The organism is Porphyromonas endodontalis (assembly GCF_052173515.1).
Classification (GTDB): Bacteria; Bacteroidota; Bacteroidia; order Bacteroidales; family Porphyromonadaceae; genus Porphyromonas; species Porphyromonas endodontalis_A.
The window spans coordinates 57,672-115,342 of sequence record NZ_JBQMYL010000005.1 but is presented as its reverse complement, the minus strand read 5'-3'; the positions used below and the strand labels follow the sequence as shown (position 1 = coordinate 115,342).

Annotated in this window: 48 protein-coding genes and 4 pseudogenes (2 of these 52 cut by a window edge); 47 read left to right on the top strand and 5 right to left on the bottom strand. The window is 48.3% G+C overall.

Going from position 1 to position 57,671, the window contains the following annotated elements; all coding sequences use genetic code 11:
- From dinD to ACTTHR_RS03835, 14 genes and pseudogenes are all read left to right on the top strand, one after another.
- Positions 1-523, top strand: the 3' portion of a protein-coding gene (gene dinD, locus ACTTHR_RS03900; protein ID WP_442605257.1) for a DNA damage-inducible protein D. The gene continues 326 nt to the left of window position 1, outside the view; 523 of the gene's 849 nt are visible here — the last part of the coding sequence; the start codon falls outside the window, past its left edge; the stop codon is at positions 521-523.
- 58 nt (positions 524-581) lie between these two features.
- Positions 582-1,112, top strand: a complete 531-nt coding sequence (locus ACTTHR_RS03895; RefSeq protein ID WP_442605256.1) for an HXXEE domain-containing protein — start codon at positions 582-584, stop codon at positions 1,110-1,112.
- A 32-nt stretch (positions 1,113-1,144) separates the two neighbouring features.
- Positions 1,145-1,294: pseudogene (locus ACTTHR_RS03890) on the top strand (AraC family transcriptional regulator); the annotation flags it as partial.
- Positions 1,295-1,413: 119 nt separating this feature from the next.
- On the top strand, positions 1,414-2,124 hold the full coding sequence (gene pyrH / locus ACTTHR_RS03885) for a UMP kinase (protein WP_004332995.1): 711 nt from the start codon (positions 1,414-1,416) through the stop codon (positions 2,122-2,124).
- Positions 2,125-2,154: 30 nt separating this feature from the next.
- Positions 2,155-2,718 (top strand): ribosome recycling factor, encoded by a 564-nt coding sequence (frr, locus tag ACTTHR_RS03880; protein WP_004333005.1) that lies wholly within the window; start codon positions 2,155-2,157, stop codon positions 2,716-2,718.
- Between the two features lie 104 nt (positions 2,719-2,822).
- A complete protein-coding gene (rsgA, locus tag ACTTHR_RS03875) occupies positions 2,823-3,776 on the top strand; it encodes a ribosome small subunit-dependent GTPase A (RefSeq protein WP_442605255.1) in 954 nt (317 codons plus the stop codon).
- A gap of 72 nt (positions 3,777-3,848) precedes the next feature.
- Positions 3,849-6,059 (top strand): ribonuclease R, encoded by a 2,211-nt coding sequence (rnr, locus tag ACTTHR_RS03870; protein ID WP_442605254.1) that lies wholly within the window; start codon positions 3,849-3,851, stop codon positions 6,057-6,059.
- A 16-nt stretch (positions 6,060-6,075) separates the two neighbouring features.
- Entirely contained in the window at positions 6,076-7,119 is a 1,044-nt protein-coding gene (gene rlmN, locus ACTTHR_RS03865; RefSeq protein ID WP_442605253.1) for a 23S rRNA (adenine(2503)-C(2))-methyltransferase RlmN, read from the top strand.
- A gap of 40 nt (positions 7,120-7,159) precedes the next feature.
- On the top strand, positions 7,160-7,876 hold the full coding sequence (locus ACTTHR_RS03860; protein ID WP_314824740.1) for a GIY-YIG nuclease family protein: 717 nt from the start codon (positions 7,160-7,162) through the stop codon (positions 7,874-7,876).
- A gap of 41 nt (positions 7,877-7,917) precedes the next feature.
- Complete coding sequence (locus tag ACTTHR_RS03855) at positions 7,918-9,048, top strand: DUF4831 family protein (protein ID WP_442605252.1); 1,131 nt, start codon at positions 7,918-7,920, stop codon at positions 9,046-9,048.
- Positions 9,049-9,098: 50 nt separating this feature from the next.
- Entirely contained in the window at positions 9,099-10,655 is a 1,557-nt protein-coding gene (locus tag ACTTHR_RS03850) for a peptide MFS transporter (RefSeq protein WP_377462835.1), read from the top strand.
- A gap of 388 nt (positions 10,656-11,043) precedes the next feature.
- Positions 11,044-11,784 carry a (Fe-S)-binding protein gene (locus tag ACTTHR_RS03845; protein WP_297948977.1) on the top strand — a complete coding sequence of 247 codons (741 nt, stop codon included), beginning with the start codon at positions 11,044-11,046 and terminating at the stop codon, positions 11,782-11,784.
- A complete protein-coding gene (locus ACTTHR_RS03840) occupies positions 11,781-13,151 on the top strand; it encodes a lactate utilization protein B (protein ID WP_442605251.1) in 1,371 nt (456 codons plus the stop codon). Before ACTTHR_RS03845 ends, ACTTHR_RS03840 begins: the two co-directional genes overlap by 4 nt.
- Positions 13,152-13,159: 8 nt before the next feature.
- A complete protein-coding gene (locus tag ACTTHR_RS03835) occupies positions 13,160-13,747 on the top strand; it encodes a LutC/YkgG family protein (RefSeq protein WP_276773520.1) in 588 nt (195 codons plus the stop codon).
- A gap of 140 nt (positions 13,748-13,887) precedes the next feature.
- Here ACTTHR_RS03835 and ACTTHR_RS03830 read toward each other — a convergent pair.
- Positions 13,888-14,193 (bottom strand): annotated as a pseudogene (locus ACTTHR_RS03830) (transposase); the annotation flags it as partial.
- 159 nt (positions 14,194-14,352) lie between these two features.
- On the opposite strand from ACTTHR_RS03830, the pseudogene ACTTHR_RS03825 reads away from it, so the two are divergent.
- From ACTTHR_RS03825 to prmA, 5 genes and pseudogenes are all read left to right on the top strand, one after another.
- Positions 14,353-14,748 (top strand): annotated as a pseudogene (locus ACTTHR_RS03825) (IS30 family transposase); the annotation flags it as partial.
- Positions 14,749-14,917: 169 nt separating this feature from the next.
- Positions 14,918-16,594 carry a T9SS type A sorting domain-containing protein gene (locus tag ACTTHR_RS03820; RefSeq protein ID WP_314940146.1) on the top strand — a complete coding sequence of 559 codons (1,677 nt, stop codon included), beginning with the start codon at positions 14,918-14,920 and terminating at the stop codon, positions 16,592-16,594.
- Positions 16,595-16,651: 57 nt separating this feature from the next.
- Positions 16,652-16,798: a hypothetical protein gene (locus tag ACTTHR_RS03815; RefSeq protein ID WP_442605250.1), complete on the top strand. Its 147-nt coding sequence runs from the start codon at positions 16,652-16,654 to the stop codon at positions 16,796-16,798.
- Between the two features lie 411 nt (positions 16,799-17,209).
- Positions 17,210-18,199, top strand: coding sequence for an Ig-like domain-containing protein (locus ACTTHR_RS03810; protein ID WP_442605249.1), 990 nt, complete (start codon positions 17,210-17,212; stop codon positions 18,197-18,199).
- Between the two features lie 139 nt (positions 18,200-18,338).
- Positions 18,339-19,229 carry a 50S ribosomal protein L11 methyltransferase gene (gene prmA / locus ACTTHR_RS03805; RefSeq protein WP_442605248.1) on the top strand — a complete coding sequence of 297 codons (891 nt, stop codon included), beginning with the start codon at positions 18,339-18,341 and terminating at the stop codon, positions 19,227-19,229.
- Between the two features lie 83 nt (positions 19,230-19,312).
- Here the strand turns inward: prmA and ACTTHR_RS03800 are convergent, their stop codons facing one another.
- On the bottom strand, positions 19,313-20,770 hold the full coding sequence (locus ACTTHR_RS03800) for an aminoacyl-histidine dipeptidase (protein WP_442605247.1): 1,458 nt from the start codon (positions 20,768-20,770) through the stop codon (positions 19,313-19,315).
- Between the two features lie 55 nt (positions 20,771-20,825).
- Between ACTTHR_RS03800 and ACTTHR_RS03795 the strand changes: the two genes are divergently transcribed.
- The 7 genes from ACTTHR_RS03795 (at position 20,826) to nifJ (ending at position 28,792) form a co-directional block, all read left to right on the top strand.
- Positions 20,826-21,044, top strand: a complete 219-nt coding sequence (locus ACTTHR_RS03795) for a hypothetical protein (RefSeq protein ID WP_276773532.1) — start codon at positions 20,826-20,828, stop codon at positions 21,042-21,044.
- 25 nt (positions 21,045-21,069) lie between these two features.
- Positions 21,070-21,705, top strand: coding sequence for an OmpH family outer membrane protein (locus ACTTHR_RS03790; protein WP_424777464.1), 636 nt, complete (start codon positions 21,070-21,072; stop codon positions 21,703-21,705).
- 89 nt (positions 21,706-21,794) lie between these two features.
- Positions 21,795-22,817: a DUF805 domain-containing protein gene (locus ACTTHR_RS03785; protein ID WP_442605246.1), complete on the top strand. Its 1,023-nt coding sequence runs from the start codon at positions 21,795-21,797 to the stop codon at positions 22,815-22,817.
- A gap of 113 nt (positions 22,818-22,930) precedes the next feature.
- The gene (gene rd, locus ACTTHR_RS03780) at positions 22,931-23,095 is read left to right on the top strand and encodes a rubredoxin (RefSeq protein WP_004333091.1); all 165 of its coding nucleotides are present in this window, start codon (positions 22,931-22,933) and stop codon (positions 23,093-23,095) included.
- Positions 23,096-23,294: 199 nt separating this feature from the next.
- Positions 23,295-23,669: a thioesterase family protein gene (locus tag ACTTHR_RS03775; protein WP_442605245.1), complete on the top strand. Its 375-nt coding sequence runs from the start codon at positions 23,295-23,297 to the stop codon at positions 23,667-23,669.
- A 310-nt stretch (positions 23,670-23,979) separates the two neighbouring features.
- A complete protein-coding gene (locus tag ACTTHR_RS03770; protein WP_442605244.1) occupies positions 23,980-25,170 on the top strand; it encodes an AAA family ATPase in 1,191 nt (396 codons plus the stop codon).
- A gap of 76 nt (positions 25,171-25,246) precedes the next feature.
- Complete coding sequence (nifJ, locus tag ACTTHR_RS03765) at positions 25,247-28,792, top strand: pyruvate:ferredoxin (flavodoxin) oxidoreductase (protein ID WP_442605243.1); 3,546 nt, start codon at positions 25,247-25,249, stop codon at positions 28,790-28,792.
- Between the two features lie 320 nt (positions 28,793-29,112).
- Here nifJ and ACTTHR_RS03760 read toward each other — a convergent pair whose 3' ends face one another.
- Positions 29,113-30,243, bottom strand: a complete 1,131-nt coding sequence (locus tag ACTTHR_RS03760) for a hypothetical protein (protein ID WP_442605242.1) — start codon at positions 30,241-30,243, stop codon at positions 29,113-29,115.
- Positions 30,244-30,535: 292 nt separating this feature from the next.
- Between ACTTHR_RS03760 and ACTTHR_RS03755 the strand changes: the two genes are divergently transcribed.
- Positions 30,536-32,299 (top strand): DEAD/DEAH box helicase, encoded by a 1,764-nt coding sequence (locus ACTTHR_RS03755; RefSeq protein ID WP_442605241.1) that lies wholly within the window; start codon positions 30,536-30,538, stop codon positions 32,297-32,299.
- 180 nt (positions 32,300-32,479) lie between these two features.
- On the opposite strand, the gene ACTTHR_RS03750 is transcribed toward ACTTHR_RS03755, so the two are convergent.
- The gene (locus tag ACTTHR_RS03750; RefSeq protein ID WP_442605240.1) at positions 32,480-33,175 is read right to left on the bottom strand and encodes a hypothetical protein; all 696 of its coding nucleotides are present in this window, start codon (positions 33,173-33,175) and stop codon (positions 32,480-32,482) included.
- Between the two features lie 14 nt (positions 33,176-33,189).
- Positions 33,190-36,750 (bottom strand): leucine-rich repeat protein, encoded by a 3,561-nt coding sequence (locus ACTTHR_RS03745; RefSeq protein WP_442605239.1) that lies wholly within the window; start codon positions 36,748-36,750, stop codon positions 33,190-33,192.
- A gap of 354 nt (positions 36,751-37,104) precedes the next feature.
- Between ACTTHR_RS03745 and ACTTHR_RS03740 the strand changes: the two genes are divergently transcribed.
- The 20 genes and pseudogenes from ACTTHR_RS03740 to ACTTHR_RS03645 form a co-directional block, all read left to right on the top strand.
- Entirely contained in the window at positions 37,105-38,091 is a 987-nt protein-coding gene (locus ACTTHR_RS03740) for a cation diffusion facilitator family transporter (protein ID WP_442605238.1), read from the top strand.
- Between the two features lie 7 nt (positions 38,092-38,098).
- Positions 38,099-38,671 (top strand): hypothetical protein, encoded by a 573-nt coding sequence (locus ACTTHR_RS03735; protein WP_442605237.1) that lies wholly within the window; start codon positions 38,099-38,101, stop codon positions 38,669-38,671.
- Positions 38,672-38,917: 246 nt separating this feature from the next.
- Complete coding sequence (locus ACTTHR_RS03730) at positions 38,918-39,427, top strand: hypothetical protein (protein WP_442605236.1); 510 nt, start codon at positions 38,918-38,920, stop codon at positions 39,425-39,427.
- 142 nt (positions 39,428-39,569) lie between these two features.
- Positions 39,570-39,962: a hypothetical protein gene (locus ACTTHR_RS03725; protein ID WP_040580425.1), complete on the top strand. Its 393-nt coding sequence runs from the start codon at positions 39,570-39,572 to the stop codon at positions 39,960-39,962.
- 104 nt (positions 39,963-40,066) lie between these two features.
- A complete protein-coding gene (locus tag ACTTHR_RS03720; RefSeq protein ID WP_442605235.1) occupies positions 40,067-40,459 on the top strand; it encodes a hypothetical protein in 393 nt (130 codons plus the stop codon).
- Between the two features lie 226 nt (positions 40,460-40,685).
- Positions 40,686-41,498: a glycogen/starch synthase gene (locus ACTTHR_RS03715; RefSeq protein WP_442605234.1), complete on the top strand. Its 813-nt coding sequence runs from the start codon at positions 40,686-40,688 to the stop codon at positions 41,496-41,498.
- A gap of 105 nt (positions 41,499-41,603) precedes the next feature.
- A complete protein-coding gene (locus ACTTHR_RS03710; RefSeq protein ID WP_442605233.1) occupies positions 41,604-43,004 on the top strand; it encodes a DUF4270 domain-containing protein in 1,401 nt (466 codons plus the stop codon).
- Positions 43,005-43,152: 148 nt separating this feature from the next.
- Positions 43,153-44,451, top strand: a complete 1,299-nt coding sequence (locus ACTTHR_RS03705; protein WP_304284626.1) for an MFS transporter — start codon at positions 43,153-43,155, stop codon at positions 44,449-44,451.
- 9 nt (positions 44,452-44,460) lie between these two features.
- The gene (locus tag ACTTHR_RS03700; RefSeq protein WP_304284625.1) at positions 44,461-44,898 is read left to right on the top strand and encodes an NfeD family protein; all 438 of its coding nucleotides are present in this window, start codon (positions 44,461-44,463) and stop codon (positions 44,896-44,898) included.
- Between the two features lie 28 nt (positions 44,899-44,926).
- Positions 44,927-46,006 carry an SPFH domain-containing protein gene (locus ACTTHR_RS03695; protein ID WP_304284624.1) on the top strand — a complete coding sequence of 360 codons (1,080 nt, stop codon included), beginning with the start codon at positions 44,927-44,929 and terminating at the stop codon, positions 46,004-46,006.
- Between the two features lie 99 nt (positions 46,007-46,105).
- Positions 46,106-47,089 carry a glycosyltransferase family 2 protein gene (locus tag ACTTHR_RS03690; RefSeq protein WP_311551728.1) on the top strand — a complete coding sequence of 328 codons (984 nt, stop codon included), beginning with the start codon at positions 46,106-46,108 and terminating at the stop codon, positions 47,087-47,089.
- The gene (locus ACTTHR_RS03685; protein ID WP_442605232.1) at positions 47,086-48,129 is read left to right on the top strand and encodes an FAD:protein FMN transferase; all 1,044 of its coding nucleotides are present in this window, start codon (positions 47,086-47,088) and stop codon (positions 48,127-48,129) included. The genes ACTTHR_RS03690 and ACTTHR_RS03685 overlap by 4 nt, the downstream gene beginning before the upstream one ends.
- Positions 48,130-48,159: 30 nt before the next feature.
- The gene (locus ACTTHR_RS03680; protein ID WP_442605231.1) at positions 48,160-48,783 is read left to right on the top strand and encodes a hypothetical protein; all 624 of its coding nucleotides are present in this window, start codon (positions 48,160-48,162) and stop codon (positions 48,781-48,783) included.
- 17 nt (positions 48,784-48,800) lie between these two features.
- Complete coding sequence (locus ACTTHR_RS03675) at positions 48,801-50,108, top strand: acetyl-CoA hydrolase/transferase family protein (protein ID WP_442605230.1); 1,308 nt, start codon at positions 48,801-48,803, stop codon at positions 50,106-50,108.
- Between the two features lie 575 nt (positions 50,109-50,683).
- Positions 50,684-50,905 (top strand): annotated as a pseudogene (locus ACTTHR_RS03670) (AraC family transcriptional regulator); the annotation flags it as partial.
- Positions 50,906-51,178: 273 nt separating this feature from the next.
- Positions 51,179-52,366, top strand: a complete 1,188-nt coding sequence (locus ACTTHR_RS03665; RefSeq protein ID WP_442605229.1) for a fimbrial protein — start codon at positions 51,179-51,181, stop codon at positions 52,364-52,366.
- A 123-nt stretch (positions 52,367-52,489) separates the two neighbouring features.
- Complete coding sequence (locus ACTTHR_RS03660) at positions 52,490-53,422, top strand: FimB/Mfa2 family fimbrial subunit (protein ID WP_442605228.1); 933 nt, start codon at positions 52,490-52,492, stop codon at positions 53,420-53,422.
- A gap of 52 nt (positions 53,423-53,474) precedes the next feature.
- Positions 53,475-54,809 carry a FimB/Mfa2 family fimbrial subunit gene (locus ACTTHR_RS03655; RefSeq protein WP_442605227.1) on the top strand — a complete coding sequence of 445 codons (1,335 nt, stop codon included), beginning with the start codon at positions 53,475-53,477 and terminating at the stop codon, positions 54,807-54,809.
- A gap of 15 nt (positions 54,810-54,824) precedes the next feature.
- Positions 54,825-56,831 (top strand): hypothetical protein, encoded by a 2,007-nt coding sequence (locus tag ACTTHR_RS03650; protein ID WP_442605226.1) that lies wholly within the window; start codon positions 54,825-54,827, stop codon positions 56,829-56,831.
- Between the two features lie 11 nt (positions 56,832-56,842).
- Positions 56,843-57,671, top strand: partial view of a hypothetical protein gene (locus tag ACTTHR_RS03645; RefSeq protein WP_442605225.1) — the 5' portion only. The gene runs 803 nt beyond the window's last position; only the first 829 of its 1,632 coding nucleotides appear in the window; the start codon lies at positions 56,843-56,845; its stop codon lies beyond the right edge, outside the window.

Here is a 57,671-nt window from a genome sequence, read left to right as displayed (position 1 = left end):
ACAAACTTATTTCGCCGTTCAGACTCGGATTGCAGAGATAAAGCAGATGGACGAATACAATCGTCTGACAAGCGAAGAAGAAAAACGTCTCTTTTTGCGCAATGAACTAGCTCGCCACAATAGCCAGCTGGCTGATGCTGCCAAGAATGCCGGTGTTGTTGAGTCTCGTGATTATGCCATCTTCCAGAATCATGGCTACAAAGGTCTTTACGGTGGATTAGACGCAAAAGCGATTCATGCCCGAAAAGGTTTGAAGAAAAGCCAAAAGATACTCGATCACATGGGAAGTACGGAGTTGGCAGCCAATCTGTTTCGTGCAACACAAACTGAAGAAAAACTACGTCGCGAAAACATAAAGGGAAAAATAAAGGCAAATCAGACACACTATGAGGTCGGGAAAAAGGTTCGGCAAACCATTAAAGAACTTGGCGGTACAATGCCTGAAGATTTACCCGTGGCTGATAGTATAAAGAGTTTGGAAAACAAGGAGAAAAAGAAGTTGAAAGGGAATGGAGATAAGTAGCAAAAAAGGAGGTATATGACCATAGACTTTTGTGCCATCAGCGAGATTTGAAGAAAAGATGACGAAATTAGAATTGATAATGATGCTTCTTCCTGTTGTATTCATGGTTCATGAGTACGAGGAGATTGTTATGTTCAAGAGTTGGCTTGGCAATAATAGAAACGAATTGAAAAGACGTTTCCCGAGATTCGAACGAGTTCTTGCACGCAGGGGACATTTTGATTATTCTACATCCACATTCGCCATTGGTACGGCTCACGAATTTGTTCTGATTTCTATTATTTCTCTCAGTGCCGTATGGTTGAGGGCTTTTCAATGGTGGTTTGCTGCATTTGCAGGGTATTCCATCCATCTTATAGTACATCTTGTACAATGGGCGATATACCGAAAATATATACCTGTTATCATTACCACAATCTTGACATTGCCATATTGTGTCTATGCCTTTGTCGAATTTGCAAAGGCATCTATTCTATCCCCTTTGCAGATGTTATTATGGCTAGTTGTTGGGATTATCCTAACAATGCTTAGCTTACTCTCCGCTTTTTTCTTGATGAGCAAGTTTCAACAATGGCAGAATAAAAGATAGAGAGTATTGTCAATTATGAAGTAACAGAAAGAATACCCCGTCTACCAATCTATAGAAGTTCACAACTCTCCGATTTCGGAGTATATCTGAAGGCGATTGTCTCCTGGACATCGTATTCTTCGGAAGGGTATACTTGTTTCCATACTAACGACTATTATTTCTCTAGTTTCATCGAGGGAGGAAATGCCGTCTAAATAGCTCTTAAGGGACGACTACCTATAATCTGTACTCCTTCCGACGTTTCCTTTGGGCAGAAAACAATTGCTATCTTTGTGGCATATAATCGTAAGAGAAGAAAGCAATGCAGAAACCCCGAAGAGTACTACTAAAGTTGAGCGGAGAGTCGCTCGCCGCCGGTTCCGGTCATGGTATAGATGATGCAAGACTGGCGGCTTATGCCCAAGAAATCGCCCAAGAGGCAGCCCGCGGTTGCCAAATAGGTATCGTGATAGGCGGAGGCAATATCTTTAGAGGAATGAGTGGTGCAGCACGTGGATTCGATCGAACCACGGGCGACCAAATGGGGATGCTTGCCACCGTAATCAATGCACTCGCTCTAGGCTCTGCCCTCAAGGCTATTGGCTGCAAGGCCATCGTATACACGGCTATTCGCATGGAGCCGGTGGCTCGCCTCTACAGTTCGCATGAGGCAATAGAAAAGCTAGAAGAGGGATATGTGGCTCTCTTTGCCGGTGGTACGGGCAATCCTTTCTTCACAACGGATACTGCTTCTGCCCTACGTGCGGTGGAAATCAAGGCGGACTACCTACTCAAAGGCACGCGTGTGGATGGTATCTATACTGCCGATCCCGAACGAGACCCAACAGCGACACGATTCGATAAAATTACCTTTGACGAAGTCTATACGCGCAATCTTAAGGTAATGGATCTTACCGCTATGACCCTCTGCAAAGAGAACAATCTCCCGATTATGGTGTTTGATATGGATACCCCCGGCAACCTATCCAAACTTCTCGGTGGAGACCCGATAGGTACCCTTGTACATAACTAACAAATACACATTCCCCCATCAATAGACAATATGAGTGACGTAAAGCAATACCAACAGCAGGCAGAAACAGGGATGCAAAATGCCATTGAGTATCTCGACGAAAAGCTCGCACACATACGTGCCGGCAAAGCCAATCCCAAGATACTCGACGACATTATGGTGTCTTACTATGGCACGATGACTCCCCTCAATCAGGTCGGTACCGTGACCGTGCCCGATGCACGTACTATCGTTATTACTCCTTGGGAGAAGAAGATTATCAAGGATATTGAGAAGGCCATTATCGACTCTCCCCTTGGGATTATGCCCGAGAATAACGGCGATCTTATCCGCATTGGCATTCCCCCTCTTACCGAAGAGCGTCGTAAGGTGCTTGTAAAGCAGGTAAAGGGCGAGGTAGAAGAGGCAAAAATAAGCGTGCGTAATGCGCGCCGCGACGCTATAGATGCCGTTAAGAAGAGCGTAAAGGCAGACGGCACTCCCGAAGATGTTGCCAAGGATGCCGAGGCAGCTATTCAGAAGCTACACGATAAGTACATATCTCGTTGCGACGAACTCTTCGCTGCCAAGGAGAAGGAAATCCTTACCGTTTGATTTAGATTTAGAGATGCAACGGCGGAGCAAGGAGGCTTTGGCTCTTCTTTGTGGGAGAGAGCTTTAGCTCCCCGAGGCTTCTTCTCTAACATCTAACAACTAAAATGACAGGGCTCGTACTGCGTTGCGTTGGCAATCTGTGTCGGGTACTACTCGATGGTGACGGAGGGGAGTGTGACGCTCTCGTTAAGGGCAACTTGCGGCTCAAGGGAATCCGCTCTACCAACCCCGTGGTGGTGGGAGATAGGGTGGAGTTGCAGCCTACTCGAGAGGATTTGGAGCACCCCTACTACATTACCGCTATCTGCCCTAGGCGTAACTACATCATCCGCAAGGCTTCTAACCTCTCTAAGGAGTCGCATATACTTGCGGCCAATATAGATGTGGCTTTGCTCGTGGTTACGATGATACAACCCGAGACAAGCTTTACTTTTGTCGATCGTTTTTTGGCAACAGCGGAGGCGTATGACATCCCCGTTGTTTTGCTTTTTAATAAGATAGACCTCTACGGAGAGGAGGAGAATAAGCGGCTAGCCGAGTGGCAATCGATTTATGCTCCCTTGGGTTATCCCACACTCTCCATCTCGGCGACCGAAGGGATAGGTCTGGAGGAGGTCTGGCAATACATCGCAGGGCGTATTGTGCTCCTCAGTGGGCACTCCGGAGTAGGCAAGAGTAGTCTTATCAACGCCCTGCTCCCAGGTTCTTCTCTGCGTACCCACAGCATCAGTTTGGCACATGGTACGGGTATGCATACGACTACTTATAGTGCTATGATTCCCCTTGCTGCCGAGCGTGGCGGTGGGTATCTTATCGACTCTCCCGGTATCAAAGGTTTTGGTACGTTGGAGATGAATGAGCACAACGCGCATCACTACTTTCGGGAGTTTTTTGCCCTGAGTGAGGGGTGCCGATTTAGCAATTGTACCCATATCAATGAGCCTGGGTGTGCCGTCTTGGCAGCCCTAGAGCGAGGAGAGATTGCCCCATCGCGTTACGTGAGTTACTTGGGCATTTTGGGTGATGAAGAGGGCGGTAAGTATCGCCCCGAGCAGTGATCTTTTTTCTTTCTCCTCCCCTTTCTCTCCCTTGCTCTCTGCTGAAAGGGGAGAGGAGTATGACAACGTAATATGAAAAAGAAGTCAACAAAATCTACAACAATAACAGGGCGGCGTAAAGCTACGGCGCGCAAGTCGGGTACTAAGCGGCTTGCACGGAATAAGCGTCTCTCGGGTCATAAGATTGTGGATAGCATCATAGATTATTTTACTCGCCACCCTCGCGAGGTGGTAAATTACAAGGCCGTAGCCGCAAGTCTGGGCTTTACCACCATGTCTGAGAAGCAGTTTGTGGTGCGTACGCTGGAGTCTCTCGTAGAGCAGGGTATGCTCACACAAGTGGAGATTGGGCGTTACCGCTACCAAGTGGGCGGAGAGATGCTGGAGGGCGTCTTCGAGTCTCGCCGTAATTATTGCGTGGTTGTGCCCGACGATGAGAGCGCGGAGGTTATCGTTTCTGATAGAAATAATCCGGAGCATGCCCTACCGGGAGACCGAGTGCGTGTAGCTCTTTTCCCACTCAAGGCGCGTCGTACTCGCACGGGGCAAGTAGTGGAGGTCTTGCAGCGCCGCCGCTCTACCTATGTGGGGCGCGTTGTGATTACGAAAGGTTTTGCCTATCTGCATACCGAGGATCGTGCCCTTGATAGCCGCATCCTGCTCCCCCGAGAGGCTTTGGCAGGGGCTAAAAACAACGATAAGGCCATTGTCCGAATTGCGCATTGGGGGCCACGAGAGCCCGAGCCTACGGGCGAAGTGGTAGAGGTCTTGGGGGCAGCCGGAGACAACAACACTGAGATGCACGCTATCTTGGCGGAGTACGATCTCCCCTATTCTTACCCCGAAGAGGCTGAGGAGGCTGCGCGTCAGATCCCCTCAGGTATCCCCAGTGAGGAGATGGCAAAGAGAGAAGATTTTAGAGAAGTCTTCACGCTTACCATAGACCCTGCCGATGCCAAAGACTTTGACGATGCCCTTTCGTGGCGTAAGTTGGAGGGTGGTCTTGTGGAGGTCGGTGTGCATATTGCGGATGTGAGTTACTACGTAACCCCGGGGAGCGTGATTGACAAGGAGGCCTATGATAGAGCTACGAGTATCTATCTTGTAGACCGTACGATCCCCATGTTGCCGGAGCGGCTTTGTAATGATTTGTGCAGTCTGCGACCCAACGAGGTGCGCCTGGCCTTCTCGTGTGTATTCGTACTTAACGAAGCGGCTGAGGTGCAATCGTATCACATTGGACGTACCATTATAGAGAGCAACCGGCGCTATGCCTACGAAGAGGCGCAGCAAGTAATTGATACGAAGGAGGGCGACAATGCCGAGGTTATCCTCTCGCTACATAGTCTCGCTCAGCTCCTTCGGAAGCGTCGCTTTGCCCAAGGGGCAATCAACTTCTCGAGTCAGGAGGTACAGTTTGTACTTGATGCCGAAGGGCGCCCCGTAGACGTTGCGGCTCGCCCTCATGGCACAGCAAACGAACTCATTGAGGAGTTTATGCTCCTTGCCAATAGGACGGTCGCTACCGAGTTTGGCAAAAAGCAGCGCAATAGTAATGGGGACGCCAAGACCTTTATATACCGTATCCACGACCTCCCCGATGGGGATAAACTGAATCAGATGGGGGCGTTTATTCGTCGCTTTGGCTACCATTTCAAAAACGCTACTGAGGCTAGCGCCATTAGCAAGAACCTCAATGCCGTGATTGAGGCTTCGCTAGATAAGCCTGAGGCAACACTCATCCAAACCATGGCTGTACGCACGATGGCTCGAGCTGAGTACAGTACAGAAAATATCGGTCACTACGGGCTGGCTTTTGAGTATTACACCCATTTTACTTCGCCTATCCGCCGTTATCCCGACCTTTTGGTGCATCGTCTTGTTGCGCGCTATATGGCAGGCGAGGGCAGTGTGCCGCAAGCGGAGTACGAGGTTTACGCCCAACATTGTAGCGATCAGGAGCAAGTGGCCGCCAAAGCCGAGCGAGACTCCGTACGTTACAAGCAGGTAGAGTATATGAGTACACGCCTAGGCAAAGTATTTGATGGGGTTATCTCCAATGTGGCGGAGTGGGGGTTCTATGTGGAACTAACCCATTCGCATTGTGAGGGGTTGGTGCCGATGCGACTTCTTAATGACGACTTCTACGACTACGACGAGAAGAATTTTGCCCTTGTGGGTCGGCGGTATAGACGTAAGTTTACCCTTGGAGATACGGTGCGCGTGCGTGCCATCCATAGCGACTTTGAGCGTCGGCAAATCGATTTTGAATTGGTAGATTAGCCCCCTTTCACTCTGTATGATTACCCTATTAGGGATGCTACCCGAGGAGCTTACCGGCCTTGCTCTCTCCATCGGGATGCCCAAGTTCGCAGGTCGGCAGCTGGCAGATTGGATTTACAACAAACGCGTCACTTCCTTTGACGAAATGACCAATATCTCCCTTCGCCACCGGGCTCTGCTGCAAGAGAAAGCAACGATAGGGCGAAAGGCACCCGTAGCACGAGCCGACTCCAAAGACGGTACGCGCAAGTTCCTCTTTGCCGTGGGTGATGGGGCGCAGTACGTCGAGAGTGTTTACATCCCCGAGGGGGATCGCGCTACGCTATGCGTCTCCTCCCAAATCGGATGCAAGATGGATTGCCTCTTTTGCATGACCGGGAAGCAGGGATTCAAGGGTAATCTCACCCCTTCCGAGATTGTAAATCAAATCCTCTCCATACCCGATAGCGACAAGCTTACCAATATCGTCTATATGGGAATGGGGGAGCCGCTCGACAATGTGGAGGCTGTACTCAAGAGCATAGCTTGCCTTACGCACCCCTCGGGGTTGGCCATGAGCCCCAAGAGAATCACGCTATCGTCTATCGGATTGGAACCGGGGCTTTCTAAGTTCTTGGAGCAATGCTCTTGTCACCTTGCGATTAGTTTGCATAATGCACTCCCCGAGGAGCGACTCTCGATGATGCCCATAGAGCGAGCCATGCCCATAGAGAAAACGATAGAGACGCTCAAGCGGTATAACTTCTCGGGTCAGCGTAGACTTACTTTTGAGTACATCGTTTTCGGCGGGCTTAACGACGATATCGCCCATGCCAAAGCACTCCTGCGGCTTATCCGTCCTCTCGAGTGTCATATCAATCTGATCCGTTATCATCGTATCCCTAATGTGGCTTTGCCCTCCTCCCAAGAGGAGCGAATGCAACGCTTTGCGGACTACCTCAACGGGGCGGGAGTACCTACAACGATACGAGCTTCGCGAGGGGAAGACATCGCCGCCGCCTGCGGTATGCTCTCTGCGCAGCACCAGACATCTAAAGGGGATTGCCCTATCTCTGTATAAAAAATACTTATCTTTGTACGAGTTGACTGATACAAGAAATATGCAAGAAACTGGTTACGTGTATATCCTTACCAACCCGAGTTTCCGAGAGGATTGGGTGAAGATAGGCAAGAGCTCTCGTCCTGTCAATATCCGTTCTAAGGAACTGGATAATACAGCCGTTCCTCTCCCTTTTGAGATATATGCAACGATCCAATCTGTAAAGTACCATGAGATTGAGCATTTGGTACACAAAATGATTGATAGATTAACCCACTTGCGGATACGGCAGAATAGAGAGTTTTTTAATGTTCCCCCTCATGTTGCTCTAGATATCTTCCGTGATATTGCCAATACAATAGATGATGCAGAGATTGTGGAGTACAACAATAATAAACCCATACTTTCAGTTGAGGGTGGGCTTATTTTGCCTTCTCAGAAACCCGTTTTCAAAGGAGGGGCGAAGCTGCTCCCTGGCAGTACAGAACCGCGAAGCACGCGAGAGCGTTTTCGCTTTAGCCTTATTGGAATAGAAGTGGGAGCTCTTGTGCGTTTTGATCCAACAGGGCTTATAGTACGTGTTGCCAGTGACAATCAAGTAGAGCATCAGGGTAAAGTTTATAAGCTTTCCCCCTTCGTACGAGAGTTCTTACCCTCCGATCTGCAAAACACGTCTGGTGCTTATCAGGGATCTAAGTACTTCTCTTATCATGGGCGTATTTTAGAGGATTTGCGAAAGGAAAAAGAGGCAAAAGAATCTCAATCAGCCGAGACCTGAGGAATGATCTAGCGTGAAAAGACTTCTCTTTTACACTAGAATTGATTAGTTTTGTTCTCACGAATTTGGCAAATGGTATCATGCACAAGGCTTTACAGCAACTAGCCCTCTCAGTGGCTTTCATCGTTTTATGTCCCATGATGATGAGGGCGCAGACTGATGTTGTACGCTACTCCGCTACCGAATATCAAGACCGAGGCGTCGTCTACTACTTGCCTAAGAGCCAGTTGGATATAGCTCTAAGGGTTGTAAAAACAACCGTAACTCCGGGAGAATTTTCGGACTATGCCCCACTTCTTCTCGGGCAGAAAGTGGCTACCGAATTGACCATATCGTATGAGATTGAGTCGGCGGAAGTTCGTTCGTTGGGAGTCCCCGACGAAAACTATAGTTACCTGGTGGAGTTTAAGGTAGCACAGCCCTATAGCTATGTCGCTCTAACCAAAAATGGAATACTATCGGGTATCAACGGCTATTCTACGCCCCTACAAGAGGAGGTTGCATCTCCGCCGTTTGCCCCTAGGCAAGAGGGCGTAGATCCCTTGCTCCCTCGGGAGTTTGCCTTGGCTACTTCGCGTGCTAAAAAGGCTCAAATTGCCGCCAATCATCTTTTTTCTCTTCGAGAAGATCTCATGAGTCTGCTCTCGGGTAAGGCAGAGTATGCGCCCCGAGAGGGAGAGGCGTATACCTTGGCTGTTTCTCGCCTTGAGGGGCAAATTGCAGCGGTGGAGCGTCTTTTTGTGGGGACAACGGCGCGAGAACCCCTTACGCAACACTACAAAGTGGAGCCGGAGGAGGAGATAAACCGCCGCACCATCGCTCGCTTTTCTCCCGTCGTGGGTCTCTTGCCTGCAACGAGCCGAGAGGGAGAAGCGATTACCTTAGACCTGAAGGCAACGCGCCGCGCCCCTTTGCTCTCCCCCGAGGAGCTGGCAAAGCAGGAGCGGAAGTTGCATGGTATCATATATAACTTGCCGGGGAGCGCCACGGTTCGCCTCCAGAAGGGCTCTCGCCTCTTTGCCGAGGTGGAGGTGCCCATTACTCAGTTTGGCACACGAGTTTCGCTCGCCAATCAAATCCCGAAGAGCAAAGACAACACTTTTTCCATCCTCTTTGATACGGATACGGGGGCCTTGCTTGGTATAAATCCTGTAGCAACACCTATGCCATAGGACGCTTGTAAATTCAAAATCATTAATCATATTAATTCCTAGTAACCAGTATGTTCAAAAATCATCCGAAAGGACTTGTAGCGGCAGCCCTAAGTAACATGGGGGAACGCTTTGGCTACTACATTATGAACGCAGTGCTACTGCTATTCCTCTGTTCCAAGTTTGGATTGGACGACACCACGAGTGGTGTGATCTACTCCGTCTTCTACGCATTGATTTACATCCTCAGCCTTGTTGGGGGTATTGTTGCCGATAGAAGTCAGAATTATAAGGCAACGATCATTTCGGGTCTCGCCATTATGACGTTGGGGTACGTCTTGATTTCTATCCCCATCATGTCTACTTCCGACAACATCAGCTGGCTGCTTCCCTTCACTTGCTTTGCGCTGTTGCTCATCGCTTTTGGTAACGGGCTTTTCAAGGGTAACCTGCAAGCCATTGTGGGTCAGATGTACGACGACTTGGAAACCGAGGCTGCCAAAGAGGGCGAAGAAGCTCTCCGTCTTGCTAAGGGTAAGCGCGACTCCGGGTTCCAAATCTTCTACGTTTTCATCAACATCGGTGGTCTCATTGCTCCCTTCGTTGCCCCTCTCTTGAGAAGCTGGTGGCTCGGGGTTCACAACTTGACCTACAACGCAAGTCTGCCCGAATTGTGCCATAAGTTTATCAATAACGGAGGCAACTTGGTGGGACAAGACTTGGACAATATCACCAAGTTGGTATCCGAAGTTGGTGGCTCAGAAGTGACTCTTGAATTCTGCCAAAGATACCTAGACATCTTCAACGCCGGGGTGCACTACTCGTTTATTGCTTCCGTTGTTGCCATGCTTATCTCTATGGTGATTTTTGTTGTAACGAAGAAGCAATTGCCTAACCCTGCTAAGAAAGAAGCGCACAAGGCAGTAGACTATACGCCCGAAGAAAAGGCTGCTATGGCGTCTGAGATTAAGCGTCGTTTGTATGCTCTCTTTGCTGTATTGGGTGTTGCCATCTTCTTCTGGTTCTCTTTCCACCAAAACGGACAGTCACTCTCTGTTTTTGCTCGCGACTTTATCGTAACCTCCTCTATTCCCCCCGAAATTTGGCAGGCTGTGAATCCCTTCTTCGTGATTGTGCTCACCCCCATCATCATGGCCATCTTTGGGGCATTGGCACGTAGAGGAAGAAGTATCTCTACGCCTCGTAAGATTGCTATCGGTATGGCTATTGCTGCCATTGCCTATGTGTTCTTGGCAATCTTGTCAATGATCAATGGATTCCCCTCGGGCGACGAATTCCGCGCTATGGACCAAACGGCACAAAATGCCATGAAGTCCGGAGCATGGGTGCTCATCGTTACCTATTTCTTCCTTACGGTGGCAGAGCTCTTTATCTCACCTCTAGGGTTGTCGTTTGTATCTAAGGTGGCTCCCAAGCACTTGCAGGGTTTGTGCCAAGGCTTGTGGCTCGGTGCAACTGCCATCGGTAACTTGCTAATTTGGATTGGCCCGTTGATGTACAACAAGATCCCTCTCTGGCAGTGCTGGACAGTATTTGCAATTGTCTGCATTATCTCCATGGGAATCATGTTGGCTATGGTCAAGTGGCTTGAGCGTGTAGCTCGCTAATCCCCATCCCATTTCTCTTAATTGAGAATGGCCCCTGCCCTCCATCTGTGAGAGGCAGGGGCTACTTGTTTCAGGGGGTGCGGCTCCCTGCCAACGTAGAGCCCCTGCATTTCTCCTTCGTCTGCAGCCTAATTTCTCTTGAGATATAGGCTGTTTTTTATTCCGATTCTGCCTGAGAAATCGGGAGATTTCACCCTGTAACGACGGACATTTCTGGGCGGATTCTGACTTTTTATTGGCGGAAAATACACTCCATCCGCACCATTGTTGCAGCACTTTTGCTACTTTTGGGTGCCTTTATAGGCGAAGATTTTTTGGAAAGCAGGCGGAGAGTTCCCTCCAAGAGTGGTGATGGAGCTTTCTTTTCTGAGAGAGAAGAGTTATACAAATGAAAGTAGGATTATTTATCCCTTGCTACGTCAATGCAGTCTATCCTCAGGTAGGTATTGCTACCTATAGGCTGTTAGAGTCCTTGGGCTTAGACGTGCATTACCCCCTAAACCAAACCTGTTGTGGGCAACCTATGGCGAATGCAGGCTACGAGCCTAAAGCCCGTCACTTGGCAGAGCGATTCGAGGAGCTTTTTGCCTCTCACGATGTAATCGTTGGGCCATCAGCCAGCTGCGTTGCCTTTGTAAAGGAGAATTACCCCCACATACTCCACGAGGGAGACCATCGGTGTCAGGCTCCGGGGAAGATTCGTGATGTGATAGAGTTTTTGCATGACGACCTTAAAGTGACCTCGCTGCCCTCACGTTTCCCACACTGTGTAAGTCTGCATAATAGTTGCCATGGCGTGCGAGAGTTGGGGCTTTCTACCCCGAGTGAGCGCAATGTTCCCTATCAAAATAAAATACGCAACCTACTAGAGCTGGTACAAGGCATTGCCATTGTAGAGCCTAAGCGCATAGATGAGTGTTGTGGCTTCGGGGGTATGTTTGCCGTAGAAGAGCCAGCCGTTTCTGCCTGTATGGGGCGAGACAAAGTGCGGGATCACATGCAGACAGGTGCCGAGTACATCACCGGTTCGGATAGTTCGTGCCTAATGCACATGCAGGGAGTAATAGATAGGGAGCAACTATCCATCCAAACCATTCATGCCATTGAGATATTAGCAGCAAACCTATGAGTACATCACATGCAAAGGCTGCGGCTACGTTTCTAGAGAATCGTCCGCGTGTAGCTTGGCACGACCAAGCCCTATGGTTCGTACGAGAGAAGCGGGATAAGATGAGCCATGCAGTGCCCGAGTGGGAAGAATTACGCCAAATGGCGCACGACCTAAAACGATACAATATAACGCACCTTGCCGAACTACTGCAGCAGTTTGAGGCGAATGCACAGAAGAATGGAGTAGTGGTACACTGGGCAGCTGATGCGGAGGAGCATAACCGCATTGTGCACGAGTTGCTACAGAGCCACAAGGTGCATCGCCTAGTCAAAAGTAAGTCAATGCTCTGTGAGGAGTGTGGGCTTAATGAGTACCTTCTAGAGCGAGGGATTGACGTGGTAGAGTCTGATCTGGGGGAGCGTATTTTGCAGTTAATGCACGCTAAACCTAGCCATATTGTACTCCCGGCTATCCACATTAAGCGTGAGGAGGTAGGCGAGCTATTCGAGCGAGAAATGGGCACGGAAAAGGGTAATTCAGACCCTACCTACTTGACCCATGCTGCCCGTAAAAATCTCCGTAACTACTTTCTACATGCCGACGCAGCAATGACGGGCGGCAACTTTGCCGTGGCTTCTACGGGAGAGGTGGTCGTCTGCACCAATGAGGGGAATGCCGATATGGGTATGGCTTGTCAGAAGCTCAATATCTGTTCGTTTGGTATAGAAAAGGTCGTTGCCAACCTATCAGCCCTAGGGGTTTTCACACGATTGCTGGCACGTTCTGCCACGGGACAACCCACTACTACCTACACATCCTCTTTCCGTACACCCCAGAAGGGGGGCGAGCTGCACTTTATTATCGTGGATAATGGGCGCACTGAGATGCTTGCCAATCGAGAGCACGAGAAGATGCTTCACTGTATTCGTTGCGGTGCTTGCATGAATACGTGCCCTGTGTATCGCCGCTCAGGAGGCTACTCTTACAGCTACTTTATCCCAGGGCCTCTGGGTATAAATCTAGGCATGCTGCGTGACCCCAAACGCTATAGTGGCAATGTGTCTGCCTGTTCGCTCTGCCTCTCGTGCAGTAATGTTTGCCCCGTGAAGATAGACTTAGGGGAGCAAATCTACCGATGGCGGCAGCAGATGGATGCCCTAGGAGTAGCCAATCCCGAAAAGAAATGGATGTCAAAAGGGATGAAGTTTCTTATGGATGCACCCTCGCTTTTCAACACAGCACTCCGTATGGCTCCCATTGTAAACAAGATGCCTCGTCCCCTAATTTACAATAGGCTTAACGCTTGGGGAGAGGCTCGTGACCTGCCTAAATTTGCCCGAGAGTCTTTCAATGATTGGTGGAAGCGTACGCACAAAACTAAATAGCATACCCTATGGACAGTAAAAGCAAGATACTAGATAATATACGCCGCAATAGCCCACAGGCGGCACCCTACCCCGATATAGAGCATTTTGTAGCCGTTACATACCCCGATAAGGTAGAGCAATTTATCCAGATGGTAGCGGCTGTTGGCGGACGGGCAGAAGTGCTGGCTCCCGATGCTGATATAGCGGCTACCATACAAGCACTTTACCCTGAGGCAACACGCTTCATAAGTAATTTAGAGCTGCCGGGGCTGCCTGTAACGCACCCCAAAGAGGTGGCTACTGCCGAGGCTATGAACGGTACCGATGTCACCATTCTAGCCTCTCCCTTGGGCGTTTGTGAGAACGCGTGTCTTTGGGTAGAGCAGACTGAGGAGTGGCGTGCTCAGTTCTTTATCTCGGAGAATTTGGTCTTTATCGTAGAGCGCACAGCCCTTGTCAATAATATGCACGAGGCTTATAAAAAGGTAGAGGAGATGGCACCTAGTACTCCCTATTCAGGCTTTATTAGTGGTCCTAGTAAGACAGCCGATATAGAGCAAGCCCTTGTAATGGGGGCGCATGGAGCCAGAGGCGTTGTGGTTTTGATTCGCTAAGGACGCTCCTTTTTATCCTATAGAAAAAGGGTGTACAGCCAATAGTGTCCTAAACGTTTTTGGCGGGCGAAAGGTGTGAGATAGCTGTCAAGCGGGTCAATCGCCCCTTGACATTTGCGGTAAAAACGGGGGTATCCCCCCTATGCTATTTCGGGCTCGTCCGGAGGCGGTGAGAACGGCTTATTTATCCACTGAAAGAGGTCGATTTTGGTGAACGTGTTGAGTCTCAAAGATGCTGTTAAGTTGGAGAGACACCAGGGGTGTTTTGCTATTCGCTTGAGATATTGAAGTAGGAGAATCGTAATCAGAGCCGTCCAAATCTGAATCTCGACAGCGTTTTGAGAGGTTCCTAGAAAACTTTTGATATGTAGGTTTTGCTTGAGGTTTCTAAAGAAGATTTCAATCTTCCAACGTGAGCGATATAGTGCTGCAATAGTGCCGGCGGCATGCTTAAAGTCATTGGTATACAAATCAATCGTGTAACCAATAGTGTTATTTTTGCCATTGAAAAGGGTGGTTTGTGACAGCTTTCACTAGCTGTGCTTTGTTTCAATTACAAACCTATCCTTTTCTCTTTACCCTGCAAAACGTTTAGGACACTATTGGGGTATGCCATCATTGAAAAGTTACCTAATGACAAGAATGCCAAGGCGTTGGCTCGGGTCGTTAATCGGAGTTTGGCTTACTTCAAGAGGATGGGATTGTTGCATTCCATAACCACAGACAACGGATCGGAATTTATGGCTTTTAGATCCATTGAGAGGGCGCTCCGTGTTCCCGTCTTTTTTGCCAAACCTTATTGTTCAACAGACAAGCCCCATGTTGAATTGCTCAACAAACTCATTCGACAATACATACCCAAAGGAACTTCGTTCAAAGATATTGATGACAAACAAATACGAAATATCAGGAGACTCCTAAACAACAGACCTAAGAAAAGTTTGGACTTTAAATCTCCGAATGAAGTCCTTGCACTACTTTTTTCATACCGTTGCACTTGATACTGGAATCTGCAAGCCCTGATTACCTCCTCTTTTGTTTTGCATATCAAAAATGTTTCATTACATTTGTGGTGCAGGTTATTAGGTAGTACCACCCTCTGCGGGGCTGGTGTGGTAGTATTTGATAGTGTTTAACTTGTTATTTTTGAACCTTATAATATATAAGTCTATGAAACTAAAACATTTAATGGGAGTACTACTAGTATTACTATTAGGCTCCGGAATCGCAAAAGCTCAGACAGAGTATGGCTTTGAGATTTGTAGAGTAAGAGTCAACTCGGGAAACGTGGACAAACTCGATAAAATCAAGGGCGTCACCGTCGGGGCTGGTGGATATATCTCCTACTCACCCGAGACTAACACGCTAAGCATCAAGGATGTCTCAATGCAAGCTGAAGAGGGAGAGAGCTGTCTATTCGTGTACTCAGCATACAAAAATCTGCCATTCACATTGCACCTTGAGGGAAAAAATCAGTTTAACGCCACTGATATTACAGCTTTTTGGACGGAATGTGATACACGTATTGAGGGAAGCGGTAAACTCTTTATAAGAACAAAACAAAGAAGTGGGATCTTCGTACATCACGGCGCTACTCTCGCGATCGAAGATTGCTCTCTCGAGATCGTCTCCGAGACGGACGGAGAGGGTTATACCGGCATTGGTGGAGACTGGGATACTCAAACCAAATTAGTGATTAAGAATGCCAGTATCTACGCCAAAGCAACTGGAAAAGAAGACGGTCCTTATCCCTATGCTATCGGCGGGTTTGAGAGTATCACCCGAGAGGGATCCGTAATAACTCAGCCGAGCAATGCGGAGATAGGTAGTTACACCTTCTCCTGGGATGGCGCATCTTACACGAAGCAGTTCGTCATGTCTGGGGATAAACCCGCCACAGAAGTGAGAATAGAAAAAAAAGCGATTCCCTATGAATTTAGTATTTGTGGAGTAGAAATAGACTCAGGGAATGCGGACAAACTCGATAAAATCGAGGGCGTCTCCGTCGGGTATAACGGGCATATAACTTATTCGCATAAGGATAAGAAGCTAAGTATCAAGGATGTCACGATACAAACTAGTGGCAATGTTAACTGTATATACGTGGGCAATCATTCCGAAGAGAAGCCATTCATCTTGCACCTTGAGGGGGAAAATCAATTCAACTCTCCTAGCGAAACGACTCTCTATACGGCAACAAATATGAGTATTGTAGGAAGCGGAAAACTTACTACCAAAACAATAGAATCGGGAATATTTGTAGATCTTGGCACCTCTCTGACGATAGAGGATTGCTCTATCGTTACCATGCCGGAATCAGATGGGAGTGCTTATGCCGGGATTAACGCAGGCTGGGGGTATCAGTCCCGCTTAGTGATTAAGAATGCGAGTATCTATGCCAAAACTTCCGGTTCTTATAAAGATCCTGGTCCCTATGCTATCGGTGGGTTTGAGTCGATTAAATTGGAGGGTGTCACGATAACTCAGCCGCAAAACGCTGTGGTAGGCAATTACAGCTTCCAATGGGATGGCACACCTTACACGATGCAGTTCGTCATGTCCGGGGATAAACCCGCCACAGAAGTGAAGATAATGAAGACGCTTGCTGTAGAAGAGGTAGATGTTGCCGACCTACGTGTTTATCCCAACCCTGCCACCCATTACGTACAGGTAGAGGGGGCAAAAGCAGGGGCATCCATCGCCCTATACAGCTTAGAGGGGATACGCTTGCTCGCTGCCGAGGCTAACGAAGCGGGTGCAGTAGAGCTTGACCTCTCCACACTGCCCGCAGGCAACTATGTAGTAAAGGCGGGAGGGAAGCATTTGAAGCTATCTGTAAAACACTAAACCCCGTACTACTCCGTCCGATGCTCTGAGAGGAGCAAGAGAATATATTGAGGGGATGTGCCGTGGCATAAAGACCAGCGCATCCCCTCTGCCTATTCATTGGCGGGCAAGAGCGCAACTCTTCGGCAGCAATCTCTGCTCGACAAATACCTAACTACCGGCACAGCGAAAGCGCGAGGCAAACCCTCCGAAAGCATCGAATGAACCGATAATCTACTTACTCTTTTGCATTACTTCCCAGGGCAAGCGCATCAAAAATTTCGGGACAATACAAGTTGTTAATTTTCAGAAGATTGCATTTTGGAGATTATACTCAAAACCATGGTTGATAATCAGACTCTTACAGTTTGATGCGGGAACCCTTACAGAAAATGGATTCGCTTGTGCGAAAATAAATAGTACCTTTGCTTCGTATTGGGAGCTACGCCATGGACACAACGGTGAAAAATACTACGCAGCCCTCGTATACAAATGAAGAGTAGGAAGAAGAGATTAATGCTCTAAGGATTGATATTTTCATCCCACGTCCCTTGTATTCTCCGCCTAGAGAGAGGAAGGGGTAATGGGAAAAAGACAAAATAGAAATAGACAAATCACTTAAAAATTACAGATGCTATGAACAAAATGAAAACATGGATGTCTCTATTGACTACCGCAGCTACGCTCGCTTTGATGAGTGTAGTTTGCTCCGGGTGTGACCCTAAGAACGGAGGTGGTAACGATCCGGATCCTAATGGCGCGACAGGAATTACCCTCAGTGCAACTGAGATGACCCTCATGGTCAATGAAACCAAACAACTCACGGCTGTACTCAATGCCGAGGCCAAGGTCAAGTTTGTTACTTGGTCTTCGGACAACGAGAGAGTTGCTACCGTTATGCCCGATGGTACCGTAGCCGGGATCGCAGAGGGAAATGCAAAGATCACAGCTTCTGCCGGATCTGCTCGTGCCGTATGTAAGGTGCAAGTAAAAGGAACGAAGACACTTGAGCCTATTGAGGTTACAATGACCGGGGAAATAAGCCACGAAAAGCACACTCCCGGGCAAAGTGGCTCAGTAAGCTTCAATCGTTTCCCTGCCTCCGTTGCAGAGTTCATGCAGGTGCGTGAGAAAATAGGGAAGGAGCCTCAGGGGGCTGTAGCTTTGGAAATTATGGCGATGGAGATGTACCGTCGCAATCGCAGTGTTGGTACTGAGTGCCTTAAGTGGTGCAATACGTTTACCAATACGGGTGCCTGCCTAGATCGACTTAAAGAGATTTTTGGGACGGATATAAATTATGCTCGTCCCTATCAGATGGCTGCATTCTTAGAGGGAGCTACCCCCCAGAATGGTTATAAGCCGAACGAACCCTACACGGTAACAATTGATGTCCGTGAGAACAGACCCTACCAAGATTCGGGAATTTTCCAGACAAAGGTTCTTGCTTTTTGGATCCATTGCGGAGGTGGAAAGCCTGGATCAAAGAAAGGCATTGAAGTACTCAAAACATTGAAAAAAGATGAAGTGAGCAAGGATCCATATTTTATTGTTTTCACTTGTCCCGATCTCTACTTCCAGGTGGAACCTATTAGTTTTTCCGCTACTTTTGAAGGCCTGAAGTAAGAATTTGTCACTCGAGGGGGCGGCTGAGAAAGTCTCTCCGGAGAGGGCGATTTTACTAGACGGGAAACCGAGAAGAGCGCTTCTTTTGCTCCTATCGGTTTCCTTTTTTTTGTGTCTTTCTGTACTTTTGTGTCCCAAGATGAGATACAAACAATACACTTTTAGCTTGAGCCACGAGGCCCATGCTGCCGAGTGGGATGCCACGATTTATCTTCCAATTCTGAGCCAAAGTTTGGCAGATATTGGCTTCGAAACGTTTGAGGAGTATCCCGAGGAGGGGCGTCTCGTGGGCTATGTGTGTGAACGCTTTTTCTCCGCTCTCCCTAGCGAAGGCGTGTGGCATTTGGAGTATCTCCCCTTGTCTTTTACCTACACCTCTTCGGATTGTGCCAGTGAGAACTGGAATAGCCGTTGGGAAGCGGAGAGCTTTACACCACTGGCTTTGGGCGAAGATCTGTATGTGCGAGCACCCTATCACGCCCCCTCGCCTTGTGCTGCACGGGAGTTGCTGCTAGAGCCGCGCTGTGCTTTTGGTAGCGGGGCACACCATACGACGCAGATGATGCTTTCTCTTCTTCTAGAGGAAAAATCAGCTCTTGCTCACGCATGTGTGCTGGATGTAGGCTGCGGTACCGGTGTCTTGGGGATTGCCGCAGCCCTCTTGGGAGCCGAGCGCGTTAGCTTTGTTGATATAGACGCTACGGCAGTAGAGAACGCCCGGCATAATGCGGAGTTGAATGGACTTACGACTCCCTGCTCCTTTTACGAAGGAATACTAGAAGAATTGGCATTGAGCGAAGGTGCTTTTGATTGCCTTCTTGCCAACATCCATCGCAATATCATCCTGCACGACTTGCCCCGATATAAAACACTACTATCCCCCGGAGGGCTTTTGCTCGTGAGCGGATTTTACGTGGGAGAAGACGAAGAAATCATCACCTCTACCCTAGAGCGGATGGGCTTTGCCCTTAGGGCGAGAAAAGAAAGTGGCGAATGGGTGGCTCTTTCTTTCACCTCCTTGTCTAACTAATGGAAATGAAAAAGCCCCACAGCAACAGAACATTGCTATGGGGCCCTGCGATTGGATTCAGGTAAAGAATCGCTCCCTGAAGTTTATGCTTCGGGGATATTTTTTAGTACCTCTACAAGGTGACGCCAGAAAAGGTCTACCGTGGCGATCTCCATCTTTTCTACGGGAGAGTGAACGTCGCGTAGCGTAGGACCAAACGAAACCATGTCTAGGTAGGGGTATTTGCTGAGGAAGAGTCCGCACTCAAGCCCTGCATGGATGGCCTTAACGGCAGGTTCTTTGCCAAAGAGTCTCTTGTAGGCATCCACCGTAACCTTGAGGATGGGGGAATCCGTATTGGGGCTCCAGCCGGGATAGCCGTCGCGTACTTCCACTTCGGCTCCGCTCAATTCGAATACAGCCTTCACCATATTACCAACATCCGTCTTGAGGGATTCGCTAGAGGAGCGTTGGCTCGTTTCTACGCGAATTACACCCTCCTCTTTCATCTTGATAGAGGCGAGGTTGGTAGAGGTTTCCACAAGGCCTTCGATGCTGTGGCTCATGCCCATCACGCCGTGGGGGCAGCTGTAGAGACCTAAGATAAGGCGACGAGTTGTATCGGCATCCACAACGTGGGCGGGAGCATCGGCTGTATTTACCGTAATCTTAACGCTAGGATCTACGGCTTTTAGCTCCTGGCGAACATCGCCATCAAGCTCATTGATAATCACGCTGAGGGCTTCTTTTTGATTCATGGGCACCCCGATTACGGCAGTTGCCTCGCGAGCGATGGCGTTGTGTAGGTTACCGCCGTCGATATGTGCAAGCACCATGGGCATCTTTTCGCGTACTGCGTAGAGTGCGCGTGTGATGATCTTGGTGGCAGCGCCAAGCCCTACATGGATGTCACCGCCTGAGTGTCCTCCCTTGAGACCACTCACCTTGATGGTAGCATAGTAGTACTCTTGGGGAGCCTTTTCTTGGGTGTATTTGTAGTAAGCCATTGTGCCCATACCTCCGGCGCAGCCGATAAACATTTCGCCTTCGTCTTCGCTATCGAGGTTTAGAAGGATGGTACCTTTTACGAATCCGGGGGCTAGGTTCATAGCGCCGGTTAGGCCGGTTTCTTCGTCAACGGTGAAGAGACATTCGATAGGGCCATGCTCTAGCGTATCGTCTGTTAGTACCGCCATTTCTGCAGCAACGCCTATTCCGTTGTCCGCACCCAGTGTTGTACCATCGGCACGTACCCAGTCTCCGTCAATAATTGTGCGGATGGGGTCGTTGTCGAAGTCGTGGATTGTATCGTTGTTTTTCTCACAAACCATATCCACGTGGCTCTGAAGAATTACCGTCTTGCGGTTTTCATAGCCTTTGGAGGCAGGTTTGCGAATAACGATATTACCAGCGGCATCTTGGTCGTATTCTAATTTGTGCTCTTCGGCAAATTTCTTAAGAAAAGCAAGGATCTTCTCTTCTTTTTTGCTCGGACGAGGCACTTGAGTGATTTGGTGGAAGTAGCCCCATATTGCAGAGGGCTTGAGTTCAGTGATGTTCATAGCGTTTCTCTATGTTCTATTTATACTTATCTTTGTGCTACAAATATAGAACAAAATGCCGATAATACTGATAATTGCCCTCATAATCGTGCTCTTGGCAGTGATTCTTTTGGGGGTTCGTGTCTTTTTTGTTCGTGGGGGCAAGTTCCCTAGTACGCACATAGAAGCAAATAAAGCGCTCAGGGAGAAGGGAATCCATTGTGCCAATAGTCAAATGGAGGCTGAGGCGCGCAGGAAGAATCTTTTCGACCGTATCGATACTGCTAATAAATAGGAAAAAGATAGAATAGACAATCCTCATGCAATCATTCAAACAAGCCCTAGTGGCCTCTTTTGTAGCTCTTGCAATACTCGCATTGGGTACTGCGTGTCAAAGTACCAATAGTACTACCAACGTGTCCGATTCTTTGGCTTCTCCATCATCAAATGGACTCAAAATTGCCTATGTAGAGCTAGACTCTGTGCTCAATAACTACGAGCAGTACACCGAGATGAAGGCTACTCTTGAGAAGAAGAGCAACGATAGTCGTGCTTCGCTCTCGGCTAAGATGAATAATCTACAGCGTGCCGGAGCTAACTTCCAGCAGAAGTTGCAGAGCAATCAATTCGCCACCCGCGAAGCTGCCGAAGCAGAGCAAGCTCGCCTGATGAAGATGCAACAGGAGTTGGAATCCCTCAACGCGAGCCTCACCGAGCAACTCATGAAGGAGCAGGAAGCTGCCGAAGAAAAACTCTATAAGACCATCAAAGAGGAAATCGCCAAGATGAATAAAGACTGGGGTTTCGACTTGATCCTTTCTAACGTAAAGGCCGATAATATCCTCTACGCAGCCGATGGACTTGATATTACTGCACGTGTGATCGAGGAGCTTAATAAGGCCTACAAAAAGGAGACTCCCGAGGCAACTCCCCAAAAAGAAGAGGCAAAGAAGTAGGAGTTTCTTTCGTGCTCCCGAGCTCTTTTGCATTGAGCTCCCTTTCCCTCCCCCTCACCGAAATATCCTCTTAACTCGCATTACTAAGTATGGAACGTACCTATTACATCTTACGCAACAACCAGCAAGAGGGCCCTTTTACGCGTCAAGAGATTTTGCAAATGGCTCTGCCCGATCAGACTTTGCTATGGAGTGAGGGGTGGACACGCTGGCTCCCTCTTGCCGAAGTTGATGACTTTTCACCCACACAAGAGGGTGGTGAACTCCCGCCGGCTCTCCCGGGGGAGGAGCGAAAAGGACTTGCTCGGGGGTATCATTTGGCGAATCTCCGCGAGCAAATCGGGGAATTCACCCTCGAGGAGTTACGTCGAGATCCCTCCCCTCTGCAGCAAGCAAAGTGGGTTTGGTACCAAGGGCTTACCGAGTGGATAGCATTGGATAAGGAGCCCGAGATAGCCGCATTACTCGCTGCACAAACCCAAGAGAGTGCACCTACTCCCCCTCCTGCTAAGCCTGCGGTAGCTACTCCTCCGCCTTACCATGGGGCTTCGGCGTCGTCCGAGGTGCCCCCCTCATTCACTGGTGCTGCAAGGGAGAGGGAAAATGTGCAGGGTAGAGTCTATACTCCCGAGCCTTCGCTCTGGAGCTATTTTGTTGGCTGTATCACCAAACGGTTTGCGCAATTCTCGGGACGAGCCAGACGGCGTGAGTTCTGGGGATTCGTGCTCTTTTCGTTCATTTTCCGTTACCTGGTTCAGTTCTTATCGAACTTCATTTTCTTCCCTTTCATCATGTCCGATGTTTTTAGGGAGAGGGTGTTCGATGCCTATACGAGTGGGGGTATCATAGATATGTATGGCGAGATCTTTAGGAATCCCGGCTTTATCACCTCCTATGGACTTCTTACGTTGGTGTCCCTATTCTTCCTGATCCCATCGCTTGCTGTCTCTGTGCGCCGTTTGCACGATATTGGCAAGTCGGGTTGGTTCCTCTTGATTACGCTTATCCCTGTGGTGGGTTCGATTATCTTTATCGTCTATGCTGCCCAGGAGGGAGTGCGTCGTCCCAATAAATATGGGGAGGACCCCAGGGCTCCTCAGACCCCTAATTAAGATGCAGTTTATAGGGGTATAGATGGATTCTTAATGCCCTATGCTCCTACAACAACTACCTTTGCTCCCAGAAAATAAGAACTGAAAGAAAATAATAGAAAGAGAAAAGAATTATGAAGAAGTACATCTGTGAACTTTGCGGGTACATCTACGATCCCGAAGTGGGAGACCCTGATAGCGGCATCGCCCCCGGCACTCCTTTTGAATCCATCCCAGACGATTGGGCTTGCCCTCTCTGTGGTGCCGAAAAGTCGGACTTTGTTCCCTATAACGGCTAAACCCGACCCATCCTCCTCACGAGAGTGGGGATATTCATAAGCAATAAGGCGCCCCTGTCTTTAGAGAGTTGGTTTATAAGCCCCCTCTCTTAGGCAGGGAGCTTTTTTTTGTTCTCCTCCCTTGCGCATGGAGAGGAGAGCACCTGTCGGATATTTGTACATTTGTATCCGGAATATAAACAACCGAAAATAGAAAGATATGCTACCTATCCATCAAACTTGTCAGCTGGAGGTAACTCTCCAAGATCACCACTCCGCCATCCATGTTGGCTCGGGGGATTTACCCGTTTTTGGCACGCCTGCCATGATTGCTCTTATGGAGAAAGCCTCGGTACAACTCGTAGCTCCCCATCTAGAAGAAGGGGCATCTACTGTGGGGATTCACCTTGATGTACACCACACTCGTGCCACGGCAATAGGGCAGACGGTGCGTGTGATGGCAACCCTTACCGAAGTGGATGGGCGTAAACTCGTCTTCGACATTCGAGCCGAAGATAGCCAAGGTGAGATTGGGTACGGTACGCTGGAGCGTTTCATTGTCTATCGGGATAAGTTCATGGCAAAACTAGCTTAATGCAGTCCTTTCCAAGCCTACCGGCATAACGCTCCCTCGCTTATGCCGAGAAATTAAGGTGCCTATCCGAAAAAAGGTAGGCACCTCTTTTTTGTTTTAGGCTGGTTTTGTGGGCTTTTTTGCCTGATTTTGGCTGAAAAATTACCCTGTAAATTTTCTTTTTCTCCCCAGAAAAGGAAGTCGTTATTAGGTGCTACTTCTATACCTAGGAATGGTTGTTTTGCCCTCAAATTGCCCGTTATTGTCATTTGCTTATTGCAATATGGAAAGTATTCCTTATCTTTGTTACCGAAAAATTGGTATCAATAGAATGGAAAGTCTTTTTAGGACACACGATCATTTGTTGCGTGCGCGTGAGAATACGGTACGGCGCACGCTGATGGATGAAATCGACCCCAAAGAACGCTTGGTAGGGATTGTGGGCGCTCGGGGAGTGGGTAAGACCACTTTCTTACTAGATTGGGCTAATGAAAAGTATGGGCCTCTTAATCGTAAGGCGCTCTATGTCAATCTAAACCAATTCCTCTTTACGACAAAAACTCTTGTAGAGTTTGCCGGAGAGTTTGTAGAAGGGGGCGGCGAAACACTTCTGCTCGACCAGATTTTTAAGTATCCCTCTTGGCGAGAAGAACTGCTAGAGTGCTACGAAAAGTTTCCCTCTCTCAAGATTATCTACTCGGGCTCTCCTCTGATTGTGGGCACGGGGGCAAACGGCTGGGAGCCGGTGGGCAAAACATACGAATTGCGCGGTTTCTCTTTGCGAGAGTTTATCTATTCTCAGACGGGAGTAGAGCTACCTGTCGTACAATGGGACGACATCCTTCATCGTCATATTGACATCACTCGGGAGATTCAGGAGAAGCTCAATCCGTTACATTGGCTCAACGAGTACTTTCAGTACGGCTACTATCCCTACTTCATGGAGCAACACAGCTCCTCCGAAGATGTTCTTAAAAACATCAACATGACACTAGAGGTCGATGTTATGTACATTCGTAATATCGATCAGCGTCTTCTCCCCAAGCTCCGTAAGCTTATCTATCTTATGGCCATGGAGGGCCCCTCTTTGCTCAATGTATCTCGCCTTGCCAAAGGCATTGATACCTCTAGAGCCACGGTGGCCAATTACGTGAATTTCTTACGCGATGCCCACCTCGTCAATTTGGTACACAAGAATGGTTCGGCAGAGGTGAAGGCGCCAACTGTTTTCTATTTGCAGAATACCAATCTTCTCTATGCCCTATTGCCTCATACCCCTATGGGTGCGCATGTGGGTAACGATGTGTGCCGTACGTTCTTCCTCAACCAGATAAACCAAGGTAGAAATGTGGAAGCATCAATACGGGCTAATGTCAATTTCATTATAGATGGTACGCAGGAGTTCCGTGTAGATCGTGAGATAATAGCCCGCTATCATCCCAAGCGTTTCTATGCCGTGCATGGCATTAATGTAGGGAGTCGCAACGTGATTCCCTTGTGGCTTTTTGGCTTCCTCTACTAAGTCTTTTTAGAAGACTTCCCTCAAACAAAAAACAAAACGAAAGAGAGAAAATTCTATTATCAAAGTAATACAAGCTATGGCAAAACAAAAGAAAATGATGACGTGCGACGGTAACCAAGCCGCAGCACACATCGCCTATATGTTTAGCGAAGTAGCCGCTATTTACCCCATTACTCCATCATCTACGATGGCTGAGTTTGTGGACGAATGGGCTGCTCAGAAGCGCAAAAACATATTCGGAGAAATTGTAAATGTAGAAGAAATGCAGAGCGAAGGTGGTGCCGTTGCAGCTATGCACGGGGCACTACAGGCAGGTGCTTTGGCTACTACCTTTACGGCATCTCAGGGGCTTTTGCTTATGCTCCCCAACATGTACAAGATTGCCGGGGAGTTGCTCCCGGGCGTTTTCCACGTTTCGGCTCGTGCTATCGCAGCGCAAGCTCTTTCTATCTTTGGGGACCAACAAGACGTGATGAGTGCACGTATGACGGGTTTTGCCCAACTCTGTACAGGTTCTGTTCAGGAGGTGATGGACCTTGCAGCTGTAGCTCATCTTACGGCAATCAAGAGCCGAGTTCCCTTTATCCACTTCTTCGACGGCTTCCGTACTTCGCACGAAATTCAGAAGATCGAAAGCCTCGACAACGAAGATATTGCACCACTTGTAGATCGTGATGCTCTGCTCGCCTTCCGCAATCGTGCTCTTACTCCCAATAAACCTGTAACTCGTGGTACGGCTCAGAATGGGGATATTTATTTCCAAAATAGAGAGGCTGCCAATCCTTTCTACCTCGCTGTGCCCGATATGGTACAAGAGTATATGGATAAGATGGCAGAGGTTACGGGTCGTAGCTACCACCTCTTCGATTACTATGGAGCCCCCGATGCAGACCGCGTAATTATCGCCATGGGTTCGGCAACAGAAGCGATCCGCGAAACCATCGATTACCTCCAAGCTAAGGGCGAAAAGGTAGGTCTCCTTGCCGTTCACCTCTACCGTCCGTTTAGCATTAAGCACTTCTTGAAGGCGTTGCCCACCTCGATAAAACGTATTGCTGTGCTCGATCGTACTAAAGAACCCGGTGCATTGGGCGATCCCCTCTACATGGATGTATGCAATGTATTCTATGGAAAGGAAAACGCGCCTCTCATCGTAGGCGGTCGTTACGGGCTATCTTCTAAGGATACAACTCCTGCTCAGATTGCTTCGGTTTTCGAGAATTTGAGCCTCCCCACTCCCAAGAATCACTTCACCATCGGGATTGTGGATGACGTTACCTTCTCATCACTTCCCCAACACGAAGACCTCATCTTTGCGGATGGAACATTCGAAGCAAAGTTCTTCGGTCTTGGTGCCGATGGTACCGTAGGTGCCAATAAAAACTCGGTGAAGATCATCGGGGATAATACCAATAAATACTGCCAGGCTTACTTCGCTTACGACTCGAAAAAGTCGGGCGGTTTCACAGCTTCGCACCTCCGCTTCGGCGATAAGCCCATTCGTTCTACCTATTTGGTGGTAACTCCGGACTTTGTAGCTTGCCACGTGCCGGCTTACCTCCATATGTACGATGTGCTCAAGGGGCTCAAGAAGAACGGAACATTCCTTCTCAACTCCATTTGGGCTCCCGAAGATATTGAGCCACATCTCCCCAACAAGGTAAAGCGTTATCTCGCGAAAAACAATATCCGCTTCTATACGATCAACGCTACGGCTATTGCTCAGGAGATTGGTTTGGGCAACCGCACCAATACGATTTTGCAATCGGCATTCTTTAAGATTGCCAACGTAATCCCCTACGATCTCGCAGTAGAGCAGATGAAGAAATTCATTGTGAAGAGCTACGCTAAGAAGGGCGACGACGTGGTAAACAAGAACTACGCAGCCGTAGACCGTGGTAGTGAGATCGTTGAAATCCCTGTGAAGGCTGAGTGGGCAAATCTTGAAGATGACGCTCCCGTTCGCCATACAGACGATACGGACTTTATCCACGATGTAGTGCGCAAGGTGAATGCACAAGCCGGAGACGACCTACCCGTAAGTGCCTTTATCGGTCGCGAAGATGGTACATGGGATAATGGTACGGCAGCCAGCGAAAAGCGTGGTGTGGCTACATTCGTTCCCGTCTGGAAGATGGAAAACTGTATCCAATGTAACCAGTGTGCCTTTGTGTGTCCTCACGCAACGATCCGTCCTTTCCTCCTCGATGCTGCCGAAAAGAACACAACCGGCGTTGCAACGCTCGAGGCAATGGGTAAGGGGCTCAAGGAAGCCGGCTTAGGATTCCGCATACAAGTGGATGTGCTCGACTGCTTGGGCTGTGGCAATTGTGTCAACGTTTGTCCGGGCAATAAGAATGGTAAGGCTCTAGAGATGGTGCCTCTTACCACCCAATACGACGAGCAGGACAACTGGGATAAGATGGTTAAGCAGGTGACCAATAAGTCTAAATTGGTAGATGTATTGGCCAATGTGAAGAATAGCCAGTTCGCACAACCTCTCTTTGAGTTCTCCGGAGCTTGTTCGGGTTGTGGTGAAACTCCCTATGTTAAGCTCATCTCACAACTCTTCGGTACGCGTCAGATGGTAGCCAATGCTACGGGTTGCTCGTCTATCTATTCGGCTTCGGCTCCTTCTACTCCTTATACTACGGATGCTTGTGGTCACGGTCCTGCATGGGCTAACTCTCTCTTCGAAGACAATGCCGAGTTTGGCTTGGGTATGCGCATTGCTGCCAATACGATGAGAGAGCGTTTGTCGCACGTGGTAGAAAAGGCGTTGGCAGACGGAGCGGTTGCAGGTGAACTAAAGGCTCTTCTCGAAGAGTGGACTGCTAACTTCGAAAACTCTGCAGAAACACGTCGTCTCAGCGATGCTATCCTACCTTTGCTAGAGGCTGATAAGACGCCCGCTTTGGCCGAAATGCGTGAACTTAAGGACTACTTCCTCAAGCATTCACAATGGATCATCGGTGGGGACGGTTGGGCATACGACATCGGCTTCGGTGGCCTCGACCATGTACTCGCTTCGGGCAAGAACGTGAATGTACTCGTACTCGATACTGAGGTATATTCTAATACAGGTGGACAAAGCTCTAAGAGTACACCATTGGGTGCTATTGCCAAGTTTGCTGCCGGTGGTAAGCGTGTTCGTAAAAAAGACCTTGGGCTTATTGCCACTACATACGGCTATGTATATGTAGCTCAGATCGCCATGGGTGCTAACCAAGCTCAGACGCTTAAGGTAATCCGTGAGGCTGAGGCTTACGATGGACCTTCGCTCGTTATTGCTTACGCTCCCTGTATCTCTCACGGACTCAAGGGCGGTATGGGTAATGCTCAGAGCGAGGAAAAACGCGCTGTAGAGTGCGGTTACTGGCACCTCTGGCACTACGATCCTACGTTGGCCGAAGAGGGCAAGAACCCCTTCTCATTCGATAGCAAGGAACCGGATTGGAGCAAGTTTAAGGACTTCCTCAAGAGCGAAGTACGTTACTCTTCTCTCTATAAGCAGTTCCCCGACGAAGCAGAAGAGCTTGCTGAGGCATCTCTCGAAGCTGCCAAGTATCGCTACAATAGTTATCAACGTCTCGTTAAGACAGATTGGAGTGTAGAGGAGTAACCCTCCTCTCACTACCTTTTGCTTCTCGTCTCTTTGCCCTTAATGCGGAAAAGCACGGGGCAAGAGACGACCCGTAAAATAGTAAGAGAGGCTGTGCTACAGCACCCGGTTTTGGGGGAGCATGGCGCAGCCTCTCTCGTTTTCCTTTAGGATGAGTGGATTCCTTTCTAAGGAAAACATTCTGAGCGAACTACCCAAAGATACAGAGCAAATCCGAGTTTACTCAGAGTATCTTTTGGTAGCCTCTCAGGTTCTTTTATAAGGGCTTCTATTTCCTCGCTTAGGGAAACCCATGTGTTTTTGCAGTGGTATTTCGGTTTTTATTGAATGAGTAGCTTGTGCGTTCTTCCTCCAATGGATACGATGTAAACGCCTGTTGCCAAAGACTCAATGTGGAGTCGACTAGCTCCGTTGGCATCCGTTCTCCCATGAGCCATTAGCTCTCCTTCTGTAGAGTAGAGGCGTGCATAAGTATTGGGAGTGGCGTTGTTGATACATAGTACTTTGCTAGATGGGGTTACGTAAAGCTCAGGTGCTTTCTGACCCATAGCCTCTAGCGAAGTCGGCTCTCCCGGGTAGGGAACCCAGTCTTCCCCATCATGTTGGTTGACCTCCCAGTTTTTCTTTTTAGCAATGGCTACATCTTCTGTGGTGCATTGGTTCTGTTCGTTCTTGTCCCGGCCTGCATAGGCCCCAAAAAGTCCGGGGGTTGTTGCTCTTGTTCTATCGGGTAATGCTTCCATTAAACGTGTCATCGCATCGTCTCTTAGGTGGTTTACGGTAGCCGAGAGCGAGGTGAGGTACTCGACTTTCCCCAGTTTGAGTTCTGAGATTTGGTTGAGAGAGCAAATGATGTTTTCCAAATTGGAGCAGTCCGTTAGGTCTAAGGTCTGAAGTTGATTCTCGTAGCAAGTTAAAAATGTCAGGAGAGGGCAATTCTTCAGAGAGAGCGTTTTTATAAGGTTTACGGAGCAATCCAATGTGTTTAGCTGGGTCTGATTGGATAGGTCTAGTGCCGTGAGGGCGTTCTCTACACAGTAAAGTTCTCGGAGATTATTGGTGTTCTTGAGGACAATTTCTGTCAGATCGTTTTGTCTGCAATCGAGCTTAACCAAATCAGAACAGTCCTCAAGAGTGATGGATGTTGCCTTTACAGCAATAAAATTGAGCTCTTGCACCTTTCCCTTTATGGTGATCGTGGGATCGGTTAATGTATAGGTAGCCCAGCCTTCTCCGTAGGGATTGGGGTTGGCTTCGGTGCCGGAAACGGTAAAGTCACCAAGCGCAATGACCCTGAGATTCATCTTTTCTCCCTTGGCCTTGTTCGTCTTAATGGTGATCGTCCCCTGTGCAAAACTCCGCATCGAGAGCCCGGAGAATCCTAAAAATAGTGCAGTAAAAAGGAGTGAAAATATCCCTCTCTGCATCCCAAAAGTAAAACTAGTCTTCATAAGCATATATTACTAAGTCAATCCTATATTCCTTTCAATAGTCGCTTTGTATAAGCTCTAAAGTTTCCAAATTAATATTCTGGCGCAAAGATATGAAACTTTTTGATTATGCAATACCTTAAAGGGAGAAATAATATTTTGTCTAAAGTGTTTCTTTTCACTCTAAGGGGCAATCTCCCCTGTACCCCTCGTCTTTTTTGTTGTTTCCCCTTCCTATAAGTGGCGGCGAATCAGCACCTAAACTCCTCTCTTATGATGCTTTAGAGGAGATTTTAGCGTACCTTTGCAGGCGATGACATTTGACGAACTCAAACTTAGTGCACCCCTGCTGGACGCAGTTAGTGCCTTGGGATTCACAGAGGCGATGCCTGTTCAGGCTGCCGTAATCCCCTATCTATTAGAAGATAACATAGACCTTATAGCGTTGGCGCAGACGGGTACGGGCAAAACAGCCGCTTACGGCTTACCCCTTCTGGAGAAGCTCCGTCCCCAACGCGATTTCCCCCAAGCATTAGTCCTTTCTCCCACACGAGAGCTTTGTTTGCAGATTACAAGCGATTTGGAGTCTTTTGCCAAATTCTTGCCGGAGGTGCGTGTTTTGGCTGTCTACGGAGGTAGCTCCATAGAGACGCAGATACGCTCCCTAAAGCGTGGTGTAGACATAGTAGTAGCCACCCCCGGGCGTTTGCTCGACTTGATGCGCCGCCGTGCCATCTCTCTCGAAGGGATCCATACGGTAGTACTCGATGAGGCAGATGAGATGCTCAATATGGGCTTTAGCGAAGATCTTAAAGCCATCCTTTCGGAGATTCCCGAAGAGCGTAATTTGCTCCTTTTCTCGGCCACGATGTCCCGAGAGATCGCGACTATTGCACACAGCTATCTGCACGATCCCAAAGAGATAACCATTGGGCGTAAAAACGAAGCCAACAGCAATATCCGCCATATCTACTACCTCGTACCGGCTCGGCAACGCTATCTTGCCCTCAAGCGGATTGTCGATTTCTATCCCTCTATTTACGGGATTGTATTCTGCCGTACGCGTATGGAAACCAAGGAAATAGCCGAGCACCTGATTGCCGATGGCTATAATGCCGATGCGCTTCACGGAGATTTGAGCCAGGAGCAGCGCGATCGTGTGATGCAACGCTTCCGTAGTGGGCACTTGCAACTGCTTGTAGCTACCGATGTGGCAGCCCGAGGCTTGGATGTGGATAACCTAACACACGTGATTCACTACGGTCTCCCCGATGATGTGGAGAACTATACGCACCGCTCGGGGCGTACGGCTCGTGCCGGCAAAACCGGGCTTTCAATTGCGCTTTGTCACCTTAGAGAGAAGAGCCGTATTCGCAGCATCGAGAAGCTGATTGGTGCCAAAATGGAGGTCGGCGCATTGCCCTCGGGGCGCGAGATTTGTAGCAAGCATCTCTTCCACCTTGCCGATAGGTTGGAGCATGTAGACTCTAGCGCTCATGCCGAAGAGATTGCTGCCATCTTGCCGGAAGTAAGTCAAAAACTCTCCTGGCTCGACCGCGATGAACTCCTCCGTCGCCTCATGACGCTTGAGTTTGAGCGTTTCTTCGCTTACTATAGCACCGCAGAGGAGATCGAACCCGAGAGCCTGAAGCGCGAAACAAGAGACGAGAAACGCGAGAGACGAAATAGTGCGCCTCGTGTGGTAGAGGAGGGGATGACGCGTCTCTTTATCAACTTTGGTAAGACGGATCGCCTCTTCCCGAATAAACTTATCGAGCTGATCAATCGATGTGTGCCGGGGCGAGTGCGCATTGGCAAGATTGACCTGATGCAAAAGTTTTCTTTCTTCGAAGTCGATAGCCATGATGCCCATCGTCTGATCGAAGAGCTCTCTCAGTACGAAGTGGAGGGGCGGCGCATTATTGTTGATTATGCCGACGCTGCGGATGGCTCCGACTCTAAGAGGGAAACCGCTCGTGGGAGGAAAGACTCGGCCCCTAGGGAGAAGCACTTCCGCAAAGACAAGGCTCCACGCAAGCCCCTGCCCAAACCCAAAGAAAAGAAAAGGAGACGATAGGGAGCCGTTGCCCTAAGTATCCTACTTCTTGGGATATTGCTTCGCCCTTTATAGGGAGTATCTCTAATATAACAAACCCACGATAGCCGTTTGGACTATCGTGGGTTTTCTGTCTTTGGGAAGGTCCCTCTATGGAGCTACGTGGGGTAGTTTTAGGAGACTCTCCCAGGGAGGAGGCCTTTACCAAACTTCGTACTCATCCGAAGAGAAGTGGATGCCGGGAAAGTCGGTCTTGCTGTAAGGTGTAAAGTGGAGTAAGCACCATATGTTCGTCTCTTCGTTCTTGAAGATGAGGTCGCCATCGGTACGAGCATTACGATACTCATACCCCATCGTTTTGAGCCACGACCGAATCTGAGGACTTCGAACAAGAGCTGCATTTTGAGTTTTGAGTACGGCTTCGTTGATCTTCATATCCCACCCCCTCATGTAACCTGTCATAAAGAACATCTCTTTTTTAGTAAAAAACGTCCAAAACCCAGGTACTGAGCGAGGATCCTTCTCGTGCCCTAAACCAGCTTCGTACGCCTCCATGGCGTCAATATCGTCTGTCTTAAGGGCTGCAATCATAGGTAAGAAGTATTGAGAGACATCGAGCAAGAGAGGATCTTTCGTTTCGCCAAAAGTCGCCTCACTGAGGTCTATTTTTTCCAACTTGCCGGCGGAGGCCATGCTGTTAAGTAGGGCAATGTCGCTCTCGTTGATCTCTCCTGTTACTTTGATGGAGGTCAACCCCTTTGCGTCCTCTAGGGAGAGCTCTTTTTGGAGAGAGCCTGTTGTGGTGAGGTTGATCTCCTTGTGGAGCGCATTTTGTGCGGATAAGCTACCCATGCTTAGGATAATGGCACTGAGTAGTGTAGGATATATCTTTTTCATTTGTCTTGAGCATGTTAGGGAATGAATACTTTGGATACCTCTCCTTGGATTGCGAGTACGTAGCATCCGCTCTGAGGGAGTGTGAGGCGAATTGTACTATTGCCGGGAAGCATAGTACGGGCGATGGAGTGCCCTTGGAGATCGTAGAGTGCCACCTCTTGGCTCTCGGCCGTTAGAGAAGAGAGTATAAGGGTTTCTTCTTCGAAAGCAAGTCTGTAGGCTCTATCGGCTGTAATCGTGTTATTTGCTACGGGGCCATTACCTACTACGACCTTTGTCTTTTCAAATTTTCCCATCTTTTCGAATTCGCTCTTGATAGCTTCGGTGGGCACATAGATCACGAGACCCTCTCTATCTTCAAAAGCTTTTTCGGAGAGTTTGTCCACCTGAGCGGCAATCACAACGGTTTGGAGATTGGAACAATTGCTGAAAGCTTTGTGACGTATCTCTTTCGTGTTTTTGGGGAGCTTGATCTCGATTAGGTTCTTAGATTCGGCAAATGCATTTTCGTAGATGCCCTCAAACTTTGTATCGAACTTCGATGGATCTAAAGGTTCTTCCACATGAATGCGCTTCATGGTGATGAATCCACTACGGAGTCCTTGGCTCTTCGTGTTGATTTCGGGGAATGAAGGATTTGTCATAAGCACGAAGATTTCGACCTTTTCGCTGCCTTGGGGGAAAAGGGTGTCGTTGAAAGTAAATACCCCATTTTGTTCTGTATAGGCGGTTTGGGGCACCTCTACTTTCTCTGTCATTGTCTTCTGAATGTACCACTTGTAGGAGGTCTGCTCGGGTTGGTCGGTAACGCCTTGTACCCTATACTCGGCAGAGAGATCGATGGTATAGTCCTTGATCAATTCGCTAGGTATATCGTACCAATATTGGCTGTATACATAGGAGGTCATGTTTTTGCGAGGAGGTAGCATCGAGAAGGGCAAGGTGTTGTTGGCGATATCCAGCTCGGTCAGTTCGGTTAGCTCTTTAAGCCCGACCACCTTTTCCAGTCCATTGAGATTTAGATTGATCTTTTTGAGTTTAGGACAGGGTGTAAGGTCGATTTCTTTGAGTTTGTTGCTCGGAGCACTGAGCACTTCGAGGGCACTCATCCCTTTCAGATCTAGTTCCTTTATATCGTTGGTCGATAGCTTAAGTTCTTGGATTTTTGCCCCCTCTTCGGGTAATGTAATGGTGTTGAGTTTACATCCTGCGAGGTCGATATGAGTGAGCTCATTGTTCTTGCTCAAGTCAATGGAGAGGAGGTCGTTGCCATTGGGGACAGCGAGTTTTTGCAACGTGGGGCAATGACTTACGTCGAGGTAGGTTAGCCCAAGCACGTTGAAGAGAGTGGTGCTAAGGGTGGTAATGCTTTCGCCGTAGATCTTTACTTCGTGCTGAGGAGTACTCGTTTCAAAAGTGTGTTTGAGATTTTTTTGTATCCCGGGGGTTACGGTTGCTCTTTCTATGTGTGAGCCATCGCCCCAATCAATAGATAGCGTTTCGCTTTGAGCCCCGATTACATTAAAGCTGACGCTCTTATTCGCTGTAAAGAAAGAGATGGCTTCTTGGGTGAGGTCGGGGGTGTCTGTCCCTGTTCCCTCCATATCGGCAATCCAATTTTTACTCTTGAGAAGGCTCGTGTTAGAGGTTTCTGCACCAGGATTGTTCTTGATATAGATCTTCGCCTCATCGGCAACCTCTCGTTGGGGTAGTGCTTTGTAGATGGCATTGAGTTCGTCTGCCGAGAGGTTGTTGTCGTTGATAAAAACTTCTTTGAGGTCGGGGGCGGAGGGGAAGGTGACGTGCTCGAGTTCGCACTTTGGGAGCATGATCACTTTTACTTGAGTGAGTGCGCTGAGGTCAAGCGATTGGATCTTGGTCATGCTTAGATCTAGCTCTGTAAGCAGAGGCACCTTAGAGAGATCCCAAATTGAGAGCTTTGTTTGTGCAGCCTTGAGTGTCGTGAGTTTGGGTGTGGCGGAGAGATCGAGATTTTGGATCTTTTCCGCAAACGAGATGTCAAGGAAGGTCAGCTCGGGATTGTGAGAAAGGTCGAGAGCCTCTAGGAGTACGTTGTCGTAGATGTTGAGTTGACGAAGTTTAGGCATCTTCGTGAGATCCAAAGAGGTGATCTGGCTACCGGTAAGCCAGAGGTAGTCTAGCTCGGGGGTGTTGAAGGTGATATGCTCTATATCATTGCCATCAAGGTCGTTGATGATAAGATCTCGAAGAGCGGAAGGCATGGATAAGAGGTCTACCGTTTTTCCTCCATTGGTGCAGTCTACTTGCTTTCTGCCACTACTATATGTGCCGGGAGCTTTTTTGACGATAGAGCCATTGCCTAGGTTAAAGGTGAGGGGGAGAGTGGTGCGTATTCCCACTTTGAGCCCCTTACTCGTGCCACTCTTTTGGTGGATTGTGACAACTTTTATTCCATTGTCGCCCAAGGCGAGTTCCTTTACTTGGAATTTTTTCCATTCATCGTTGGCACTATATATGGCACTTTTGCCGTTGGGGATGAGAAGTTCTACGCTACTACAATTAACGCCAGCGAAGGCGGTTGCATCAACCGTAGGTGCCGAGGGGTTGTCTATGCGGAGAGAGGTAAGGGCTGTACAGTTTTCAAAGGCTTCAGCACCGACCTCTTTGAGGCCGCTACCCAACCATACCTCTTTGAGGGCGTTACAGTGAGCGAACATCCCTTTGGCGAGTTTCGTGAAGTCGTAGGGGGTATTGATATTCACGAGCTTGGGGCAATTGGCAAAAATGTATTCGCCCAATGTTTCGATATTCGATTTGATGAAAATCATCGAAAGTGAGCTACAGCCATCGAAAGCGTGGTTGCCGAGGTAGGTGACAGTATTGGTAAGGTAAGCGATTTCGAGGCTTTCACATCCTTGGAATGCGTTGTCGCCGACACGAGTTACTCCGCCTGAAAGAGTGAACTTGAGGGCTTTACAACCTCGGAAGGCATTGTCCCCCACTTCGGTAATTTTGCTATTCTGTACGGTGGTTAGCGCAGTACATCCCTCAAAGAGCCCTTTAGCGACTTTGGAAAGTTTGGCATGAAGTTTTGCCTTGGTGAGGGAGGTGCATTCGGCAAAGGCATGTTCGCCTACGGTGGTTACGCTTTCGGGGAGCTGTATGTAGGTAAGTCCACTTGCTCTAAAAGCACCATCGCCAATCTCCACGAGTTGGGAGGGGAGTAGGATGCGTTGGAGAGATTTTATTCCGGCAAATAGGGCTTTAGGAAGGCTATTGGGCTTTTCTACTTGTAATGTTTGACCGGGGTAATAGGTAGAGGTGTATCCATCTCCTCCGGTTTCGATCGTGGCCTCTCGCATATCTAAGCGACTCATTTGCGTGAGGGTACGTAGCACGCTAAGGTCGTTGGTGTTGAGCGAGCCTTTTAGGGTTAGGTCTTGAACCTCATTTTTGTTTGCTGGCAATTTGCTTGCCAACTCTCCGGCTTGAATCTCTAAGGAGAAACTTCCTCCATTCTGTGCGCATAGCAAGCTCGTCGATAGCGAGAAGAGGAATAGAGCGACAAAGAGTAAGTGAATCTTCTTTCTCATAAATCCTAACATCTGTAAATAATAAAACCTTATCTATCTTGTTTTGTGACAGGAAGCCTGCTCAAAACAATGTGCCAAATATACGAGTATTTTCTATACCAAAGGTCAAAATAAATTGATTTTTATTGAGGATTTTATGTTGATTTGTAGCTTTATATCCTAGGGGAGAGTCTTCTAATTCTGTCTAAATGCTTTTTTCTGTGTGCCAAAGTCTCTTTTGTCCTTATTCGCTGTACCTCTTCTGATAGGGGGTTGGGGGATTTTATTTTACCCAATAGTAGGTAGAAGAGGACAAGGAGTCTCTAATATTTGTATATTTGTGCTCTATAGAAATCACAGAAAGGAGGATGTAGTATGGACGAACACAAACACATTCATCACGATTGTCACGAGCATCATCACGAGCACGCTCATGAGCATAAGCACGGCGATCACCATGGGCACCACCATGCCCTCGGGCATCATCACCACTCCGCAACGGGTAACATCAAAGTCGCTTTTTGGCTTAATATCTCCTTTGCTCTCTTCGAGCTCGTAGGCGGTTTCTTCACCTCGAGTATCGCGATTCTCTCCGATGCCTTGCACGACTTTGGGGACGCTTTGTCGCTGGGAGTTGCCTGGTATCTGCAGAAGTTGAGCGAGCGAGGGCGCGATGCTCGTTTTAGCTATGGCTATAAACGTTTTTCTCTTCTAGGTGCCCTCTTTATTTCGGTGGTACTGATTGTGGGCTCTATCTTTGTCTTGACGGCGGCAGCAAGGCGGCTGGTCGAACCCGGAGAGCCTAAGGCCGGATGGATGCTCGTTATCGCCATTGTTGGATTGGTGGTAAACGGAGTCGCGGCGCTGAGAGTGAGCAAAGGGCATTCGTTTAATGAGCGAGCCGTAATGCTTCACCTCCTAGAGGATGTATTGGGATGGGCTGCTGTCTTGATCGTCAGTGTGGTAATGGTTTTCGTTCACCTGCCGATTCTCGACCCTATTCTCTCTATTGCTATCTCTTGTTGGGTGCTGTTTAATGTGGTTCGCACCCTTATTGGTACGTTCAAAGTGTTCCTACAAGGTGTGCCCACGGACATAGATTTGCCGGCATTGGAGCAGGCTATTGCAGAAGTGCCTGAGGTCTTGTCTACCCACGATGTACACCTTTGGAGTATCGATGGCGAACTACATGTGCTTACCATCCATGTGGTATTCAATCCCGAGAGCTGCGTCTCGCCTACTGAGGTACTTGCCCTCAAGGAGCGTGTGCGTGCGATTGCCAAAGAGGCCGGAGTGCAGCACGCTACCATAGAGATGGACGCTCCGGATACCCCTTGCGGTATGGAGCATTGCTGCGATTGACGCCCGTATGATCACCCCCATAACGCCTAGTGCAACACAGCCTTTGGAGGAAGAGGAGGAGCAAGTGGGCTTCGGTTCGCACAATATATACGCTCCCAACTTTTCCCTCTTTTCGACTTTGTCTTTCTTCCCATGGCAGGAGTTCTTCGTCGCGAATGGCTTTGACGGAGAGTTCCCTGCCATTATTTATAGTGATGACCATGCGGAGCAACTGTACCAAGAGGTGATGGGGCAACTCAACCTGCTGGCACAAGAGCCCTCGCTTCACTGCACCTTGGGTCTAACCTATCAGGACGATGAGCAAAATATGGGGCAGGGATTAACCGGGTTGCTCGAGGTCGAATTAACGACCAAAACCCTGCCTGATTTCTTAACTTTTTCTGGGCAGAATGGGACCTCTATTCTCCCCTATATTTTTCAAACAATCAGCCTGTGGGTGGCGAACGAAATACGTGGTTTCGGAGAGCCTTTTCCGCTAGTTTCTGCCACGTCTCTCGCTCCGCTCGAAATATCGGACGCCCAAGGCTACCGAGCCACCTACACCCTTCGCCTACCCTCCCTCCCCTCCGAGGAGAGATAAAAAGGCCACTAGAAGGCTATCCTCTCCTCTTCTTTTGGGGATGAAATAACTCCAAAATAATTTTCTTTTTTCTATTTGTGGTTTCGATTTTGGGTGAAAATGTTTGCTCATTAGTCGGATTTATTTATATTTGTGCTACAATTGAATTTGAGAGTCTGCCTGAAAGGTGGCACTTCTCTGAGGCTGCCGACGTGCGTGGATTCTCGCTTCAAAGAAGAAATAAACAGAATAAAAGATCCTGTATTCATGGCGAGTGGTAAAAAACAATTCATTCTCCTTCTTTTGGGAGTTTTGTTGCTCTCCTCATGTGTGGACCTTGTGAGACGTCCTAAGGTCCAGAATGGACCTAAAGATCCTGCCCTCTTTGGCGAGTGGTATGATGATGGAGAACTAAAATCGCTCCTAGTAGATCCCGAGCGTTTTGAGTCATTTGTAAAAACACATACTCGGATTTCTATTGGAACGTGTTATCACCCAAATGGGGTTATGGAAGATATTAGCGTCGTATATGAGGATGGGGAGCTTTATCCTAAGTTGGTGAGGTATAAAGATGGGGTTTATTATGCCAAGGATGGGTTTATATATATGCTTGTCCCCTCCGCCAAGTGGTCTTCTGATAATGCCATAAAGGAGTCCTATGAAGTTCGTGGAGATACGCTTCGGATCGGATTTTATGAAGAGCATCCCGAGGGGCATTTGTATTCCCGTCGAAAGATTCTCCCCTCCGAGTGTCCAAAAAATCCTTTTGTGAAATAATAGAATTGTTGTCCGCTCCTAGGAAAGTGTCTATGTGGATCGGCTTTCTGACAAGGGAGATGAGGCAACGAAATAGTAGCCTCTGACATATGGTAAGAATACGGAAGAATAGAAGAAATAAACAGAATAAAAGAATATAGTTATGGCACAGAAGAAAATTAATTACGAGCTGCTCACTTGGACACTTCTCCCCTATCTTTTCATTGCCTCCTTGATTAGATCCTGGTACGAAGCCTCCGCGGAAGGAGAACCGAATCTAATGGCGATAGTGGTAGGGCTCTCCACGCTTCCTATAGTCGCATTCTTGGTGATGAGGCTCTTTGCTCTTATTGCCAAGAAAAGGAAGAAAGAGGTGATTCTCCCTCGCTGGATAGACCTGTTTTTTGTCTATCTGTTGGGCTTTGCCGGGGCGTTGACGTGCTTGTCTCATTCTACACGTGCGTTCTGGGTTGCAGTACCTGTTCTGATGCTATTTGCTTGCATTTTCATGCTTATAAAAGCTTTTGTTGCTACTAGACCCGAGCCGAAAGAGTAGCCTATTAAAAATAAGGAAGATAAAGAATCAAAAGCGATTTCTTCGTCAAGTAATAAGAATACCAAAGGAGAGTAGTAAAATAAATAGACCAAAAGAATGTAGTTATGGCACAGAAGAAAATTAATTACGAGTTGTACACTTGGACATTTGTACCCTATCTCCTTATTGCCCTCTTTATCGGTTTATGGTACAAAGACTCCGCAGAAGGTGAGCCAAACCTAATGGCAATAGTGGTGGGGCTCTCCACGATTCCTATATTCATGTTCTTGGTAGTAAGGCTCTTTGCTCTCATTGATAAGAAAAGGAAGAAAGAGGTGATTCTCCCTCGTTGGAGAGACCTGTTTTTTGTCTATGTGTTGGCCTTTGCCGGGGCGTTCGTGTGCTTGTCTTATTCCACACGTGCGTTCTGGATTGCAGTACCTGTTCTGATGGTATTTGCTTCCATTTTCATGCTTATAAAAGCCTTTATTGCTACTAGGCCCGAGCCGAAAGAGTAACCTAGTAGTATATAAATCTCTGAGGGTGCAGTGCGAGGCAAAGAGAGCCTCCCTGCACCCTTTTTCTTGCTTAAAGGGGAAGGAAAGAGAGCGGGGCTTGAATACGCATAAGTGGAGGTGTGGTTCGCCGTTTAGCATCCTAGAGGCTAAAAGCTCCCCTAGAGGGGCAAAGTTTTCCACGTAGGTTTTTCGTATCTTTGCAATAAATCAGATGAGCCTATAGCTTATGGAACAGAAAAAAATACTCTACATAGCTCAGGAGATTACCCCTTACTTAGACGAAACCCCAATGGGATCTTTTGCTCGCTTGCTCCCCCAAATCGTGCAAGAAGCAGGGGATGATGTGCGCGTTTTTATGCCTAAGTATGGAACGATTAATGAGCGTCGCCATCAGTTGCATGAGGTGATTCGTCTTTCGGGTATCAATATCATTGTCAACGATACAGACTGTCAGTTACTCATCAAGGTGGCATCGGTACCTCAAACTCGCATCCAAGTTTACTTCATAGATAACAAGGAGTTTTTCCAACGTAAGAGCCAGTTTGGGATAGAGGAAAAGTATGGCAACGACACTGCAGAGCGCTCTATATTCTTCTTCCGAGGGGTATTTGAGGCTATCAAGAGGTTGCGCTGGATCCCCGATATCATCCATTGTACGGGGTGGTTTGCCGCTCTTGCCCCCTTGTATCTGCACACGCTCTACAAAGACGACCCCGATATTGGCAAGGCTAAAGTGGTTTACACACCCTTTGATACGGAGGTGACAGGAGATATTACGGAGAAGCTTTTTGATATATTGGCGTTCGATAATCTCAAAGACGATTGGGTGGCTCCGCTACAAGGAGCCTACGACCCCGAAGCTCTCCGCCGCATTGCGATAAATTACAGCGATGGTGTGATATTGCCTGCAGAAGAGGCCGGGAAATGGACCTCTACCAAGTATGCAAAGGAGCTCGGTAAGCCTATTCTGTCGTATCCCGGTATGCAGAAAGAGCAGGCCGATGATTATCGTCAGTTCTATAATAGCCTTTTGCAGTAAGAAATATCTTATCTTAGCAGCCGAAATAGTACCCTCTCTCTGTTTCGCTCCCTCCGTTGTGAGGGAATGTGTGGTAGGGGAGTCGGTCAGTTATCTATTATATAGATGAGGATAATAAAGCAATCATTCTGGGCTGCCTTCGCAGCTTTCGCCATCGGAGCTTTTGTCTTTGCGGGTTGCAACGACAATGCCTCCAAAGTGGGTTTTACTACACAGCCGAAAGATGAAGTGCTTACGGCAAAGGCAGATACATTTCTTCTAAGTGCCCAAACGGTGGAGGTGCCGAGCATCTACTCACGCTCCACCTATACACTTTTGGGGCAGCTTAGCGATCCTCTTTTTGGGGACCTGCGTTCGTCGTATATTACGCGCTTGCGTCATGCTCCGGGCTTCAAGTTTGCACACGAGCCTGAGGGTAAGAAAATAGACTCCGTCTTAGTAGAGATTAGTTATTCTTCGTGGGCAGGCGATAGTACTTTGTGGGCAAAAGCCTCTATTTATGAGGTTACAAAGCCCCTCCCGGATAGTCACTACTCCGGAGACATTCAACCCTATCTCGAAGGGGCTAAACGTCTGGGGAGTGGGAGCTACAAGGCAGGAAATAAGGTGGGAGACCATTACATCTATATCCCTGTGGATAGGGAGATTGGTCAGCGTTTCTACGACGCCACTCTACAGCATCCCGAGTATTTCGACAATCAGAAAGCCTTTGAAGAAAACCTCTTGAGGGGGATTTATGTGGAAGCCTCTACGGGGTCGGGCTGCATGCTTAGCGTTTATAGTACGGCATTGCTTATCTACTATACTTATACAGTGAATGGCAAAACGGCAGATGGTAAGGCAGATTCTATACATCACAAGCGAGCTTCGTATCGCTTTGCCAATACCAATCAGCTCTATCTCTCGCAGCAATTCGATCATGCCAATAGAGATGAGCTCTTGAAGCCCAACAGTACATACAGTTTCATTACTTCGCCATTGGGTCTGGCAACGGAGCTTACGCTCACTACAGAAGACCTTAATAAGGTGGTGAAGTCCGGCTGGAACCAAAAGACCAAGAGGCTTTTTAATGAAGCCAAATTGACCCTCCCCGTAGATATCCCAGCCCATGGGCGTACTGTATTGCAGCCGCCGAAGTATCTTTTGCTACTACCTGCGGACTCTGTAAAGAACTTCTTCGAAACAGGGCAATCGCACCTCACACAACCCGATATTGCTTTCTTGTCGTCGGAGTACAGCGTCTTGTCTAGGGAGTACAACTTTAGTAATATCAGTAAGTTGATCACCCGACATGTTTTGAATCATAAGTCGGAGACTGCTTCTTCTATAGAAATAAAGGAACCCCTTCGCTTGTTACTTGTGCCTGTAAGCCTAGAGGGAGGGAAATCAGGATCTTCGTCCTCCAGTGTTACGGGAGTGGCGCATTACTTATTCCCTTCCGGGGTGCGTATTAAGTTAGATAAGAGCAAGATCCGTTTGGGGATTATCCATACGACCTATGAGTAAACCACCTCTTTGACGAGTCTTCCCTCGATTGCCGTTTTTGGGTGTCGATGGGAGACTCGTATTTTTGGAGGGGTATTGCTTCGCATCGAGAGATGGAGTTTGAATACAAAAGAGAGTAGCACTTGACAAAAACAAGAGATAGAGCACGATGAAAAACGTAAACCTTCGCCTCAAACTTATCGTTATGAATTTCCTCCAATTTGCCGTTTGGGGGGCTTATCTTATCTCTATGGGGCGTTATTTGGGTACGCATGGCTTGGGGGATAAAATCGGTATTTTTTATTCTATCCAAGGTATTGTCTCCATCTTTATGCCGGCACTTATGGGGATTGTTGCAGACCGCTGGATCCCTGCTCAACGCCTATTGGGGCTCTGTCATGTCATTGCCGGTGGCGCCATGATTGCCCTCTCTTATGTAGCACAATCGCTGGGGGATGCTCCTACTTTTTCTGCACTTTTCCCTCTTTATACGCTCAGTGTTGCCTTTTATATGCCTACGTTGGCTCTGAGCAACTCGGTGGCTTATTCCGGTTTGGAGCAGGCCGGCGAAGATATTGTGAAGGCATTCCCTCCCATTCGTATCTTTGGTACCATCGGTTTTATCGTGAGTATGCTCGCGGTGGACGCCCTGGGCTTTCAGGAGACGCCTCTGCAGTTCCTCCTCTCGGGCGGGATAGGGATTCTCTTTTTCCTCTATTCTTTCTTCTTGCCGCACTGCCCTACGGCTCCTCGTGGTGAGAAAAAAAGTCTGTCCGAGGCCTTCGGGCTCAAGGCTTTCACACTCTTTCGTGAGCCTAAGATGGCGCTTTTCTTCCTCTTTTCGATGCTACTTGGGATCAATTTGCAGATTACCAATGGTTTTGCCAACCCCTATCTCGGCGCCTTTGGAGAGCTGCCTGAGTATGCAGAGGCCTTTGGAGTAAAGCATTCTAACATGCTTATTTCCCTCTCTCAGATCTCCGAAACTCTTTGTATTCTACTCATCCCATTCCTTCTTCGGCGCCTCGGTATTAAGCGAGTTATGCTGATTGCCATGATTTGTTGGGTGCTTCGTTTCTCGCTCCTCGGTGCCGGGAATCCAAGCGGAGGGCTCTGGCTTTTCATCCTCAGTATGATTGTTTACGGGATGGCCTTCGACTTCTTCAACGTATCCGGCTCCCTCTTTGTCGATCGTGAGACGGATAGTAGTATGCGATCGAGCGCACAGGGCTTGTTTATACTCATGACCAACGGTATTGGAGCCACCATCGGTACGTTGGGGGCGCAGTGGGTCGTTAATTATTTTGTGGAGAGTGAGCACGATGCCGTAGCACGTCTCGAAGGGTGGGCTACCAGCTGGTATTTCTTTGCTGCCTACGCTCTTGTAATCACGATTCTTTTCTGGATATTTTTCCGCTACGAGGGCGATCGCCAAGGAGCGCAGCCCAAGAAGCTAGAACACAAATAGGAGATAACAATGAATGCTGCACTTATTTGGCTTATAGCCTCTATCCTGCTTTTTGCAGCCGAGATCATTACTCCCGGCTTTGTATTGGCTTGCTTTGGTGCCGGTGCTCTGGTGGCATGTATCCCGGCCTTGCTGGGGCTAGGGATTGTTTGGCAGGTGCTTGTCTTTGCGTTGGGTAGCTTGCTGGCACTTTTTCTGTTGCGTCCTTTGCTCCAGAGGCTATCCAAAAACAAGAAAGCCCCTACTACGGGGATGGATGCGCTTATCGGCAAAAAAGCAAGAGTGGTGCGAGTGGTTTCTTCTCGGCAAGGAGGGCGCGTTGCCATTGATGGAGACGAGTGGCCCGCGGTGGTGCTCGCCGAAGATCTAGAGATCCCCCAAGATGTTTTTGTAAAGGTGGTGAGCTACGATAGTATTGTACTTGTTGTAGAACCTTTCGAGAGTTAGTTTCATATCCTAATAAATACACACATATATGAGTAGTACGCTTATAGTAGTAGGAGCTATTTTATTGCTCGTTATTTTCTTCATCTCTAAGGGGCTTACGATTGTCCAACAGAGTGAAACGGTGATTATCGAGCGACTAGGTCGCTATCACAAAACGCTCTCTTCGGGGGTTAATATCATCATGCCTTTTATTGACAAGGCGCGCCCGATGACTTGGCGTTATACGCTACAAAGCTCTAAGGGTACTCCCGTAGTACGCTTTAGCAGCATCACCCATATCGATTTGCGAGAGACCGTATACGACTTTGCCCGTCAGAGTGTGATTACACGCGACAATGTGGTAACGGAGATCAATGCCATACTCTACTTCCAAATTGTAGATCCCATGCGAGCTATGTATGAGATTAGCAATTTGCCGGTGGCTATTGAGATGCTTACGCAGACAAGTTTGCGTAACGTTATCGGAGAAATGGACCTCGACGAGACTCTTACCAGCCGAGATACGATCAATAGTAAGTTGCGCGATATCCTTGATGAGGCCACCAACAAGTGGGGCGTTAAGGTCAATCGTGTAGAGTTGCAGGATATCAATCCTCCCCGCGACATCCGTGATGCGATGGAGAAGCAGATGCGTGCCGAGCGTGATAAGCGTGCCCAAATCCTTACGGCCGAGGGGCAAAAGGAAGCGGTTATCCGTGAGTCGGAAGGTAAGATGCAGCAGTCTATCAACCACGCCGAGGGTGCTCGCCAAGCCGAGATACTTGCTGCCGAGGCAGAAAAGCAGGCAAAGATACTCCGCGCAGAGGGAGAAGCCGAAGCCATTCGCCGTATTACGGCTGCTGTAGAATCTTCCGGAGCAGATCCCGCTCAGTACCTTATTGCGATGCGTTATCTCGAAGTTTTGGGAACGATGGGTACCAGCAAGAGCGACAAGGTTGTCTACCTCCCCTTCGAGGCTACGGGCATCCTCTCTGCCATTGGGGGTATCAAAGATATTGCCGGTGGGGTAAAAGGTCCCTTGGCTCCCCTCGTTAAGGAGGTAAAGAACGTGCCTCCTGCAACTCCTAAACCCACTACAATGCCGGTATCAGACCCACTAGATTTCTAAAAGAATAATCCATTTGCCCACCTCCGAGGTTCGTCTCCCGTTTTTTTTCTTTGGGAGACAATAGGCTCTAGGAGAGTGGGCAGCTTTTTGTACCATTCTATGCCTGATAAGGAATATCCTGTAGAGGTCTCTTTGGTCATTCCTCTCTACAACGAAGAGGAGTCGCTCCGCGAGTTGCATAGCCGCATCCGCCAGACGATGATTTCTGCTCACTACAGCTACGAAGTGATTTTTGTGGATGATGGTAGCACTGATGGCTCGTGGCGCGAGATTGAGAGCTTGGCGGCCGAATATCCCGAGGTGCGTGCGCTTCGCTTTGCTCGCAACTATGGAAAGTCTCCCGGCTTGCAATGCGGTTTTGCTCGAGCGCGCGGACGGATTGTCTGTACCCTCGATGCCGATTTGCAGGACCAACCTGAGGAGCTACCCGAGATGTGCCGCCTCATCACCGAGGAGGGATACGACTTGGTCAGTGGATGGAAGAAAAAACGCTACGACCCGGTGCTGAGCAAAAACCTCCCCAGCAAGTTGTTCAATGCCACGGCACGGCGCGTTTCGGGGATTCGCAATCTGCACGACTTCAATTGTGGGCTCAAGGCTTACCGCCACGAGGTGGTAAAAAGTATCGAGCTCTACAACGATATGCACCGCTATATCCCCTATTTGGCAAAAAATGCCGGCTTTACACGTATTACGGAGAAGCCCGTGGTGCATACGAAACGCAAGTACGGGGTATCTAAGTTCGGCTGGGATCGCTATTTCAATGGCTACCTAGACCTGCTTACCCTTTGGTTTACTTCCCGTTTCGGTCGTAAGCCCATGCACTTTTTTGGCTTCTGGGGGAGCTTGGTTTTCTTAATCGGGATGATTGCACTCATTGTGGTGCTTGTGACTAAGTTTGTAGCCCTCTCGCGGGGGATTCCGGCACCTCTGGTGACCGATAGAGTCTACTTTTACATTGCCTTGGCTGCCATGATTATTGGTACACAACTCTTCTGCGCCGGCTTTTTGGGAGAGCTGCTAAGCCGGCAATATAGTAACCGCAACGAATACAATATAAGGGAAGAAATTGGTAAGGAATGAAAGCTAATCTTTTGCGTTTTTCGCCCTTCTTGGGGCTTCTTTTACTACTGCAATTACAAGCTTGTAAGCCTTCTCGCCCTGCCTACATCAGTGAGATGGGCGAGGTCTTTCATACACTCTACCACATGAAGTACGCAGCCGACTCCTCGGCACACCTTGAGGTGGAACAGGCTTTACAGGAGCTAAATTATACCGCCAACCCTTTCGACTCCACCTCCTTGCTCTATGCCATTAACAACAACCGTACGGAGCTTGTCAACGAGGGCTTTGTGGAACTGCTGACGGCAGCTCAGGAGTATGGTCGCCTCTCGGGAGGATTTTATGATGTAACGGTGGCGCCCCTTGTTAATGCGTGGGGCTTTGGCTTTTCTCCTTCGCCATGGAAGGGCGGTGAGGTGCCGGCTTCTGCCATTGATAGTATTCTCTCCTTTGTCGGCTATGATAAGGTAACGCTCCGTGGAGATACGCTCAAGAAGGCAGACCCTAGGATGCAAATCGATTTCTCTTCCATTGCCAAAGGGATGGCTTCGGACTATGTGGCTCGTGCTCTTCGTGCTAAAGGAATCCGAGATTATATGGTGGAGATTGGGGGAGAGATTGCCTATGGCGGTGTGAATCCCGAAGGGAAACCCTGGCGCATTGGCATCAATAAACCCGTCCTCGATAGCACAGGTTTGGAGCATTACGAGGAGTATGAAATGATCATAGACCTACCGGGGGAGCGAGGCGGAGTGGCTACTTCGGGTAATTACCGTAACTTCAAAGTGCGCGAAGATGGCACTCTCTATGCCCACACTATAGACCCACACACAGGGCGACCTGCCGAGACCGATGTGCTGAGTGCCACCATCCTGCATCCCGATTGCTACCGCGCCGATGCTTTGGCCACTGCGGCTATGGCTTTGGGGGCAGAGCGTGCCGAGAAAATGCTTCGCGCTATCCCCTCCGTGGAGTACCTCCTGATTGTAGCAACCCCTCAAGGGGCAAAGGCGGCCTATGAGGTGCGTCGCAGTGCCAATTTTCCACCGGATCAACAATAATCCCTACTCAAATTTGTATCCACCGTTCGTATGAAAAATAAAAAGAATCTACTGCTCCCGATGGTAGCTCTCCTCTTGGGAGTGATCCTGCTAGGGGCTTGTTCGACAAAGAAAAAGCAAGAGATGAATCAAAAGGAATCTGGGTTACCCTCGTCTATCTACGTTGGAATGCCGGTAGAGACTGGGGATAACAATACCTCCGGGCAGGTTGTGCCGGACAGAATCGGTGCCGGACGCCCTATTGCGGCTGCCCAAGCCCCCATTGTTATTTACAAGACTCGCGGAGACTATCGAGAGTTGGTACCTATCCAGCTATCTGCTGATGGCTCCACCGTTGTTAGTTACCCCTCTCGCTACGATTTGGGGAAACCCGGGGCTTTTCTCACGCCTCTACTTCTAGATGGAGGTTACCTTGTCGATCGGCGTGGGGTGGGGCTTCATACCGCCTTCCTCAAACTCTCTTACGAAGAGTACTACGCTCTACCCAACGACCCCTCCATGGCAGAATTGCTCGATTGGGTGCTGGATAGAGAGCCTTTGACCTTCCTTGCGGTATGCGATCGCAGCTACTTTACCACCAAAAGTAAAGAGGAATTCGAACGCTATATTGCCGAGGGAATGCCCGGAGCAAACGTGCTTATTACAACGAAATAAATCCATTTCTTAACAATATGAATTGGCAAAACCATTACAAAGAACATCTTGTTTCTGCCGAAGAGGCAGTGAGCCGCTCGCTTTTTGAGGGCGCAAACGTAGTAATTGGGAGTGGGGCAGCCCATGTAGATCTCTACATCGAGGCCATGTACGCACAGCGCGAAACCATGCCCCATATCAATCTCTTCCACGTACTTTACTTCGGGAAGGCTCTCTATCTCTTGCCCGAGATGAAAGAGAAGGTACACCCCATGATCAACTTTATGGACAAGCAATCGCGTACCGCCTACAAAGAGGGCCTGCTTGACTTCTTGCCTTGTCACTTCCATGAGGTGCCGGCTCTCCTCAAAGAGGGTTTCTACCCCGTGGACGTAGCTGTAGTACAGCTCTCTCGCCCCAATGCTGAGGGCGTTTGCTCTCTGGGGGTATCGTGCGACTACTCTCGTGCTGCCGTAGATAAGGCACAGGTGGTAGTGGGGATTCTTAATAAACAGATGCCTTTCTTGGGCGGAGATACCGCAGTGCCCGTAGAGCGTCTCGATTATATTATCGAAGAAGATGCGCCTCTCGTAACAGTACCCGGGGGAGCCGTTGGCCCCGTGGAGGCTAAGATTGGGGAGTATTGCGCCTCTCTTATTGGCGATGGAGCTACCCTACAGCTCGGTATTGGGGCTATCCCCGACGCTGTACTCAATAACCTGCACGACCGCAAAGACTTGGGTATCCACACCGAGATGTTTACCGATGGGGTGATGAAACTCATGCAGAAGGGCATTATCAATGGTAAGGCAAAAACGCTCTTGCCCGGCAAGGTGGTCTCTGCCTTTACCTTTGGCTCTCAAGAGTTATACAAGTTCCTCCAAGGGAACCAAGACGTTGCCATGTATCCGGTGGATTACACCAACGACCCTTATGTTATTGGCGAAAACGATAATATCGTCTCCATCAATTCTTGTATCGAAGTGGATCTTACGGGGCAGCTCACAGCGGAGAGCATCGGCTATTCTCTATTCAGTGGATCGGGAGGGCAGGTAGACTTCCTTCGCGGAGCCAAGCGTTCTAAAGGTGGTATCAGCATTATAGCCATGCCCTCAACAGCGCGCGGAGGCGAATTGTCACGCATTGTTCCTGTCCTCAAAGAGGGCTCTGTGGTAACAACCGGTCGCAACGAAGTCGATTACATCGTAACGGAGTTTGGTATTGCGCGTTTGCGTGGTAAGACGGTGGCGGAGCGTGCTCTTGCTCTTATTTCCATAGCGCACCCCGACTTCCGTGAGGAGCTAGAAGAGGCTGCTCGTCGCATGTTCCCCTACCTCCGTAAGTAGTCGCTCTTTTCGGCTATTTAGAAAGATTTATTGGCATGGGGTAAGTAGATGGGACAATCATCTTGGTAGATATGTCCGCCCTCTCTTGCTCTCGCTGATAAGTTCTTTTCCCCATAATTTATATTCTTGATTGCCCTGCGGCAGAGGCTCCTAGTGACCCTGTCGCAGGGTTCTTTTTTCCTCCCGGGTACTAGACGTGGGGCGGTGGAGAGAGTCCCCGCCCCCTCCTGCCGTCTCCCTTTTCTTGTTAGTGTCTGGAAAAGTGTGTAAGGGTAGTATCCTAGCATGGAGTTCCTTGTCATTACTTTTCCTTTAGATATTATTTTTATTGTGCTCTCTGAGAACATCCCAATCCTTGAAAAGAGGTAGCGATCTTGCATAGGAGGTTTGGGTTTTCTCCCAGGCCACTTTTCCCATCAAAAACACTACTGTCTCGGCCGAGGGGAGTGCTCCTCGCTTCTTGAAAGTCCATTTGTCGAATCTGTTCAATCGCTCAATAAATCATCCGATGAAATTGCGGCGGATTGTTCAGATAGGAGTAATAAACCAAAATCCTATAGCAATCTTTGTCAGTTAGCAGTCTCCTTACTGACAAAAATTGCAATCAAAACATCAACGAGGAGGAATGCCAATCGGGCTTCAATTCTCGCTCTACTTTCAATCGCAGCTTCCAGGCCTACTACGGCATCTCTCCCTCGGAATACAAGGTGATCTCCAAGGAAAAGAAGATAGGGAAGCAACTCTCAAGAGGAAAAAGAGCTGAGGTGACAGCCTTTTTCTTATTTGTATTTATTTGATTTAGAACCTTTTGCAAATATGAGACACTTTTTTTCAGATATGATACATCTCCCGAATCCCTCTTTTTTAGTTTTGCACCATCATCAAAGCGAAAAAAGGATGAAGAGGGATAACCATCGGGCCCTCTATCCTATCGAAATGGATAAGACGTTCTCTTTGAGCTTTCCATACGAGAGACATCCCTTTCTTTGTTTTGAAGTGGAGTGTTTTCTGTGTGGTAATGGGTCATAGTACATATATATAAGTTTAATGTAATATAAAGTATGGTTCAAATGAAAGCGAAAGTTTTAATGACAGGCCTTTTTGCGCTTGCACTGATGGCTGTTGGCTGTAAGGGCAACAAGGAAAACGATCCCAAAGAAAACGGGACTGCTAAGGTTAGCATCGTAGTCGCCGGTAACACAGAAATGCGTACCTATGGCGATCAAACAGAAGAAAAGCACATCGAAAAGCTTACTGCTATCATCTATAAGGGTGAGATGCAAGAAGCTATCAAGGAAGGTGTTGCTGGTGCTGCTGAAGTAAAGGATATTGAGTGTACTGCCGGTCCTCGCACATTGGTGGTGCTTGCTAACGTTCCCGCTACCATGAATCTCGTGGGTAAGACTAAGACCGAACTCGAGAACATGACTTATGAGTTGGCTAATGATGCTAGTACTCATGGTAAACTTATCATGACTTCTGAGTTTACTGCCGTAACTCTTAAGGCAGGTAAGAACTACTATGGTTACGCTAATGGCTCGGGTGTTACTCCTGCTGAGTATCTCTCTGCAGGCGCTCCCCTCAAGATTAAGCGCGTACACGCTGCTATCGGCTTCGAAGGTGTAACGGTAGCCTTCAAACAAGAGTATAAGGACTATACAGTGAAGTTCGATAATGGTGCTGTTTTGGCTTTGATCGCAAAGAAGTCCTCTAAGATCTTTGGAGCAAGTCTTTACAATGCTGCAGATCAAGCATTCCTCCGTGGTGAAACAGTTGCTTCTGGTGTATTGACTCCTACCCCTCCTGCTACATATACGGACGCTGCTTGGCTTAAAATTGCTGTTAGTCATGCAGACGTTAAGGCTTCTGCTATGGGTAAGGGTTTCTATGTACTTGCAAATGAAAGCGCAACGAATCCTACGATCCTCTGCCTCAAGGGTACGCTCCTTCAAAAGGATGGTACTGCTTTGACTTCTGCTCAGATGCAACAAGCTTTTGATGCAGGATGGATTGTTTCAGCAACAGATGCTACTACCTACTATCCTGTAATCATCAATGCAACATCTAACCACTACTCTTACAACGGTGGTGATGGACAGAGAGACAAAATCGTTCGCAACACGAAGTACAATGTGATGCTAACAATTACAGGTCCTGGTACGAACAAACCCGAAGTCAAGCCCGATGAAGAGGCTAACCTCGACGTTCTATGTGAGATCGTTGATTGGGTTATCATTACTCAAAATGCTACTTGGTAAGAAAGAGATATCCTGATTACCTACGGGAGAGAGAAGAGGGGTATATGCCTCCTCTTCTCTTCCCCAACCCTTTATAAGATAGAGAGCTCCTTTGATAGCTCCCTTTATTAGTGAAACAATAGTATGCGCAACACAAAGATTTTATTACTGACTTTCTTGAGTCTCTTTTGGGGTGTGACTTTCTTGTTGACAGGTTGTATATACGATGACCTCTCAGAATGTCCCCGTCCCTTTTACCTCAAGGTGAAAGCTATTGATGCAGATAACAAGGATATAACCTCCGGCGGGGCAGTGCAGAGTGTTGTGCTATTCTTTTTCGATGAGGCGGGCAATTGCCTCCAGACCAGAGAATTGAATGCTGCGCAAATCGTTGCCAAAAAGCCCGTTTTTGTGGAGCCGAAAGGCGCGTCGAAGATAACCTGTGTAGCTTGGGGTAACCCCTCAGAAGACGATCGAAAACGATTCTCCTCAATCACTCGTTTGAGCGACCTGTATGTACGTCTTGTATCTCAAGATGGTATTGCCGAATCCCCCACAGATCTATTTGCCGGCAGCATAGAGCACGAGATAGAGTACGACCTTAATAAGAAAAATAGTACCATCACAGTAGAGATATCGCGCCGTACAGCCGAGGTTACCGTCACTGTCCTTGGGTACAAATCTTGGGCAGAACATCTTAAGACTTCTCCGCTACGCGCCTCTCAAACTATTGCAGATGCCATCATATTGGGGACTACCCCCGATACCTATATCTCCCACCAACAATTGGGAGGAGACCCCGTATCTTATCGTCCTAAGGGTATGATAGAAGGGAGTGGCGACCTAATTGTTGCTCCTTTCTGCATATTCCCAACTTTAAATGCTACTCCATTGGTGCTCGATCTTTACGCCAATGGCAAGAAGCAACTCTCCTTTACAGAGAGCAGTGATGGTAAGAAGTTCGTCCCAGAGGTAGGGCGGATGCTCAATATTCTAATTGATATGCGTTCGTCTTCACTTAATACTTTAGTGGTAGTTACCCCTTGGGATGTTGTACATCAATTTGCAACTTATTAGTCACCCCGTTGTATAGGATGCGAAAACCCATGCAAGAAACAAAATCTAAAAGATGAAACTAAATAGCCCTATAGCCTTCTTGACGGTTCTGTTGTTGTTCGTCACAGTACTGATCGCCTCTTGTGCCCGAAAGGGGGAACTTAATGTTGCCGAAGAGCAAGAAGCTACCATCAGTTTGTCGTTGCCGGAGACTCATCTTCGGGGCGGCTCCCTTTTCGCAGGAGATCAGGAGATTACCAAAGTGCGTATCCTTGTCTTCAAAGGAGAAGGGCTCGATGTACAGCAGCTTTTTACTGCCAATACAAGTGCATTCACCAATCCATTTTCTCTAGTTGCCCACGCCGGTCTTCGTAAGATATACGTTGTGGCAAACGAAAGTGAAGCCCTCGGTACACGTCTTTCGACCATCGTTTTTGAGCAAGATCTCAAGAAGGTGTTGTCGGACGAGCTGTCTGCTTCTGCTGTGTTGCCCCTTGTCTTTACAGGCGAGACTGAGGTGACCCTCCGATCCGATCAGTCTGTACAAGCTGTAGTTCCACTCCGGCGTATCGTTGCCAAGGTCACGCTTTCTCTTAAGCATCACTCCGCAGCGAGTACAGATCAAGTACAGATCCGAAAAGTGCTTATCAACCGATTGGCAAAAACGGAGCCTCTTATCCCTCGTAGCACCGTCTTTCCGTTGGGTACCCCTTGGGAATGGACCAAGGTGGAGACGATGGCACTTGTCAATAATGGTACTGAATACAAACCCTACATCAAGGAGGAGGAGCCTCTCTACGTCTACGAGAACTTAGGTTCGTCGGTAGACTCTACGGGCCGTGCTCCTATCCTTATGATCGAAGCGTTGTACAATGGCATTGCCACTAATTATTACGCTTATGTCAATGACAAAAACAGCTCTGCCGATCATCATTACTCAATAAAGCGTAACCATCACTACATGCTCAAAGGGGATATTACCAAGATGGGAGAGTCTTCTTTCTTGATGCTTACTACCGAAGTTTTGCCTTGGGATGTGGAAGAGTTAGAGCATAAAATCTTGGAGCCACAGCAGAGCAAGCTGGCCCCTAGTAGTGTATTCCCCGGCCCTAATTACACATCTAGAGAGCATCCTTTCTCTGTAACGATCCGTATTAAAGCTACAGAAGGAAGTCACTGGAAGGCTACTCTTACCAATGGTTTGGAGTTTGGTCTCCAGGGGGATACCTCGGGAGATACAAATGTAGATAGGGACTATACGGTTACGATTGTCCCTTTGAAAGTGCCTGGCAATAAGCCCCGTAAGACTGAGCTTTACTTTACAGTAGATGGTAAAGAAGTCGTGCTCAAAAAAGAGGGGGGGGTACGCCTTACCCGCATTGAGATTATACAGAAATCTAAATTTTAGCTACTACTCGAAACGATGATCCGTAAATATATATTCCCTCTTGTCCTTACTACGATTGCACTTTTCTTTGCAAGTGTGGGGTGTACTAGAGAGTCTCTTGGCGATGGCGGGGCTCATGTTGGAAAAAATTCTTTGCTGCTTCAATTGCAAGTCTCACCAACAGGTCTTCGCGCTACAGAGGTGGGAGAAGATGCTTACAACGAGAATACCGTATCTTCCATTACCGTCCTTTTCTACAAAGGAGGGCAACTCTTTTGGCAAAGTAAAGAGAGCGGACAAGGAGGGATCACTCCAAATGGAAGTATTACCACCCCAGGGCGTCACTACATCATACCGGTGCCCGATGATAAGAAGGCGCAACTCAATGGCGTTAATAGCTTCAACGTGTACGTTGTGTGCAACAAAGCCTCTTTTGTAGCACCTGCCACCGAAGCCGCTCTCCTCAAGGAGGTAGTTACAGATGAGCTTAATGCCACGGCTCCCACTAGCTTTGTGATGATTGGGAGTGCGACTAATAAGAAGATTGACATGGCCACTCAAGCCGGTCGAAACTTGGGTTCTATTGGTCTCAAGCGCGTGGCTGCCAAGGTACGAGTACTCCGACCCACTGTAGACGTTGCCGGCTACGTGCAAGTGGGAGATGCCCAGGTCAAACTCCGTAACTATGCGGATCGGGGCTATTTGGCAACTGCGGAGAATGTTCCTACTGCCGAATACAAAACAACAGACTACCGCCCTGTGACCGAAGTGTTGCCCAACGGAGGTAAAGCTATGCACTTCTATTCGTACTACAACGAGTGGGCTTCGCCTGCAGCTTTAGGCCAGCGCCCCGAGCTCATGGTGCAGATCAAAATGAAGAAAGAGGGTGAAAGCGACAATATGGCTAAGGACTACTATTACAAAGTGCCTTTGGAACCTCAGCAAAAATCCCTACAGTCCAATAAACTCTATGAGCTATCTCTCCGAATAGAAATTATTGGCTCTCCCTCCCCCGAAAATCCGGAACTTGTAACAGGGGCTATCTCGATAGAAGAGTGGAGCAAACACGAAGACTCCTATGGTCTACCCGCAACGCAGTTCCTCGTTGTTGCCGAGCATGATGTGGAGATAAAGAATGCGACTCAGTATAGCCTTCCTTATCAGTCGTCAAAGCATCCCATTACTATCAGTATCAAAAAGGTGTATGCGACCTTTGTAGACGATCAAGGGGTGACACAGACGATCTCCTATACTCAAGGGATGGCAGAGTATCCTACTATTACCTTCGATGCCAATACCATTCATATCAACTCTTCTATTCCAGTAAATAATGTACCTAAGTATATAGAATTTGAGGTAACAAATGGGGTTTCTGGTCTTGCCGAAAAGGTGAAGGTTACGCAGGTTCCCTCAAGTTTCATAATCCATACCATGGGTACAAGTTCTAGTCTTCAGCCTGGTGGAGGTTTGGCACCGGGTCTCAACAATAAGGCTATGTATCACATTCGGATCTTAGTTCCCCCGGCAGGTATGATACTTGGGTTCCCTCCTACAGAACCCGTGAAGTTTTATGATAAGAATGTGTACAAAGAAACTCATTATCTGACTAAGAACGATGAAGAAACTTCCAGAATGGTGTCTCCATCGTTCGAGCTAGCCTCCCAGTTGGGAGCAACTCGTCCCATGCCTTACTATTATAGAGGGAGCTATTCGCACCCGCAAGTAGGGGATCCCGAAAGTCGCAGAAGGAGTGCAACCTATAGTTGTGCTATTTATACAGAGACCAGGAAAAATAAGGATGGTACATACTTGACTCTTGATGACTGGAGGCTCCCAACAGAGGCAGAGATTGAGCTGATTGATAAATTGCAGAATGACTCCAAGAGTGCCGTAAAACGAATCATGACGGGGCCCTTTTATTGGGATGCTTATTTAGGAAATAAGGCAATGAGGATGACAAACCCTGATAATTGGAATACGGGAGCCGATGAAGATAAGGCTCATGTGCGCTGTGTTCGTGATGTAAAAGATAATACGATTTAGAGATGAAGGCAATGAAACAAATACTTTTATACCTAGTAGCTCTACTGGCACTCTCGGCATGTGCCTCCAAAGAGTTGCCCTCCCCTACAGGTAGGGAGCAGGTACACTTCTCTATAGATATGCCCGACTTCTCGACAGTACGAGATGGAGGACTTGATGAGAGTGGCATCAGTAGCCTCGAGTTGTGGGTCTTCGACCGCGATGGTCACTTTGTGGAAAAAGCAACGGCTACGCTCACCTCGCAAGGCCCAACGAGGACGTACACTGCCTCTATTACACCTTGTGCAGAACCTCGTATCATTCATTTTGTCGCCAATGCATCGCTTACGAATGAGAGTGAATGGATAGGGCGGGACGAAATGCAGATGCTTCCCTCCTTCAAGGCTGCTGCCCACACCACCATCCCCATGTGGGCGCGCAAGAAGTATAATAGCGTACAGAAGAATACCGATTTGGGACCCATTCTGCTTCTTCGTAATATGACAAAGTGCAATCTAATTGTGGATACGGATGCCATCAAAGAGGCTACCTATAGTATCTACAATACGCTGGCAGAAGGTACATTGGCACCTTTCGATCCCTCTGCTCCTGATCGGGACCAGGCCTTTAAGAGACCGGTTACTATCCCCACAGAGCCTGCAGGAGTTCCTTTTGCCAACAATAAGCCTTGGCATGCTACGGATGGGGCGAGCCCTTTCTACGTGTATGAGCGAGATAACACCCTCTCTCCATCTGTACCCTGTCTCATCCTAAAGGCAAAATTTGGGAATGATGCCGATTTTTCGTACTACAAGATAGACCTTGTTGATAAGAATGACAAGACTAAGCGCCACCACCTCC

What these genes read in the sequence shown, in the direction of transcription:
- ACTTHR_RS03685 (WP_442605232.1), top strand. Translation starts at nt 47,086, where the DNA reads ATGAAAGCTAATCTTTTGCGTTTTTCGCCCTTCTTGGGGCTTCTTTTA.
- ACTTHR_RS03810 (WP_442605249.1), top strand. Translation starts at nt 17,210, where the DNA reads ATGAACAAAATGAAAACATGGATGTCTCTATTGACTACCGCAGCTACG.
- ACTTHR_RS03750 (WP_442605240.1), bottom strand. Translation starts at nt 33,175, where the DNA reads ATGAAAAAGATATATCCTACACTACTCAGTGCCATTATCCTAAGCATG.
- ACTTHR_RS03860 (WP_314824740.1), top strand. Translation starts at nt 7,160, where the DNA reads ATGCAAGAAACTGGTTACGTGTATATCCTTACCAACCCGAGTTTCCGA.
- ACTTHR_RS03700 (WP_304284625.1), top strand. Translation starts at nt 44,461, where the DNA reads ATGAATGCTGCACTTATTTGGCTTATAGCCTCTATCCTGCTTTTTGCA.
- ACTTHR_RS03735 (WP_442605237.1), top strand. Translation starts at nt 38,099, where the DNA reads ATGATCACCCCCATAACGCCTAGTGCAACACAGCCTTTGGAGGAAGAG.
- ACTTHR_RS03785 (WP_442605246.1), top strand. Translation starts at nt 21,795, where the DNA reads ATGGAACGTACCTATTACATCTTACGCAACAACCAGCAAGAGGGCCCT.
- ACTTHR_RS03895 (WP_442605256.1), top strand. Translation starts at nt 582, where the DNA reads ATGACGAAATTAGAATTGATAATGATGCTTCTTCCTGTTGTATTCATG.
- ACTTHR_RS03705 (WP_304284626.1), top strand. Translation starts at nt 43,153, where the DNA reads ATGAAAAACGTAAACCTTCGCCTCAAACTTATCGTTATGAATTTCCTC.
- ACTTHR_RS03770 (WP_442605244.1), top strand. Translation starts at nt 23,980, where the DNA reads ATGGAAAGTCTTTTTAGGACACACGATCATTTGTTGCGTGCGCGTGAG.
- ACTTHR_RS03725 (WP_040580425.1), top strand. Translation starts at nt 39,570, where the DNA reads ATGGCACAGAAGAAAATTAATTACGAGCTGCTCACTTGGACACTTCTC.
- pyrH (WP_004332995.1), top strand. Translation starts at nt 1,414, where the DNA reads ATGCAGAAACCCCGAAGAGTACTACTAAAGTTGAGCGGAGAGTCGCTC.
- nifJ (WP_442605243.1), top strand. Translation starts at nt 25,247, where the DNA reads ATGGCAAAACAAAAGAAAATGATGACGTGCGACGGTAACCAAGCCGCA.
- ACTTHR_RS03775 (WP_442605245.1), top strand. Translation starts at nt 23,295, where the DNA reads ATGCTACCTATCCATCAAACTTGTCAGCTGGAGGTAACTCTCCAAGAT.
- ACTTHR_RS03850 (WP_377462835.1), top strand. Translation starts at nt 9,099, where the DNA reads ATGTTCAAAAATCATCCGAAAGGACTTGTAGCGGCAGCCCTAAGTAAC.
- ACTTHR_RS03660 (WP_442605228.1), top strand. Translation starts at nt 52,490, where the DNA reads ATGCGCAACACAAAGATTTTATTACTGACTTTCTTGAGTCTCTTTTGG.
- ACTTHR_RS03695 (WP_304284624.1), top strand. Translation starts at nt 44,927, where the DNA reads ATGAGTAGTACGCTTATAGTAGTAGGAGCTATTTTATTGCTCGTTATT.
- ACTTHR_RS03710 (WP_442605233.1), top strand. Translation starts at nt 41,604, where the DNA reads ATGAGGATAATAAAGCAATCATTCTGGGCTGCCTTCGCAGCTTTCGCC.
- ACTTHR_RS03760 (WP_442605242.1), bottom strand. Translation starts at nt 30,243, where the DNA reads ATGAAGACTAGTTTTACTTTTGGGATGCAGAGAGGGATATTTTCACTC.
- ACTTHR_RS03820 (WP_314940146.1), top strand. Translation starts at nt 14,918, where the DNA reads ATGAAACTAAAACATTTAATGGGAGTACTACTAGTATTACTATTAGGC.
- ACTTHR_RS03745 (WP_442605239.1), bottom strand. Translation starts at nt 36,750, where the DNA reads ATGAGAAAGAAGATTCACTTACTCTTTGTCGCTCTATTCCTCTTCTCG.
- ACTTHR_RS03755 (WP_442605241.1), top strand. Translation starts at nt 30,536, where the DNA reads ATGACATTTGACGAACTCAAACTTAGTGCACCCCTGCTGGACGCAGTT.
- ACTTHR_RS03800 (WP_442605247.1), bottom strand. Translation starts at nt 20,770, where the DNA reads ATGAACATCACTGAACTCAAGCCCTCTGCAATATGGGGCTACTTCCAC.
- ACTTHR_RS03835 (WP_276773520.1), top strand. Translation starts at nt 13,160, where the DNA reads ATGGACAGTAAAAGCAAGATACTAGATAATATACGCCGCAATAGCCCA.
- ACTTHR_RS03720 (WP_442605235.1), top strand. Translation starts at nt 40,067, where the DNA reads ATGGCACAGAAGAAAATTAATTACGAGTTGTACACTTGGACATTTGTA.
- ACTTHR_RS03655 (WP_442605227.1), top strand. Translation starts at nt 53,475, where the DNA reads ATGAAACTAAATAGCCCTATAGCCTTCTTGACGGTTCTGTTGTTGTTC.
- ACTTHR_RS03675 (WP_442605230.1), top strand. Translation starts at nt 48,801, where the DNA reads ATGAATTGGCAAAACCATTACAAAGAACATCTTGTTTCTGCCGAAGAG.
- frr (WP_004333005.1), top strand. Translation starts at nt 2,155, where the DNA reads ATGAGTGACGTAAAGCAATACCAACAGCAGGCAGAAACAGGGATGCAA.
- ACTTHR_RS03740 (WP_442605238.1), top strand. Translation starts at nt 37,105, where the DNA reads ATGGACGAACACAAACACATTCATCACGATTGTCACGAGCATCATCAC.
- rlmN (WP_442605253.1), top strand. Translation starts at nt 6,076, where the DNA reads ATGATTACCCTATTAGGGATGCTACCCGAGGAGCTTACCGGCCTTGCT.
- prmA (WP_442605248.1), top strand. Translation starts at nt 18,339, where the DNA reads ATGAGATACAAACAATACACTTTTAGCTTGAGCCACGAGGCCCATGCT.
- ACTTHR_RS03690 (WP_311551728.1), top strand. Translation starts at nt 46,106, where the DNA reads ATGCCTGATAAGGAATATCCTGTAGAGGTCTCTTTGGTCATTCCTCTC.
- ACTTHR_RS03790 (WP_424777464.1), top strand. Translation starts at nt 21,070, where the DNA reads ATGCAATCATTCAAACAAGCCCTAGTGGCCTCTTTTGTAGCTCTTGCA.
- ACTTHR_RS03650 (WP_442605226.1), top strand. Translation starts at nt 54,825, where the DNA reads ATGATCCGTAAATATATATTCCCTCTTGTCCTTACTACGATTGCACTT.
- ACTTHR_RS03845 (WP_297948977.1), top strand. Translation starts at nt 11,044, where the DNA reads ATGAAAGTAGGATTATTTATCCCTTGCTACGTCAATGCAGTCTATCCT.
- ACTTHR_RS03665 (WP_442605229.1), top strand. Translation starts at nt 51,179, where the DNA reads ATGAAAGCGAAAGTTTTAATGACAGGCCTTTTTGCGCTTGCACTGATG.
- rsgA (WP_442605255.1), top strand. Translation starts at nt 2,823, where the DNA reads ATGACAGGGCTCGTACTGCGTTGCGTTGGCAATCTGTGTCGGGTACTA.
- ACTTHR_RS03795 (WP_276773532.1), top strand. Translation starts at nt 20,826, where the DNA reads ATGCCGATAATACTGATAATTGCCCTCATAATCGTGCTCTTGGCAGTG.
- rd (WP_004333091.1), top strand. Translation starts at nt 22,931, where the DNA reads ATGAAGAAGTACATCTGTGAACTTTGCGGGTACATCTACGATCCCGAA.
- ACTTHR_RS03680 (WP_442605231.1), top strand. Translation starts at nt 48,160, where the DNA reads ATGAAAAATAAAAAGAATCTACTGCTCCCGATGGTAGCTCTCCTCTTG.
- rnr (WP_442605254.1), top strand. Translation starts at nt 3,849, where the DNA reads ATGAAAAAGAAGTCAACAAAATCTACAACAATAACAGGGCGGCGTAAA.
- ACTTHR_RS03730 (WP_442605236.1), top strand. Translation starts at nt 38,918, where the DNA reads ATGGCGAGTGGTAAAAAACAATTCATTCTCCTTCTTTTGGGAGTTTTG.
- ACTTHR_RS03715 (WP_442605234.1), top strand. Translation starts at nt 40,686, where the DNA reads ATGGAACAGAAAAAAATACTCTACATAGCTCAGGAGATTACCCCTTAC.
- ACTTHR_RS03840 (WP_442605251.1), top strand. Translation starts at nt 11,781, where the DNA reads ATGAGTACATCACATGCAAAGGCTGCGGCTACGTTTCTAGAGAATCGT.